The sequence below is a fragment of the Streptomyces uncialis genome (assembly GCF_001905345.1).
Lineage (GTDB): Bacteria > Actinomycetota > Actinomycetes > Streptomycetales > Streptomycetaceae > Streptomyces > Streptomyces uncialis.
This window is the reverse complement of sequence record NZ_LFBV01000003.1, coordinates 228,143-285,813: the sequence shown is the minus strand read 5'-3', so window position 1 is coordinate 285,813 and position 57,671 is coordinate 228,143. Positions and strand designations below refer to the sequence as shown.

General features: G+C 71.8%; 30 protein-coding genes and 1 pseudogene (2 of these 31 running past the window's edge). 10 read left to right on the top strand and 21 right to left on the bottom strand.

The genetic code is table 11. The annotated features are described in order from the left end of the window. Both AB852_RS15255 and AB852_RS15250 read right to left on the bottom strand, forming a co-directional pair. Positions 1-4,425: pseudogene (locus AB852_RS15255) on the bottom strand (thioester reductase domain-containing protein); its annotated part reaches 2,370 nt to the left of the window's first position; the annotation flags it as partial. Between the two features lie 65 nt (positions 4,426-4,490). Further along, the gene (locus AB852_RS15250; protein ID WP_073788350.1) at positions 4,491-22,820 is read right to left on the bottom strand and encodes a type I polyketide synthase; all 18,330 of its coding nucleotides are present in this window, start codon (positions 22,818-22,820) and stop codon (positions 4,491-4,493) included. 236 nt (positions 22,821-23,056) lie between these two features. On the opposite strand from AB852_RS15250, the gene AB852_RS15245 reads away from it, so the two are divergent. Both AB852_RS15245 and AB852_RS15240 read left to right on the top strand, forming a co-directional pair. Continuing rightward, the gene (locus AB852_RS15245) at positions 23,057-23,458 is read left to right on the top strand and encodes a YybH family protein (protein ID WP_073788348.1); all 402 of its coding nucleotides are present in this window, start codon (positions 23,057-23,059) and stop codon (positions 23,456-23,458) included. A gap of 144 nt (positions 23,459-23,602) precedes the next feature. Further along, a complete protein-coding gene (locus AB852_RS15240; RefSeq protein WP_073788346.1) occupies positions 23,603-25,219 on the top strand; it encodes an aspartate aminotransferase family protein in 1,617 nt (538 codons plus the stop codon). 93 nt (positions 25,220-25,312) lie between these two features. On the opposite strand, the gene AB852_RS38615 is transcribed toward AB852_RS15240, so the two are convergent. Continuing rightward, positions 25,313-27,661, bottom strand: a complete 2,349-nt coding sequence (locus AB852_RS38615; RefSeq protein ID WP_107499244.1) for an ATP-binding protein — start codon at positions 27,659-27,661, stop codon at positions 25,313-25,315. A gap of 900 nt (positions 27,662-28,561) precedes the next feature. On the opposite strand from AB852_RS38615, the gene AB852_RS15230 reads away from it, so the two are divergent. The 3 genes from AB852_RS15230 to AB852_RS15220 are packed head-to-tail and all read left to right on the top strand — an operon-like array spanning position 28,562 to position 32,207. Further along, positions 28,562-30,370: a fatty acyl-AMP ligase gene (locus AB852_RS15230; RefSeq protein WP_073788344.1), complete on the top strand. Its 1,809-nt coding sequence runs from the start codon at positions 28,562-28,564 to the stop codon at positions 30,368-30,370. Next, positions 30,367-31,983 carry an acyl-CoA carboxylase subunit beta gene (locus AB852_RS15225; RefSeq protein WP_073788341.1) on the top strand — a complete coding sequence of 539 codons (1,617 nt, stop codon included), beginning with the start codon at positions 30,367-30,369 and terminating at the stop codon, positions 31,981-31,983. The genes AB852_RS15230 and AB852_RS15225 overlap by 4 nt, the downstream gene beginning before the upstream one ends. Then, complete coding sequence (locus AB852_RS15220; RefSeq protein WP_073788339.1) at positions 31,980-32,207, top strand: acyl-CoA carboxylase subunit epsilon; 228 nt, start codon at positions 31,980-31,982, stop codon at positions 32,205-32,207. Before AB852_RS15225 ends, AB852_RS15220 begins: the two co-directional genes overlap by 4 nt. Before the next feature lie 195 nt (positions 32,208-32,402). On the opposite strand, the gene AB852_RS15215 is transcribed toward AB852_RS15220, so the two are convergent. From AB852_RS15215 to AB852_RS15195, 5 genes are all read right to left on the bottom strand, one after another. Next, on the bottom strand, positions 32,403-33,260 hold the full coding sequence (locus AB852_RS15215) for a class I SAM-dependent methyltransferase (protein ID WP_079184624.1): 858 nt from the start codon (positions 33,258-33,260) through the stop codon (positions 32,403-32,405). Between the two features lie 243 nt (positions 33,261-33,503). Then, a complete protein-coding gene (locus AB852_RS15210; protein WP_073788337.1) occupies positions 33,504-33,890 on the bottom strand; it encodes a PPOX class F420-dependent oxidoreductase in 387 nt (128 codons plus the stop codon). 149 nt (positions 33,891-34,039) lie between these two features. Further along, entirely contained in the window at positions 34,040-34,939 is a 900-nt protein-coding gene (locus AB852_RS15205) for an NAD(P)-dependent oxidoreductase (RefSeq protein ID WP_073788336.1), read from the bottom strand. A gap of 348 nt (positions 34,940-35,287) precedes the next feature. Next, positions 35,288-36,673: an FAD-dependent oxidoreductase gene (locus AB852_RS15200; protein WP_079184623.1), complete on the bottom strand. Its 1,386-nt coding sequence runs from the start codon at positions 36,671-36,673 to the stop codon at positions 35,288-35,290. Positions 36,674-37,103: 430 nt separating this feature from the next. Further along, positions 37,104-37,763 carry a GntR family transcriptional regulator gene (locus tag AB852_RS15195; protein WP_073788334.1) on the bottom strand — a complete coding sequence of 220 codons (660 nt, stop codon included), beginning with the start codon at positions 37,761-37,763 and terminating at the stop codon, positions 37,104-37,106. Between the two features lie 126 nt (positions 37,764-37,889). Between AB852_RS15195 and lhgO the strand changes: the two genes are divergently transcribed. Together lhgO and AB852_RS15185 are read left to right on the top strand one after the other, a co-directional pair. Beyond that, on the top strand, positions 37,890-39,137 hold the full coding sequence (gene lhgO, locus AB852_RS15190) for an L-2-hydroxyglutarate oxidase (RefSeq protein ID WP_073788332.1): 1,248 nt from the start codon (positions 37,890-37,892) through the stop codon (positions 39,135-39,137). An 84-nt stretch (positions 39,138-39,221) separates the two neighbouring features. Further along, positions 39,222-40,607: an MFS transporter gene (locus AB852_RS15185; protein WP_073788330.1), complete on the top strand. Its 1,386-nt coding sequence runs from the start codon at positions 39,222-39,224 to the stop codon at positions 40,605-40,607. Between the two features lie 246 nt (positions 40,608-40,853). On the opposite strand, the gene AB852_RS15180 is transcribed toward AB852_RS15185, so the two are convergent. The 7 genes from AB852_RS15180 to AB852_RS15150 form a co-directional block, all read right to left on the bottom strand. Then, the gene (locus AB852_RS15180) at positions 40,854-41,429 is read right to left on the bottom strand and encodes a F0F1 ATP synthase subunit B family protein (RefSeq protein WP_245876791.1); all 576 of its coding nucleotides are present in this window, start codon (positions 41,427-41,429) and stop codon (positions 40,854-40,856) included. A 163-nt stretch (positions 41,430-41,592) separates the two neighbouring features. Continuing rightward, positions 41,593-42,420, bottom strand: a complete 828-nt coding sequence (locus AB852_RS15175; protein ID WP_073788325.1) for an ABC transporter ATP-binding protein — start codon at positions 42,418-42,420, stop codon at positions 41,593-41,595. Beyond that, positions 42,417-43,400 carry an ABC transporter ATP-binding protein gene (locus AB852_RS15170; protein ID WP_073788323.1) on the bottom strand — a complete coding sequence of 328 codons (984 nt, stop codon included), beginning with the start codon at positions 43,398-43,400 and terminating at the stop codon, positions 42,417-42,419. Before AB852_RS15170 ends, AB852_RS15175 begins: the two co-directional genes overlap by 4 nt. A gap of 4 nt (positions 43,401-43,404) precedes the next feature. Then, the gene (locus tag AB852_RS15165; RefSeq protein WP_073788292.1) at positions 43,405-44,256 is read right to left on the bottom strand and encodes an ABC transporter permease; all 852 of its coding nucleotides are present in this window, start codon (positions 44,254-44,256) and stop codon (positions 43,405-43,407) included. Further along, entirely contained in the window at positions 44,253-45,200 is a 948-nt protein-coding gene (locus tag AB852_RS15160; RefSeq protein WP_073788290.1) for an ABC transporter permease, read from the bottom strand. Before AB852_RS15160 ends, AB852_RS15165 begins: the two co-directional genes overlap by 4 nt. A 6-nt stretch (positions 45,201-45,206) precedes the next feature. Further along, positions 45,207-46,862: an ABC transporter substrate-binding protein gene (locus tag AB852_RS15155; RefSeq protein ID WP_073788288.1), complete on the bottom strand. Its 1,656-nt coding sequence runs from the start codon at positions 46,860-46,862 to the stop codon at positions 45,207-45,209. 15 nt (positions 46,863-46,877) lie between these two features. Then, on the bottom strand, positions 46,878-48,062 hold the full coding sequence (locus AB852_RS15150) for a C45 family autoproteolytic acyltransferase/hydrolase (RefSeq protein ID WP_073788285.1): 1,185 nt from the start codon (positions 48,060-48,062) through the stop codon (positions 46,878-46,880). 144 nt (positions 48,063-48,206) lie between these two features. Here AB852_RS15150 and AB852_RS15145 point away from each other — a divergent pair, with 144 nt between their 5' ends. Further along, a complete protein-coding gene (locus tag AB852_RS15145; RefSeq protein ID WP_073788283.1) occupies positions 48,207-49,097 on the top strand; it encodes a MurR/RpiR family transcriptional regulator in 891 nt (296 codons plus the stop codon). Between the two features lie 121 nt (positions 49,098-49,218). On the opposite strand, the gene AB852_RS15140 is transcribed toward AB852_RS15145, so the two are convergent. Next, on the bottom strand, positions 49,219-49,809 hold the full coding sequence (locus tag AB852_RS15140; RefSeq protein ID WP_073788280.1) for a TetR/AcrR family transcriptional regulator: 591 nt from the start codon (positions 49,807-49,809) through the stop codon (positions 49,219-49,221). A 101-nt stretch (positions 49,810-49,910) separates the two neighbouring features. Here AB852_RS15140 and AB852_RS15135 point away from each other — a divergent pair, with 101 nt between their 5' ends. After that, positions 49,911-50,600 (top strand): nitroreductase, encoded by a 690-nt coding sequence (locus tag AB852_RS15135; protein ID WP_073788277.1) that lies wholly within the window; start codon positions 49,911-49,913, stop codon positions 50,598-50,600. A gap of 115 nt (positions 50,601-50,715) precedes the next feature. On the opposite strand, the gene AB852_RS15130 is transcribed toward AB852_RS15135, so the two are convergent. From AB852_RS15130 to AB852_RS15120, 3 genes are read right to left on the bottom strand one after another with little or no spacing between them, the layout of a single operon-like run. Continuing rightward, the gene (locus AB852_RS15130; RefSeq protein ID WP_073788275.1) at positions 50,716-52,239 is read right to left on the bottom strand and encodes a class I adenylate-forming enzyme family protein; all 1,524 of its coding nucleotides are present in this window, start codon (positions 52,237-52,239) and stop codon (positions 50,716-50,718) included. Positions 52,240-52,270: 31 nt separating this feature from the next. After that, the gene (locus AB852_RS15125; protein ID WP_073788272.1) at positions 52,271-53,896 is read right to left on the bottom strand and encodes an acyl-CoA dehydrogenase family protein; all 1,626 of its coding nucleotides are present in this window, start codon (positions 53,894-53,896) and stop codon (positions 52,271-52,273) included. Between the two features lie 9 nt (positions 53,897-53,905). Then, entirely contained in the window at positions 53,906-54,553 is a 648-nt protein-coding gene (locus AB852_RS15120) for a TetR/AcrR family transcriptional regulator (protein ID WP_218623261.1), read from the bottom strand. Positions 54,554-55,011: 458 nt separating this feature from the next. Here AB852_RS15120 and AB852_RS15115 point away from each other — a divergent pair, with 458 nt between their 5' ends. Continuing rightward, complete coding sequence (locus tag AB852_RS15115) at positions 55,012-56,505, top strand: glucose/sorbosone family PQQ-dependent dehydrogenase (protein WP_073788268.1); 1,494 nt, start codon at positions 55,012-55,014, stop codon at positions 56,503-56,505. 187 nt (positions 56,506-56,692) lie between these two features. Here AB852_RS15115 and AB852_RS15110 read toward each other — a convergent pair whose 3' ends face one another. Both AB852_RS15110 and AB852_RS15105 read right to left on the bottom strand, forming a co-directional pair. Beyond that, on the bottom strand, positions 56,693-57,289 hold the full coding sequence (locus AB852_RS15110; protein ID WP_073788266.1) for an HD domain-containing protein: 597 nt from the start codon (positions 57,287-57,289) through the stop codon (positions 56,693-56,695). A gap of 187 nt (positions 57,290-57,476) precedes the next feature. Next, positions 57,477-57,671 carry the 3' portion of an ABC transporter ATP-binding protein gene (locus AB852_RS15105; protein WP_073788264.1) on the bottom strand. Its footprint extends 1,842 nt past the window's final position, so only the last 195 of its 2,037 coding nucleotides appear in the window; its start codon lies off the right edge, out of view — the gene reads right to left on this strand; its stop codon occupies positions 57,477-57,479.

Here is a 57,671-nt window from a genome sequence, read left to right as displayed (position 1 = left end):
CGGCACCCGGCGCAGCCTGGGCAGCAGCACCCGGCCCGCCCGCAGGGCGACCTGGGTCTCGCCGGAGGCGGCGACCGCCGCCAGCAGCGCGGGGGCGGGCTCCTCCGTGTCGCAGTCCACGAGGACGAACCGCCCGGGGTGCTCCGACTGCGCCGAGCGCACCTGGCCCCACAGGGCGCGACCGCCCAGGTCCGGCACCGGCTCACCGGGAACGGTCGCCACCGCGCCCCGGGTCAGCACCATCAGCGGGGTACCGGTGAACCGGTCCTCCGCCAGCCAGGCACGGACCACGGCGAGCATCCGCCGGGCGGCCCCATGGGCGGCGGCCACCGGGCCGGTCTCCTCCGGGGAGGTGAGCCGGACGACGGCCGCGTCGATGCCCCCAGCCCGGAACCGACCCGCGTTCTCGGGGTCCACCTCGCGGATGCGCCAGGGCTCCTGCGGCGGCGTGAGGGCGATCGGGGTCCAGTGCTCGTGGAAGAGGGAGTCCCGGAGCCGGGCGTCCGACCGCCACACATCCGACCGCCTCATGCCCGCCCCGTCGGCCGGGCCCAGGGTGAGGGAGCCGATCTCGGCGACCGGCCGCCCCGCCCGGTCGGCGAGCCGGGCGGACAGGGTTCCGTCGCCGGAACGCGACAGCCGTACCCGCAGCTCCGTCGCCCCGGTGGCGTACAGCCGCACCCCGCCCCAGCCGACAGCGGTAGGGGAGAGCCCGCCCGGAGCGGTCCCGGTGAGCAGCGCGGCTTGGACGACCGCGTCGAGCAGCGCCGGGTGCAGGCCGAAGCGGGCGGCTTCGCCCACGGCCTTCTCGGGCAGGGCCACGACCGCGCAGAAGGACGGGACTCCGTTGACACCCGGGCGGTCTCCCTTGACGGCCGGGCGGTCCCGCCCGTCGCCCGGGTTCTCCCGCTCGTCGTCCGGGTTCTCCCGCCACAGGGCGGTGACCGACGGGAAGTGCGGGGCGCGCTGGGACGCCGACGCGCCCCGCGTGCTTCCCGGTTCCGGTTCGGGGGCCGCTGACGCCGCCACTGCCGCTGTCGTCGCTGTTGCCGTCGTACCCGGCTCACGCTCACCGCCCGCCGGACCGACCCGTTCGCAGTCGTCGGCGTCGGCCACGTCACGGCCCACGTCGGCATCGGCGTCGGCCAGGTCCATGCACGCGTCGGCGCCCGCCTCGGCCAGGTCCACCGACCGCGCGCCGTCCGGCGGCCACGGCTCCAGCGAGAACGCCTCACCCCGGCCCCGTACGGCCAGGCGGGCGCGGGCGATCTCCGTCCATGGCTCCTCGCCCTCCTCCGGGCGGGCGTGCACGGCGAGCGCACGAACCCCGTCGCTGTCCGGTCCGTCCACGGTGACCTGGAGCTGGACGCCGCCGGAGGCGGGCACCACCAAGGGAGCCAGCACCGATAGTTCGTCCACGGAGGTGCAGCCGACCTCGTCCCCGGCCCGGAGCGCCAGTTCCACGAGGACCGACGACGGCAGCACGGCGGCTCCGCCGACCATGTACCCGGCGGCCCAGGGGTGGCGGTGCGCCGACAGCCTGCCGGTGAGGAGCGTCTGTCCGGTACCGGCCACGGTCACCGCCGCGCCCAGCAGGGGATGATCGACGCCGCCCAGACCCAGACCGGCGGCGTCGGAGGACCCGGAGCCCGCCGCGTACCAGTACCGCTCCCGCTGGAAGGCGTAGGAGGGCAGTTCCACCCGGCGCGCGCCGGTGCCCTGGAACGGCCGCGACCGGTCGACCTGGCCGCCGCGCACCAGAAGATCGCTCCAGGAACGGAGGAAGCGGCGGATGCCGCCCTCGTCCCGTCGGAGGGTGCCCGTGACGAGGGCGCCGTCGCCCAGGTTCTCCTGGAGCGAGGAGGTCAGCACCGGATGCGGGCCGATCTCCACGAAGATCCCATGACCCTGGTCCGCCAGCGCACGGGCGGTCCGGGCGAACTCCACCCGGCCGCGGAGATTGCCGTACCAGTACGCGGCGTCCAGCCGGGCGGTGTCCACCCGGTCGCCCGTCACGGTCGAGAAGAACGGCACGGTCCCCGTTCGCGGCCGGATCGGCGCCAGCGCCGCCAGCAACTCGTCCCTGACCGGCTCCACCAGCGGCGAGTGGGAGGCGAAGTCGGTGGGGAAGCGCTTGGTCCGCGCCCCGTCCGCGGCGCACCGGGCGATGAACTCCCCGAGCGCCGCCCGGTCACCGGCGACCAGTACGGACCCGGGCCCGTTCTCGACCGCCACCCAGAGCCGGTCCGCCCACGGCGCAAGCCGCTCCTCCACCTCCGCGCGCGGCAGACCGACCGCTCCCATGCCACCGCTCCCCTGGAGCTTCGGAACGATGGCGCTGCGCAGGGCGACGACCCGCGCCGCGTCCTCCAGGGTGAGGCCCCCCGCCACACAGGCCGCGGCCACCTCGCCCTGGGAGTGCCCGACCACGGCCGCCGGTTCCACTCCGTAGGAGCGCCACAGCTCCGCGAGGGAGACCATGACCGCGAACAACGCGGGCTGGACCACATCGAGCCGCTCCAGCGAAGCCGCGCCCGCCGCGTCGCCGCGCAGCACATCCCGCAGGGTCCAGTGGACATACGGCTTCAGCGCGTCACCGCACCGCTCGATCGCGCTCGCGAAGACCTCGGAGGTGTCCAGCAACTCCCGCGCCATCCCGGGCCACTGGCCGCCCTGGCCGGGGAAGACGAACACGGTGCCGCCCAGCTCCCCGGGGTCGCCCACGATCGTTCCCTGGACGACCTGTGCGCCACCGGGACCGGGACCGTCCGACGCGTCCCGGGCGGACATGTCGTCCTCGGCGAGGGCGTCGAGCCCGGCGAGCAGTTCCGCACGGCTCCCGCCGATGACCACCGCACGGTGTTCCATGGCCGTACGGGTGGTGGCCAGGGAGAACGCGATGTCACCGGTGGCGGGGGCGACGGCCCCGGCGGCGAAGTCACGCAGCCGTCGGGCCTGGGCGCGCAGGGCGCCGCGGGATCTCGAGGACAGCAGCCACGGCACGGTCGCGGCCGGTGGATCCGCCGCGCCGCCGGACGGTTCGTCCTCCGGGGGCGCCTGCTCCAGGACGACATGGGCGTTGGTGCCGCTGGCGCCGAAGGCGGACACCGCGCCGCGCCGGGGCGCGCCCGTCCCGGGCCACGGCCGGTTCCCGGCGAGCAGTTCGACCCGCCCCGCCGACCAGTCCACATAGGGGGTCGGTTCGTCCAGATGCAACAGCCCGGCCAGCTCTCCGTGCCGGAGCGCCTGGATCATCTTGATCAGCCCACCGATCCCGGACGCCGCCTGGGCATGGCCGATGTTGGATTTGAGGGAGCCGATGTAGAGGGGTTGGCGGTCGGCGCGGTCTTGTCCGTAGGTGGCGAGGAGGGCTTGGGCTTCGATGGGGTCGCCGAGTCGGGTGCCGGTGCCGTGGGCTTCGACGGCGTCGATGTCGGCGGGGGTGAGGTTGGCGTTGGCCAGGGCCTGGCGGATGACGCGTTCCTGGGCGGGGCCGTTGGGGGCGGTGAGGCCGTTGGAGGCGCCGTCCTGGTTGACGGCGCTGCCGCGTACCACCGCGAGGACCTGGTGGCCGAGCCGCCGGGCGTCGGAAAGCCGCTCCACCACCACCAGGCCCACACCCTCCGACCAGCCGATGCCGTCGGCGGCGGCCGAGAAGGGTTTGCAACGGCCGTCGGGGGAGAGGGCGCGGGCCCGCGCCGCGTCGAGATATCCGCTGGGGTGGGCGCAGATGTACGAGGCCCCCGCGAGCGCCAGCGACGACTCCCCGGACCTCAGCGACCGCACCGCGAGGTGCAGCGCCACCAGCGATGACGAACAGGCGGTGTCAAGGGAGACAGAGGGCCCTTCCAGGCCCAGGAGATACGAGATCCGGCCGGACGCCATCGAACTGAGCTTCCCCGTGACCTGGTAGCCCTCGAACTCCTCCGGGCACTCCAGGTCCAGATAGCTCTGCTCCACCAGCCCGGCGAAGACTCCGGTGCTGCTCCCCTTGAGCGACCCGGGATCGATGCCCGCGTGCTCCAGAGCCTCCCAGGCGGTCTCCAGCAGCACCCGCTGCTGAGGATCCATCACCAGCGCCTCACGCGCCGGGATACCGAAGAAGCCCGCGTCGAACCGGGTCGCGGTGTCCAGGAATCCACCGTGCCGGATGTAGATCCGGCCGGGAACGGTGGGATCGGGGTCGTACAGGGCGTCGAGATCCCAGCCCCGGTCGGTGGGGAAGCCGGAGATCGCGTCGCCCCCGTCCAGGGCGAGCCGCCACAGCTCGTCCGGACCGGCCGCGCCGGGGAAACGGCAGGCCATACCGACGATCGCGACGGGCTCCGCCCGCTCCGCCTCCAGTTCGGCGACCCTCCGGCGGGACTTCCGCAGATCGGCGGTCACCCACTTGAGGTACTCGACCAGCTTCTCTTCGTTCGGCATGGGAGTCCGTCTCTCCTTGGGGTCGCTCTCCTTGGGTCTCCGGAGGTGCCGTGGAGCCACGCCGTTCAGTCGGCGCCACGGCCCAGCTCGCCGTCGATGAGGGCGAAGACCTCCTCGGCGGACGCATCGGCGAGCCGGGAGCCCGCGTCGGCCTCCTGGTCCGCCTCCGCCGCCTCTGCCTCCGCTGCCGGGCCGAGCCGCGCGAGCAGCGCCCGCAGCCGTCCGGCGACCACGGGCCGCTCGACGGCCGCGGGCCCGGCGGCGGAGATCGCGGCTTCGAGCCCGTCCAGCCCCACCAGCACCGGGTCGGACTTCGGCCCGACCGGCCCTGCCCCGGCCAAGGCGGTGAGCAGGTACTCGGTGAGAGCCGTCGGGGAGGGATGGTCGAAGGCCAGGGTCGCGGGCAGCGCCAGTCCGGTCTCCGTCTTGAGCCGGTTCCGCAGGTCGAGCGAGGTCAGCGAGTCGAACCCCATCTCATGGAAGGCCTGCCCGGTCCGTACGGATCCGGGGTCGCCCCCGCCGAGGACTTCCGCGACCCGGTCCCGCACCAGCCGCAGGACGATCCGGCGCCGCTCGTCGTCACCGGCTCCCGCCAGTCGCAGCGCCAGCGAACCGTTCGGGACCGCCTCGCCGTTCGGGACCCCGGCCAGGTCGCGCAGCAGCGCCGGTACGGTGCCCCGCGCACGCAGCACCGGCAGATCCACAGGAGCGGCGACCAGCGTGGCGTGTCCGGTGGCCAGCGCCGCGTCGAACAACGCCGTGCCCTCGATCGCCGGAAGCGGCCGGAACCCCTCGCGCGGCCCGGACCCCCGCCCGACGGGACGCCCTTGGCCGGTGCCGGAGCGTTCCGGGAGATCCCAGCCGCCCCAGGCGATGGCGAGCGCGGGCAGCCCGCACCCGGACCGATGGGCCGCCAGCGCGTCGAGATACGCGTTCGCCGCCGCCTGGCCCGCGCGGCCGGGCGCGCCCAGCGCACCGGCCGCGTCGGAGAACATGACGAACGCTGCCAGGTCCGCGTCCCGGGTCAGCTCGTGCAACTGCCAGGCGCCGTCGGCCTTGGGCCGCAGCACGGCGTCCAGACGGTCGGCATGGAGATGCCCGGTGTCGGGACGGTCGCCGCCGGATGCGTCGACCACGTCGTCGTCGCGGAGGCCCGCCGCGTGGACGACTGCCGTCAGCGGATGCTCCGTCGGGATCGCGCCGAGCGCCCCGGCGAGCGCGGCGCGATCTGCGACATCACAGGCCGCGAACATCGTCTCGGCGCCCAACTCCGCCAGCTCCGCAGCCAGTTCCCGCGCACCAGGGGCTGCCTCACCCCGACGGCCGAGGAGCAGCAGACGGCGGACCCCATGACGCACGGTCAGGTGACGCGCGAACAAGCTCCCCAGCGCGCCGGTGCCCCCGGTGATCAGTACGGTGCCGTTCGGGTCGAGCGCCCGTGCCGGTACGCGTACGCCCGTCGCGTCCACGGCGTCCGCCGGACGCAGCCGGGGCGCCAGCAGCCGTCCGCCACGCACCGCGATCGCGGGTTCGCCCGAGGCGAGGGCCTTGGCGAACAGCTCGATCGGCAGTTCATCAGGGCCGGTGCCGTCGGTGCTCCTGGCGCTCTCGGTGCCCTCTGAGCTCTCCAGGTCCACGAGGACGATACGGTCCGGGTGCTCCGTCTGGGCCGACCGCAGCAGCCCGAGGGCGGTCGCGGTCGGCATGTCCACCGGCTCGCCGGGACCCGTCCGGGCGCCGCCGCTGGTCACCACCACGAGCCGGGCCGCAGCGAGCCGGTCGTCGGCCAGCCACTCCCGTACCAGGGCGAGCGCGCGATGAGCCGCTTCGTGGACGGCGCCGGGTACGGTCACGGTCCCTGATGGCCCGGTCACGGCCTCGGACAGCCCGGTCACCGCCTCAGACGGTTCGGTCACGGCTTCCGAGGGTGCGGACGCAGCCTCCGACGGTTCGGTGACGGGCCCCGGCGGTGCCCAGCGCGTCAGTACGGCGTCGGGCGGCGTGCCGGACCGGGCGGCGGCGGCGAGATCCGCGAAGGAGTCGTGGTGCTCCAGACCATGGGCGCCGAACCCGGACCCGAGGACCGCCCACCGGACCGCCGCTCCGGGCGTCGCGTCGGTGACCGGTCGCCATCCGATCTGGAGGAGCCCATCGGCGTACGGCTGCGGGGCATCGGCGGAACCGGGCCCGCCGGGCGCTTCGGAAGCGGGGTCGGCGGTGATCCAGTAGCGCTCACGCTGGAAGGCGTACGTGGGCAGCCCGGTCCGGCGGGCGCCGCTCTCCCGGAAGAACGCGGGCCAGTCGACCGGCACACCGCGTGTGTGCAGTTCCGCCAGACCCGTCAGCAGAGCTTCGCTCTCCGGCCGGCCCGGTCGCAACAGCGGCAGCGCGACGCCAACGACGCCGACTCCGTCCCGCCCGTCGTCGTGTCGCTGTCCGTCCTCCGGCTCGTCCAGCGTCTGTGCGGCGAGCGCGGTGAGTACGCCTCCCGGGCCGACCTCGACGTAGTTGGCCACGCCCGCCCGGCCGAGCGCGCGCACCCCGTCGCCGAACCGGACCGGCTCACGGACGTGCCGGACCCAGTGGGCGGCGCTCATGAGGTCGCGCGCGTCGGCGGGTCCACCGGTGAGATGGGAGATCACCGGGGTGTGCGGGGCGTGATAGGTGAGGCCTTCGCAGACCTCCCCGAACTCCGCCAGCATCCCGTCCACGCGCGCCGAGTGGAACGCGTGGGAGACCGTCAGCCGACGGGTCCGGCGGCCCAGCGCGGCCAGCCCGCCGGCCACCGCCAGCACGGCGTCCTCGTCGCCGGACACCACGACCGAGCGCGGCCCGTTCACCGCCGCGACCGAGACCCGGCCCGGCCACCGCGCCACGGACTGCGTCACCTCGTCCTCGGTGGCCTCCACCGCCACCATCGCCCCGCCCGGAGGCAGCGCCTCCATCAGCCGGGCACGGGCCGCCACCAGGACCGCCGCGTCCTGGAGGGAGAACACCCCGGCGACATGCGCCGCCGTCACCTCACCCACCGAGTGACCAGCCACGAAGTCGGGCCGTACACCCCACGATTCCATCAGCCGGGACAGCGCGACCTCGAAGGCGAACAGCGCCGGTTGGGTCAGGGCCGTCCGGTCCAGGAGGGGGCCTGTGGGGGAGTCGGCGGGCGCGAACATCACGTCTCGCAGGGGGTGTTCGAGTTCGCCGTCGAAGGCGGCGCAGACGGTGTCGAGGTGCTTGGCGAACAGTGGTACCCGCTGGTACAGCTCATGGCCCATCTCGTTCCGCTGGCTGCCCTGCCCGGGGAAGAGGAAGGCCGTTCCGCCTTTCGTACGCACGCCCCGGACCACACCGGGCGCGGAGTCCCCGGCCGCGAGTCGCCCCAGCCCGGCCACCAGTTCCGCCCGGTCCGCGCCGACGACGACCGCCCGGTGCTCCAGCGCCGCCCGGCCGGTGGCCAGGGTGTACGCCACGTCCAACGGAGCCGGGCCGTCCGCCCCCGACACCGCCGCGTGCAGCCGACGCGCCTGTGCGGTCAGCCCCTCGGCCGAACCCGCCGAGACCACCCAGGGCAGTACGGGCAGGGCGGCTGAGGGCTTGGCCTCCGCCTCGGGTGGGGGTTCTTCGATGATGAGGTGGGCGTTGGTGCCGCTGATGCCGAAGGAGGAGACGGCGGCGCGTCGGGGTCGGCCGGTGTCGGGCCATGCTCGCTGCTCGGCGAGTAGTTGGGCGGTGCCGGTGGTCCAGTCGACGTGGGGGGTGGGGGTGGTGATGTGGAGGGTGCGGGGGAGTTGTCCGGCGTGGAGTGCTTGGACCATTTTGATGACGCCGCCGACGCCTGCGGCGGCTTGGGTGTGGCCGATGTTGGATTTGAGTGAGCCGATGTAGAGGGGTTGGCGGTCGGCGCGGTCTTGTCCGTAGGTGGCGAGGAGTGCTTGGGCTTCGATGGGGTCGCCGAGTCGGGTGCCGGTGCCGTGGGCTTCGACGGCGTCGATGTCGGCGGGTGTCAGACCGGCGTTGTGGAGTGCCTGGCGGATGACGCGTTCCTGGGCTGGGCCGTTGGGGGCGGTGAGGCCGTTGGAGGCGCCGTCCTGGTTGACGGCGCTGCCGCGTACCACCGCGAGGACCTGGTGGCCGAGTCGCCGGGCGTCGGAGAGCCGTTCCACCACCACCAGGCCCACGCCCTCCGACCAGCCGGTGCCGTCGGCGTCGGCGGCGAAGGAGCGGCATCGGCCGTCCACCGACAGCCCCCGCTGACGCGAGAATTCGATGAACGAGCGCGGTGTGGACATCACGGTGACGCCGCCCGCGAGGGCGAGGTCGCATTCGCCCTGGCGCAGGGCGTTGGCCGCGAGATGCATCGCCACCAGCGACGAGGAGCACGCGGTGTCCACCGTCACCGCCGGACCCTCCAGCCCATAGGCGTACGCGACGCGCCCGGACGCGACACTGCCCGCGTTCCCGCTCGCGAAATAGCCCTCCAGATCCGCTGGGATGGTCCGGAGCTGCGAGCCGTAGTCGTGGTACATGAGGCCGGTGTAGACGCCGGTGCGGGTGTGTTGGAGGTGGGTGGGGTTGATTCCGGCGTTTTCGAGGGTTTCCCAGGTGGTTTGGAGGAGGAGTCGTTGTTGGGGGTCGGTGGCGGTGGCTTCGCGGGGTGACATGGCGAAGTGGTGGGGGTCGAAGAGGTCGGCGTCGTGGAGGAATCCGCCGTGTCGGGTGTAGGTGGTGGTGGGGTGGTCGGGGTCGGGGTGGTGGAGGGTGTCGAGGTTCCAGCCTCGGTTGGTGGGGAAGGTGGTGATGCCTTCGTGTCCTTGGGTGACGAGGTTCCAGAGGTCGTCGGGTGAGGTGATGCCGCCGGGGTAGTGGCAGCCCATTCCGATGATGACGATCGGGTCGTCGTCGGCCACGGTGACAGGGCCTGTGACGTCACGCTTCGCCACCTCACCCGACACCCGCTCCACCAGATGGGCGGTGAGCGCGTCCAGCGAGGGATGGTCGAAGACGAGCGTGACCGGCAGCGGGAGCCCGGTCGCCGTCGCGAGCCGGTTGCGGAGCTCCAGTGAGGTCAGTGAGTCGAAGCCCATTTCCTGGATGGCGCGTTCCCCCGGCAGGGCGGACGGGTCAGCGTGTCCGAGCACGCCCGCGGCATGGGTGCGGACCACTTCGGCGACCGCTCTCCGCGCCTCCGCCGGGGACAGCCCCGCCTTCAGCGGGGACCCGCTCGCCGGGGAACCGCTCCGGACCCCGGCTCCCCGAGCGGGCCCGGTGGGCGCCAGCCCCCGCAGAAGCGGCGGCCACCCCTCCATGTCCCCCAGAGCCGCGGTGCTCAGCCTGGTCAGAGCGGTGACCGGGGCACCGCTCGCGACAGTCGCGTCGAACAGCTCCATGGCCTCGGCGGAGGCGACGGGCACCAGCCCCAGCCGGGCCAGCCGCCGGCGATCCGCCGCCGACAACTGCCCCGCCAGTGAGCCCGTCTCCTCCCACAGTCCCCAGGCCAGCGACGATCCCGCCAGTCCCCGCGCGTGACGGTCCGTCGCCAGCGCGTCCAGGAAGGCGTTCCCGGCGGCGTAGTTGGCCTGACCCGCCGTGCCCAGCAGACCGGCCACGGACGAATACAGCACGAAGGCGGCGAGGTCCAGGCCGGCCGTCAGCTCATGCAGATACCACGCCGCGTCCACCTTCGTCCGGAGCACCTTCTCCAGTTGTCCGGGGGTCATGGTGGCGATGGTGTGGTCGTCGAGGATGCCCGCGGTGTGGATGACGGCGGTGAGGGGGTGTTGGGCGGGGATGGCCGCGAGTGCCGTGGTGAGTGCGTCGCGGTCGGTGATGTCGCAGGCGGTGTAGGTGACTTCGGCTCCGGCTGCTTCGAGTGCGGTACGCAGTTCCGTGGCGCCTGGGGCGTTGGCGCCGCGTCGGCTCAGCAGGAGGAGTCGGCGTACGCCGTGGGTCGTGACGAGGTGGTGGGTGAGGACACGGGCGAGTGCTCCGGTGCCGCCGGTGATGAGTACGGTGCCCGCCGGGTCGAACGCGGGGGGCGTGGGTTCGCCGGGGGGCGCGGCCCGCGTCAGCCGTGGAACGAACAGCTCGCCGTTCCGTACGCCGAGTTGGGGCTCCGGCGAGCTCGGGACCGGGGCGTCCGGCTGGTCCAGGTCCACGAGGGCGAACCGGCCCGGGTGTTCCGTCTGCGCGGTACGGACCAGTCCCCAGACAGCCGACTCCGCGAGCCCCGGTACGTCCTCGCCGGGCCGGACGGCGACGGCCCGGGTGGTCACGAACACCAGCCGGGACCCCTCGAACCGCTCATCCGCCAAGAACCCCTGCACCAGCCGGAGCGCCCGGGCCGTCGTCACCGACACGGCCCGCCGGGTGTCGTCAGGCACATCCGCGACGGTCATCCGCACCACCACATCACCGCCGTCGGGCGGCGGCAGTTCGTCACCGACGGCCTCGGCCCGCGCACGGCCGTCCGGTGCCTGGCCGTTCTCCGACGGCCCGGCGGCGAGCGGCTTCCACACGACGGTGAACAGCCCGTCCCGTACGGAATCGGCGGCGGCGCGAACCGTGTCCCGGCTCACCGGACGCAGCTCCAGCGAATCCACCGACGCGACGAGCGCACCCGTCATGTCCGCCAGCGACACGGCGACACGCTGCGGACCGGTGGCCGTCAGACGCACCCGCAGTGCCGCCGGGCCCGCCGCGTCCACCTCGACACCGCTCCAGACGAACGGCAGCCTCGGCGGGGCCTGCGGGTCGACGACCCCCGGCAGCAAGGGGTGCAGCGCCGCGTCCAGCAGCGCGGGATGAACGACGAACCGGTCGGCGTCGGCCCGGAACCGCTCCTCCAGGGCCACCTCGGCGTAGACCGTGTCCCCGGCCCGCCAGACCCGGCGCAGCCCGGTGAACTCGCCCCCGTACCCGAATCCCGCCTCCGCCAGTCGCCCGTACACGCCGTCGAGATCCGCCTCGACCGCGCCTTCGGGCGGCCAGGGCTCCTGGCTGTCGGCGGTGGACGCCGTCCGTCCGGCGGTTGTCAGCCGTCCGCTCGCGTGAGCCGTCCACGCGCGTCCGGGGACCTCGTCGTCGGGCCGGGCATGGACGTCGATCGCCCGGCCACCGTCCTCGCCGGGTTCACCGACCACCAGCTGGACGCGTACGCCGCCGCTCTCCGGGAGCACCAGCGGGGCGGTGAGCGTCAGTTCCGAGACCCGGCGCAGCCCGACCTCGGCACCAGCCCGCAGAGCCAGCTCCAGCAGACCCGATCCGGGGAACAACACGGCTCCATGGACCGAGTGACCGGCCAGCCAGGGGTGCGTCTCCAGCGAGATCCGACCGGTGAAGATCCGGACGTCCCGGCCGGCGACGGTCAGCGCGGCCCCGAGGAGAGGGTGCTCCGCCGGCTCAAGGCCGAGCTCCCTGGCGTCAGCCGGTTCGGCGGCCGGGGCGGTGAGCCAGTAGCGGTCGCGGCGGAACGCGTAGGTGGGCAGCGCGACCCGGCTCCCGCCGGGGAACACCGTGTCCGGGTCGAGGGCCGCGCCGCGCAGCCGGAGCAGCGCCAGCGCCGCCGTCACACCGACGGGCTCGGGCCGTCCGGGCCGCAGCAGGGGCACCATCGCACCGGCCTCACGGGTCAGACACCCTGCGGCCATCGCGGTGAGGACACCGGACCCCAGCTCCAGATGGTCGGTGACGCCCGCCGACTCCGCGTACCGCATCCCGTCGTGGAAGCGCACGGGGCGGCGGATGTGCTCGGTCCAGTAGGCGGGTGAGGTGTGTTCCCCGGCGGCGGGTTCGCCGGTGATGTTGGAGACGACAGGGATACGCGGTTCATGGAAGGTGAGGCGCTCGGCCACGGACCGGAACTCCGCCAGGGTCCCGTCCATGTGCGCGGAGTGGAAGGCATGGCTGACCGCCAGCCGCTTGGCCCGGCGACCCCGGGAACGCCATATCCGTACGACCTCCCCGACGGTCTCCGCGTCGCCGGAGACGACCGTGGCCCGTGGCCCGTTGACGGCGGCGATCGAGACCGGGGCCGGTTCGCCGTAGCCCGCCAGCGTCTGTCGCAGCTCGTCCTCCGAGACCTGGAGGGCGGCCATCGCCCCGTCGTCACGGGCGGCCCGCATGAGGCTGCCCCGCGCGGCGACGAGAGCGCACGCGTCCTGGAGGGAGAACACCCCGGCGGCATGGGCGGCGGCGATCTCCCCGAGGGAGTGGCCGAGCAGCAGATCGGGGGCCGGACCGTGGTGCTCGACCAGTCGGAACAACGCCACTTCGAGGGCGAACAGCGCGGCTTGGGTGAAGTCGGTCCGGTCCAGGAGGAGCGCGGCGGCGGAGTCGGCGGGCGCGAACATCACGTCTCGCAGGGGGTGTTCGAGTTCGTCGTCGAAGGCGGCGCAGATGGTGTCGAGGTGCTTGGCGAACAGCGGTACACGCTGGTACAGCTCATGGCCCATCCCGGGCCGCTGACTGCCCTGCCCGGGGAAGAGGAACACCGTTCTGCCCCGGGCCGTCGCGCTGCCGTCGCGTACCACCCGCTCGTCGTCCTCACCCCGGGCGAGCGCGTCCAGCCCGGCCAGCAGCCCGTCCCGGTCCGCGCCGACGACAGCGGCCCGTTCCTTGAGCGTGGCGCGGGTGGTCGCCAGCGACCATCCGATGTCCACCAGCGAGGGTTCCGGCTCCTTGACGAGATGGGCGTGCAGCCGGGCGGCCTGGGCACGCACTCCGGTCTCGTCGTCGGCGGAGAGGAAGAAGGGGAGGGCGGCGACGGGCGCCGGTGCGGTGATCACGGGTCCGGGTGGGGGTTCTTCGATGATGAGGTGGGCGTTGGTGCCGCTGATGCCGAAGGAGGAGATGGCGGCTCGTCGGGGTCGGCCGGTGTGGGGCCAGGGGCGTTGTTCGTGGAGTAGTTGGGCGGTGCCGGTGGTCCAGTCGACGTGGGGGGTGGGGGTGGTGATGTGGAGGGTGCGGGGGAGTTGTCCGGCGTGGAGTGCTTGGACCATTTTGATGACGCCGCCGACGCCTGCGGCGGCTTGGGTGTGGCCGATGTTGGATTTGAGGGAGCCGATGTAGAGGGGTTCGTGTCCCGTGCGGTCTTGTCCGTAGGTGGCGAGGAGTGCTTGGGCTTCGATGGGGTCGCCGAGTCGGGTGCCGGTGCCGTGGGCTTCGACGGCGTCGATGTCGGCGGGGGTGAGGTTGGCGTTGGCCAGGGCCTGGCGGATGACGCGTTCCTGGGCGGGGCCGTTGGGGGCGGTGAGGCCGTTGGACGCGCCGTCCTGGTTGACCGCGCTGCCCCGGATCACGGCGAGTACCCGGTGTCCGTCACGGCGTGCGTCGGAGAGGCGTGCGAGGAGGACGAGCCCGATGCCCTCCGACCAGCCGGTGCCGTCGGCGTCGGCTGCGAAGGAGCGGCATCGGCCGTCCACCGACAACCCGCGCTGACGCGAGAACTCCACAAAGGTGTCGGGACTGCTCATCACGGTGACGCCGCCCGCGAGGGCGAGATCGCATTCGCCCTGGCGCAGGGCGTTGGCGGCGAGGTGCATCGCCACCAGCGAGGAGGAGCACGCGGTGTCGAGCGTCACCGCCGGACCCTCCAGCCCGTACGCGTAGGCCAGCCGCCCGGACGCCACGCTGGAGAGGTTCCCCGCCAGCAGAAAGCCCTCGAACTCGGCCGGACGCCTCGGCAGACGAGTCGCGTAGTCGTGGTACATGAGGCCGGTGTAGACGCCGGTGCGGGTGTGTTGGAGGTGGGTGGGGTTGATTCCGGCGTTTTCGAGGGTTTCCCAGGTGGTTTGGAGGAGGAGTCGTTGTTGGGGGTCGGTGGCGGTGGCTTCGCGGGGTGACATGGCGAAGTGGTGGGGGTCGAAGAGGTCGGCGTCGTGGAGGAATCCGCCGTGTCGGGTGTAGGTGGTGGTGGGGTGGTCGGGGTCGGGGTGGTGGAGGGTGTCGAGGTTCCAGCCTCGGTTGGTGGGGAAGGTGGTGATGCCTTCGTGTCCTTGGGTGACGAGGTTCCAGAGGTCGTCGGGTGAGGTGATGCCGCCGGGGTAGTGGCAGCCCATTCCGATGATCACGATCGGGTCGTCGTCGGCCACGGTGACAGGGCCTGTGACGTCACGCTTCGCCACCTCACCCGACACCCGCTCCAGCACATGCCGTGCCAGCGCGACCGGCGAGGGATGGTCGAAGACGGTGGTGGGGGAGAGCCTCAGCCCGGTGAGGGCGCTCACCCGGTTGCGGAGTTCGACGCCCGCGAGGGAGTCCACCCCGATCTCGTGGAAGGCCCGGGAGGCATCGATGCCGCCGACGTCGGGATGCCCGAGCACCGAGGCCGCCAGGGCCCGGATCTCGTCCGCCGCCGCGGCGAGCCGTTCGTGCTCCGGCAGTTGCGCCACCCGCCGCGCCCAGCCGGAGTCCGTCCCGTCCGCCTCCCCGGCCGACCGGGACGCGGTCCGGCGCTCGACCCGGCTCCGGGCCGGTCCGCGGAGCATCGGACCGGCCGTGCCGTCGATGGCCGCCGGATCGAGCAGCGCGGGCACGGTGAGTGCGTGGTCTCCCGCGAGCGAGGCGTCGAACAGCTCCAGGGCGAGTTCGCCGGGCAACGGCTGGAAGCCCGCACGCGCCCACCGGGCGAGGCCCGCGGCGTCGAGCGAACCGCCCATCCCCCGCTCGTCGTCCCAAAGACCCCAGGCGAGCGAGAGCGCGGGCAGCCCGCGCGCCCGGCGGTGTGCGGCGAGGGCGTCGAGAAAGGTGTTGGCGGCGGCGTAGTTGGCCTGCCCGGCTGTGCCGACGAGGCCGGAGACGGAGGAGAAGAGGACGAAGGCGGCGAGGTCCAGGCCTGCCGTCAGTTCGTGCAGATGCCAGGCCGCGTCCGCCTTGGGGCTCATGACCCGGGCCAGTCGTCCGGGGTTCATGGTGGCGATGGTGTGGTCGTCGAGGATGCCCGCGGTGTGGATGACGGCGGTGAGGGGGTGTTGGGCGGGCACGTGTGCGAGTGCGGTGGTGAGTGCGTCGCGGTCGGTGATGTCGCAGGCGGTGAAGGTGACTTCGGCTCCGGCTGCTTCGAGTGCGGTGCGCAGTTCGGTGGCGCCGGGGGCGGTGGCGCCCCGTCGGCTCAGCAAAAGGAGTCGGCGTACGCCGTGAGCGGTGACGAGGTGCTGTGCCAGGGCGCTGGCGAGTGCTCCGGTGCCGCCGGTGATGAGTACGGTGCCCGCCGGGTCGAACGTGGGGGGCGTGGGTTCGCCCAAGGTGGCCCGCGCCAGTTGTGGGGCAAGCAACTCGCCCTCCCGCACTGCCAGTTGCGGCGCGCCCGACGCGATGGCCGTGCCCAGCGGACCGCCGTTCCCCGGTCCGGGCAACTCAGTGATGCCCACGTCCAGGTCCACGAGGGCGAACCGGTCCGGGTGTTCCGTCTGTGCGGCGCGGACCAGTCCCCAGACCGCCGATTCCGCGAGCCCCGGTACGTCCTCGCCGGGCCGGACGGCGACGGCCCCTGTGGTCACGAACACCAGCCGGGACCCCTCGAACCGCTCATCCGCCAAGAACCCCTGGAGCAAGGCCAGCGCCCGGGAGGGCGCGGCCGAGGCCTCGGCGGCCGTCCCCCCGCCGAACCGGACCACCACATCGCCGTGCCCCGGATCGGGCAGCTCGCCGGTGTCCGCGATCCCGGTCCAGCGCGCCGTGTCCGTGCCGGGGCCGTCGATCCGCCGCCACTCCACGCCGAACAGCGCGTCGGCCGCCGTACCGGCCGGGCCGCGCAGGGCGTCCCTGGCCAGCGGCCGCAGGACCAGCGATTCGACCGTGGCCACCGGCAGGCCGCCGCCGTCCAGGAGCGTGAGCCGGTACGCGCCGGGTGCGGCCGGTGAGAGCCGGGCGCGCAGTTCGGTGGCACCCGTGGCGTGGACGGTGACGCCGCTCCAGGCGAAGGGCAGCGCGACGGTACCGGTCGCGCCCGGACCTGCGGCGGCCAGTACGAGGGGGTGGAGCACGGCGTCCAACAACGCGGGGTGGACGGCGTACCCGCCGGAGGCCGCGTCCGGCTCCCCGGGCAGCCGCACTTCCGCGCAGAGATCGTCGCCGCACCGCCACAGGGCGCGCAGGCCCTGGAACGCGGGTCCGTAGGAATGGCCCAGGGCGTCGAGGCGCGGATAGACGTCGTCGAGTGAGACGGCGACCGCGCCCGGTGGCGGCCATTCCGCGGTCCCGGGCGGCTCGGGGACGACCGCCGGTGCGCCGCCGAGCAGACCGGAGGCGTGCCGGGTCCAGGTCCGCCGGTCCTCCTCGCCCGTGTCGGGGGCGGCGTGCACGGTGAAGGGCCGGTCGCCCCGGCCGTCCCGCGCGGCCACCACGATCTGGACCCGTACCGCCTGGGAACCGGTCAGCGGGAGCGGGGTCTCCAGGGTGAGTTCCGTGACCCGTCCGGCACCGCTGCGGTCACCCGCGGCCACGGCCAGTTCGAGGAAGGCCGTGGCGGGTACGAGGACCGAACCGGCGATCGTGTGATCGGCCAGCCAGGGGTGACTGTCGAGGGAGAGACGGCTGGTCAGCACGGTCTCGTCGCGGTCCGCGAGTTCCATGGCCGTGGAGATCAGCGGATGCCGCGACGTATCGAGACCGAGACTCCGGGCGTCGCCGCGCGGTTCGGGGAGCAGCCAGTACCGCTGGCGCTGGAAGGCATAGGTCGGCAGGTCGACCCGGCGAGCGCCGGGGAAGAAGGGGGCCATGTCCGTGACGGCGCCCGCCACATGGCAGCGCCCGAGTGCGGTGACGAAGGCCTCGGCCTCCGGGCGGCCCGCCCGCTGGAGCGGGATGACCGTCACTCCGCCGGCCTCGCCCAGCGACCGCTCCGCCAGGGCGGCGAGCGCGGTGTCGGGCCCGACCTCCAGCAGGATGCCGGCACCCCGGGCCTCCAGGGTCCGTACGGCGTCCAGGAAGCGGACGGGCTCGCGGACCTGGCGTACCCAGTAGTCGGGGGACGCCAGGGAGTCGGCGTCGGCCTGCTCGCCGGTGAGGGTGGAGACGAACGCGGTCCGGGGCGGCCGGGGGCTGAGGCTCCCGACCACCGAACGGAACTCGTCCAGCGCCCCGTCCATGTGCGGTGAGTGGAAGGCGTGACTCACGCGCAGCACCCGGGTACGGCGTCCGCGTGCCGCGAGGACCGCGGCGACGGCCGTGGTGTCCTCGGCGTCGCCGGAGATCACCACGGCGTCGGGGGCGTTGACGGCGGCGACCGTGACCGTCCGTTCGAGGCCCGCCAGCGCCGCACGTGTCTCCGGCTCCGTCGCCTCGACGGCGATCATGACGCCACCGGGAGGTGACGCCTGCATCAGCCTGCCCCGGGCGGCGACCAGACGCGCCGCGTCGGCCAGCGACCACACGTCCGCGATATGCGCCGCGGCCAGTTCGCCGACGGAGTGACCGGCGACGAAGTCCGGTGCGAGCCCGTGGTGTTCCAGGAGCCGCGCGAGCGCGACCTCGAAGGCGAAGAGCGCGGGCTGCGCGTACTCGGTCGTATGGATCGCGGCGTCGGCCCCGGCCGTGTCCAGCACCGTGCGCAGCGGACGGTCGAGATGGGGGCCGAGCGCGGCGCACACGGCGTCGAAGGCGGCCGCGTAGACGGGGTACGTCTCGTACAGCTCCTTGCCCATGCCCGGTCGCTGGGAGCCCTGCCCGGTGAAGAGGAACGCGGTGGCGGTGCGGTCGGCGGCGGTGCCGTGGACGAGTCGGGGGGAGTCCTCGCCGCCGATCAGGGCGTCCAGCCCGGAGAGCAGGTCCACGGCCTCGACCCCGGTGACGACGGCGCGTTTCTCGAAGGCGGTACGGGTGGTGGCCAGGGAGTGCCCGATGTCGGCCGGGCTCGGTCCCGGGTCACGCAGCAGCCGCTCGCGCAGCCGGACGGCCTGGGCGCGCAGCGCCGCGTCCGTGCGGCCGGAGACCACCCAGGGCACGAGGGCGGGCGCGGCGCTCGCCGCGACGGGGACCGGGGTCTCGGGCGGGGCCTGTTCGATGATGAGGTGGGCGTTGGTGCCGCTGATGCCGAAGGAGGAGACGGCGGCGCGTCGGGGCCGGCCGGTGTGGGGCCATGCTCGCTGCTCGGCGAGTAGTTCCGCTGTGCCGGTGGTCCAGTCGACGTGGGGTGTGGGGGTGGTGATGTGGAGGGTGCGGGGGAGTACTCCGGTGCGCAGGGCTTGGACCATTTTGATGACGCCGCCGACGCCTGCGGCTGCCTGCGCGTGGCCGATGTTCGACTTGAGGGAGCCGATGTAGACGGGTTCGCGGTCGGCCCTGTCGCTCCCGTAGGTGGCGAGCAGAGCATCCGCTTCGATGGGGTCGCCGAGTCGGGTGCCGGTGCCGTGGGCCTCGACGGCGTCGATGTCGGCGGGTGCGAGACGGGCGTCGGCCAGCGCCTGGCGGATGACCCGTTCCTGGGCGGGGCCGTTGGGGGCGGTGAGTCCGTTGGACGCGCCGTCCTGGTTCACCGCGCTGCCCCGGATCACGGCGAGCACCCGGTGGCCGTCGCGTCGCGCGTCGGAGAGCCGTTGGACGAGGAGGAGACCCGCCCCTTCCGCCCACGAGGTGCCGTCGGCGTCCGCGGAGAACGACTTGCTGCGGCCATCGGCGGCGAGCCCGCCCTGCCGGGAGAACTCCAGGAACATACCGGGCGTCGACATGACGGCCGCGCCGCCCGCGAGCGCCATCGTGGACTCCCCGGAACGCAGTGAGCGCACCGCCAGATGCAGCGCCACCAGCGACGACGAACAGGCCGTGTCAACGGTGACGGCGGGGCCGAGCAGACCGAGCTGGTAGGCGAGACGGCCGGACGCGACGCTCGACGTGGTGCCGGTGAGCACATGCCCCTCGGCCCCGCCGTCCGTCTCGTGCATCCGGGGGCCGTAGTCGAGCGCGGTGGCCCCGACGAAGACCGAGGTGCGGGTGCCGCTCAGGGCGCGGGGGTCGATGCCCGCCCGTTCCACCGCCTCCCAGGCGGTTTCGAGGAGCAGCCGCTGCTGCGGGTCCATGGCGAGGGCCTCGCGGGGCGAGATACCGAAGAACGCCGCGTCGAACGCCCCCGCGTCGTGCAGGAATCCGCCGCTGCCCACGACGCTGCGTCCGGGCCGGCCGTCACCGGGGACGTGCAGGTCCTCCGCCCAGCCCCGGTCGGCGGGGAAGTCCGAGACGGCGTCCACACCGTCGGCGACCAGCCGCCACAGCTCTTCGGGGGAGACGGCCCCGCCCGGGTAGCGGCAGGCCATGCCGATGACGGCGACCGCGTCGTCGTCATCGGCCGATGTGGCGGTCCGCCGCGCCGAGCCGTCCCCCGCCGGGTACGCCGAGCCGTCCTCCGCCGGGTACGGCGCTCCGACCGGCGGCGGGTCGGTGCGCTCCCCGGCGGTCTGTCCGGCGAGCCGCTCGGCGAGATGGGCGATCAACTCGGCGGGCGTGGGACGGTCGTAGAGCAGTCCGGTCGGCAGCCGCAGTCCCGTGGCGTCCGACAGCGCCGAACGCAGCTCCACCGCGGTCAGCGAGTCGAACCCCAGCTCCCCGAAGGTGCGGTGGTGCTCGACGCGCCGCTGGTCGGCGTGGCCGAGGACCGCCGCGATATGGGCGCTCACCAGATCGGTGACCGCCCGAGCGCCCCGGCCGGGAACCGGGTCCGCCTCAAGCGGCTCAAGCCCCTGAGATACCTCAGGTACGGCGGCTACCTCCGGCACGGCGGGTACCGCAAGGGCGCCAGATACCTCAAGGGTGCCAGATACCTCAAGCGCCTGAGACACCTCAGGCGTCGCACCCGGCGCGGGAGTCACCCGGCGCGCGGAGTCGAACCAGTGCCGTTCGCGCTGGAAGGCGTAGGTGGGAAGAGGCGTGCGGCGGGCGTCCGTACCGGCGTACGCGGCGGCCCAGTCCACCGCCGCGCCGCGTGTGAACACCGTGGCGAGGGCGGTCGTCAGGGTGAGGGCCTCGGGGCGGTCCGCGCGCAGGGCGGCGACCGGGAGGAGCGCCCCGGGGTCGCGTACCGAGGCGGCGGCCATCGGCGAGCACACTCCGTCGGGGCCCAGTTCGAGACAGGTGGTGACACCCGCCTCCTCCAGCGCCCGTACGGCGTCCAGGAAACGCACGGGTCGCCGCACCTGTTCGACCCAGTAGCAGGGGGAGGACATCTCGCCGTCGCGTACCGGCAGGCCGGTGACCGTGGAGACGAGGTCCATGGCCGCCGGGTGGAAGCGCAGGGTTTCCACGGCGGCCCGGAAACCGTCGAGCATCGGCTCCATCAGCGGGGAGTGGAAGGCATGGGAGACCCGCAGCCGGCGCGTCCGTACGCCCGCCGAGGCGAGCCCGGCGGCGACGGTCTCCGTGGCCGCCCGCTCACCGGACAGGACGACGGCCTCGGGGCCGTTGACGGCGGCGACCGCGACCCGGTCCGCGTACTCGACCAGCAGGGGCAGCACCTGATCCTCGGCCGCCGCCACCGCGATCATGACGCCGCCCGTGGGCAGCGCGCCCATCAACCGGGCCCGCGCCGCGACGAGCGCCGCGGCGTCCGGGAGGGTGAGCACCCCCGCGACATGGGCGGCGGTGATCTCGCCGACGGAGTGTCCGGTGAGCAGTGCGGGCCGGACGCCCCAGGACTCCACCAGGCGGTACAGCGCGACCTCCACCGCGAACAGCGCGGGCTGGGCGAAACGCGTGTCGTCGAGCCCGGCGCCGGAGTCGACGACCTCACCGAGGGAGCGCCCCAGCAGCGGATCGAGGTGCGCGACGACCTGGTCGAAGGTCTCCGCGTACACCGGATACGCCGCGTACAGCTCCCGCCCCATGGCCGTGCGCTGGCTGCCCTGGCCACTGAACACGACAGCGAGCCGACCGGGCCGGGCGACCCCGCGGACCACCTCGGGCGACGGCGTACCGGAGGCCAGCGCGCCGACTCCGCGCAGCAGCCGGTCCCGGACGGCGGCGCTGTCCTCCCCCGTCTCGGTGAGGACGACCGCGCGATGCTCGAAGGTCTCCCGGCCGGTGGCCAGCGACCAGCCGATGTCCACCGGGTCCGGGCCGCCCGGACCCGTACGCACGGCGTGGCCCAGCCGCTCCGCCTGGGCCCGCAGAGCACCGTCGCCGTGCCCGGACAGCACCCAGGGCAGTACGGGCGGCGGTACGGCGTCCCCGGCACGGGCCGCGGGCGGTGTACCCGCGCCCAGCGCCACATGGCAGTTGGTGCCCCCCATACCGAAGGAGCTGACCCCGGCCGTGAGGAGCCGGTCCGGACGCGGCCACGGCGTCCTGGCGCGCTGTACGGCCAGGCCGAGTTCACCGAACGGGATGGCGGGGTGGGGCGTCTCGAAGTTGCGGCTGGGCGGCAGCTCCCGGTGGTGGAGGCTGAGCAGTGCCTTCAGCAGCCCGACGAGACCCGAAGCGCCCCCCAGATGACCGACGTTGGTCTTGGCCGAGCCGATCCGCAGCGGCTCGCCGTCCGGCCGTCCGGCGCCGAGTACCGCGCCGAGCGCCGCCGCCTCGACGGGGTCACCGACCGGGGTACCCGTACCGTGCGCCTCGACGTACTGCACATCGCGCGGATCGAGCCCGGCGCGCCGGTACGCCTCGCTGATCACGCTCTCCTGGGCGGTCCGGCTGGGCACGGTCAGCCCCGGGGTGGTGCCATCGCTGTTGACCGCGCTGCCGTGGACGACACCGTAGACGCGGTCCCCGTCGGCCAGTGCCCGCTCCAGCGGCTTGAGGAGCACGGCGACGCCGCCCTCGCCGGGCACGAAGCCGTTGGCGCGGGCGTCGAACGCGTAGCACTCGCCGTCCGGTGAGAGCCCGCCGAATCGTTCCTCGGTGACGGAGTGCTCGGCCAGGACGCTCACGCTCACCCCGGCGGCGATCGCGGTGTCCGTCTCACCGGACCGCAGGCTCTCGCAGGCGAGATGGAACGCGACGAGGGAGGAGGACTGCGCGGTGTCGACGGTGAGGCTCGGGCCGCGCAGATCGAAGTGGTACGAGACCCGGTTGGCGATGACACCGCGGTTGAGGCCGGTCATGGTGTGGTGGGTGATGGCGTCGGTGCCGTGCTGGTAGAGCAGGCTCGCGTAGTCGTCGCGCGAGGCGCCGACGAACACCGCGGTACCGCTGCCGCGCAGCGCGGCGGGGGCGGTACCGGCGTCCTCGCAGGCCTCCCAGGCGAGTTCGAGGACGAGCCGCTGCTGCGGGTCCATGGCCGCCGCCTCGCGCGGCGATATGCCGAAGAAGCCGGGATCGAACTCGTCGGTGGCGGCGAGCGATCCGCGCCGTCGGCCGTCCGGCCCGTCCGAGACGCCGCTTCCACCGGTGCTCAGCATGTCCCAGAAGGCCCCGGGGTCGCCGGCCCCGGGAAGTCGGCAGGACAGCCCAATGACGGCGATCTTCTTCATGGCCGAGCGATTCCCCTCATGACCACCGGCGGCGGCCGCTAGATATCCGGGAGTGCGGAACCATTTGTACTCCGGCCGACTCGAATACCGGTAAGGGGGCGGTAATCGGAACAGTTCGGAAGTCCATTGATCTTTTCGTTGACGGGAGATGAGCCGTTACGGACGGCGGTCGGATACCTTCGAGCGTGCCCGGCCGTCCGGAGCCCCGAGCCGATGAGAGTGGGAGAATTCTCGCCATGTCCGACCAGCGGCCCTTCCTTCACGCCGAAAGTCCACAGGAGCACGCGAGGCTTTTCCTCGACGCCTTCAACGCGGGCGACCTCGACGCACTCGACCGTATCTACACCAGCGACGCGATCGCCGTGTGGGAGCCCGGCAACCCGCTTTCCGGGCAGGCCCGTGCCGACGCGCTACGGGAATTCCTCGCGTGGAAACCCCGGATGACCGCCGAACTGCGCGAGTCGTTCGTCGCCGGTGACACGGCGCTGCTGATCGTCGACTGGTCCATCGACATCCCCGCCCCCGACGGTGTGGAGCGTATGAACGGCACCGGCGTCGACGTGCTCCGCCGGGGAGCGGACGGCGCATGGCGCTTCGCCGTCGACAACCCCTTCGGCGGGGCGCCGCCGGCCGCCTGAGGAGATCCGCGATCGGCCGCCGCCGGGAGCTGTCGGCCGTTCACGGGGAATCCACCCGGTGCCCACGGCGGGGGAGCGGCGGAGGTTACCGGGCCATGACCGCGGGCTGGACCGTGGCGGGGATTCCGCGGCTATGGTCGGGCCATGGCCTCAGACCGGACCTCAGCATTCCCCGAATCCGAACCGGAGACCGAACTCGCCGACCCGATGATGCTCCAATGGCTGGGTTCCCTCGGTTTCGGTGTCGAATATGTGCGCGGCGGGGGAAATACCCTCCACTTCCTCGACGGGGCGGGCGAAGAGATTCCCGTCATCGACTTCGCGGGCGGCTATGGATCACTCATCCTCGGCCACAATCATCCCGATATCGTGCGGGCCGCCCGGGACTTCCTGGACTCCGGCAGCCCCGTCCTGGCACAGGGCTCGCTCCAGCCTGCCGCGAGCGAGGTCGCGAAGACGCTGAGCGCCATCGCGCAGCGTGAGTTCGGGGCGAGCGAGCCCTACTTCTCCGTGTTCTCCAACAGCGGCGCCGAATCGATCGAGGTGGCGCTCAAGCACGCCGAGTTCGACCGGGTCCTCGCCCTGCGGGCGGTGACCGAGGAGATCGCGCGGCATCTGGACGAGGCCCGTACCGCGGTCCGGGACGGCCTCGCCGAGGTGACGGCCCCGGCGTTCGACGCCCTGGGCGTCGTCGCGCAGGACCGTGCGGCGGGTGCCGCGGGATTCGAGCGGCTGGCCGCCGCCGTCCGCGCGGAGAACGCCCGGCGTACCGCGAGGCCGCCGCTCTTCCTGGCCCTGAAGGGGTCCTTCCACGGCAAACTGGTCGGCAGCGTCCAGCTGACGTACAACGCGGCGTACCGGGAGCCGTTCGCGGCGCTTGCCCCACCGGCCCGGTTCATCGACGTCGACCGGCCCGAGGCCCTGCGCGAGCTCTTCGAACGGGAGCGGGGCACCGTCCTCGACGTCGTGGTCGACGGGGGCGGGATCGCGGTGGTCGAGCGGTCCTTCCCGGTCTTCGGCGCGTTCTTCTGCGAGGTGATCCAGGGCGAGGGCGGTATCCGGGAGATGACGCCCGAGGCCGCCCGGGAGATCGAGCGCGCGTGCTCCGCCGCGGGGTGTCCCGTCGTCGTCGACGAGATCCAGAGCGGTATGGGCCGTACCGGCGCCTTCTTCGCCAGCTCCCGTATCGGTCTGCGGGCGGACTACTACACCCTGGCGAAGAGCCTCGGCGGAGGGATCGCCAAGACGGCGGTGACCCTGGTCCGCGGCAGGCGCTACCGCCCGGAGTTCGAGCTGGTGCACACCTCGACCTTCGCGAAGGACACCTTCTCCTCCACCATCGCGCTGCGGGTCCTCGAACTGCTGGAGGCCGACGAAGGGCGGGCCTACCGGCTGGCGCGGGAGTGGGGCGAGCGGCTGACCGCGATGTTCACCGCGCTGCGGGGGGAGTTCCCGGGGGTGGTGAAGGACGTCCGGGGCGCCGGCTTGATGCTCGGACTGGAGTTCCACGACCAGTCCGGGGCGCAAGCGCCGCAGATCCGTGCGGCGGCCCGCGCGGGCGTCTTCGGGTACGCCGTCTCCGGGTATCTGCTCACCGCGCACCGCATCCGGACCTTCCCCACCGCGAGCGCCGTGCACACCCTGCGCTTCGAACCGTCGGTGCTTCTGACCGAGGCCGAGGTCAGCAGGCTCGGTGAAGCGCTGCGGACGCTCTGCCAGATCCTCCGGGACCAGGACGGGCGGGCGTTCACCGGCGGTTGAGGTCCCGCCGGGCGCCCAGGGGGAGACATCGCGCCCCCACAGCTGCCTCCCGCCGGGGGAGGGCGACGGCCAGGCCGCGCCGAAGGGCCGCCACTACCTGCCGCTGGACGGCGACAGCAGGGGCTCGGGCGCGGCCCGGTCGGCGCTCCGGACGATACGCCGCGGCGCTCCCATGCTCAGCAGGGCGCGGACATAGCGGCGCCGCTCGTCCGGCTTCTCCACCGGGCCACCGCTCACCCGGGCGGGGAACCACCGGGCGGGCCCCTTGCGTTCGCTCAGCGCGGGCAGCAGCAGAAAGTCGGCCAGTTCGTCCACCGCGGCGTCCGAGAGCGCCTCCAGTGTGATCGTCGTGGCATGCCGCTTGCCGCCGCCCCAGCCGGGCCGCCGGTGCAGCAGCTGCGGACGTGCCGACGCGACGACGATGAGCGGCACCCACCACAGATCGGTCAGCCCGTCGATGAACTCCAGCAACTCGTCGTCGGCCCGGTGGAGGTCGTCGATGACGAGGACGAGAGGGTTCCCCAGCTCCGGTTGCTCCAGGAACCTGCGCCATTCGTCGATCTCCACCGCAGTGTCCTTCGGCGGGACCGGGCCCGCGCCGGGATCGACGAACGGGATCAGACACTCCTTGAGCCAGCCCACCTGCCCCTCGGTGTCATGGTCGACCAGCCGGCGGAAGGAACTGAGGAGTTTGTCCGTCGCGAGCTGCCGGGAGTCGCCCGGCAGAATGCCGCAGAGGGCGTTGACCATCGCGCACTCCAGGGCATGGACCTCGCTCGGGACCGGCTCCGAGGCGGTCGCCGCGGCCGGGTCCGAGGCGGCTTCCGGCACCTGGAAGCGGGCCAGGCACGACCGGTCGGCCACCTCCCGGCCGACCTCCGTGAGGAAGCGCGACTTGCCGGTTCCCGCGTCGCCGAGCACGGTCACGAGATGCGAGGTGGAGCGGTGCCGGGCGAGCTCCACGAGCTGCCGGACGAGCCCCAGCTCGAACTCCCGCTCCACGGTGGGCAGGGACTCCTCCCCGAGCGCGCCGTCGACGATCCACTCACCGGTGGTGTCGTCGAGCCGGTGGCCGACGAGCGCCGTGGTGGCCCGGCGGGTCTCGTCACAGACCCGGATCTCGTCGTCGCCCGCGTGGAAGAGCAGGGCGTGCGCCCGGCCGAGCAGGACCCCGGAGAACGTCAGCGGAGCGCCGTCGGAGAGTCTGCTGCGTACCAGTACCTCGCCGGTGCCCACCGAGGCGCGGACCGACACCCCCGGGGGCAGCGCCCCCGCGCCGGACCGCAGTTCGTCGGCGATGGCCAGCCCGGCCAGCACCGCTCGCTCGGCGGAGCCCTGACGCTCCGTCTTGTTGCCGAACAGCAGCACCGTGACGGAGCCCAGGGTGGCGCTGACCGCGCCCCCGAAGCGCTCGGCGGTGTCCCTGACCCGTGCGGCGATGTCGTCCAGCAGATCGTCCGCCTCGGCCCCGCGGCCGCCGACGGCACCCTCGGCGAACCGGGACTGCACCAGCAAGGTGCTCACCCACTCGCGTGCGCCGGACTCGGCCCCGGGTGCGGGAACGCCGTAGACGGTCCACCGGTCGCTGTCGGCCGGCTGCCGCTGGGACGGCACCGTTTCCTCGCGTGACGCGGCGGATACCCGGGGAGCGGCGGCGAGTTCGGCTCCCGTCCGGCCCGGCCGGCAGGCGTCCGCGCCGGGCAGCGTCAGTGCGGGGTCGTGGGCCAGGATCGCCTGCTGGAGCGACTGGAGGTCGCGGCCCGGCTCCAGTCCCAGCCTCTCCACCAGTGCCGTGCGCACCCTGCTGTAGACATGGAGCGCGTCCGACTGGCGGCCACCCCGGTAGAGGGCCAGCATCAGCTGCCCGCAGGAGCGCTCCCGAAGTGCCATGCCCTCCACCATGGCCTCCAGTTCGCCGAGCACCGCCAGATGACGCCCGCACGCCAGCTCGGCCTCGAAGTAGTCCTCCATCGCGTCCCATCGCGCGTTCTGCGCGGTGGTCAGCTCGGGCCAGGAGATGCCCGCTTCGACGACATCCGCCAGCAAGGGGCCGCGCCACAGCGACAGCGCGCCGCGCAGTGTCAGCGCGGCCCGCTCGGGCTCACCGGCCGCGAGCCGCGTCCGGCCCGCCTCCACCCGGCTCCGGAAACGGAAGAAGTCGATGTCGTCGGGGTCGACCCGCAGCTTGTAGCCGGGGGGCTGGGTGACCAGCGCGGGTGTCCCGTCCGGCGGCCCCGACGTGGTGAGTGCCCGCCGCAGACCCCATACGGCGTTCTGGAGCACCTTCCGGGCGGAGACCGGGGCTTCCCCTACCGGCCACAAGGCATGCAGCAGTTGACTGGTCGCGACGGCCCGATCGGCCTGCAACAGCAGATAGCCGAGGGTCGCCTTCTGTTTGGTCCCTCCGAGTGCCAGCGGGCGACCGTCGTCGAAGGCTTCCATGGGCCCCAAGATCTGAAACTCCACCGTCGCTCCCTAGCGCGTCACGAAATGTGGTGTATTCACTTGATACGAACTGGCCGGATCCAGGAAGTGTGGGTGCGGCGAAAGTGAGAGAAATGTGGAAGGCCGTACGCGTGGGGCGGCGCGGGTCCGAAAGAAGGACGTCCGCGGGCCAGCTTTCCGGCCGTGTATCCATCGAACGAATATTCGGTAATCCTGGAATGGTATGCACCTCAGAGTATGTGCGATCCATACGGAAATCAATTGCCTTTGGATGGCGGATGCCACCGCACGCGCATCGCGTCCGCGCGGCGGGCGAGTGGATTCACAGGAGTCACTTCCGTTTCGGTGGATGCCAGGCTCATCACCGCTCGCCATGCGGTCCGTCGCCGTGCCGAACGATTCGGGTTACCACTCGATGAATCCAGCGTGAGCGGGTGCCCAAAGGTGTCTTCCCAGCCCTCGGGAAAATTATCCGCGACGCCCCGGACCTGACCGTATGAATCCCTATTCGATCCCTTCGGATATCCGGCGACCGCACCGGGACAGGCGAATCAAGTATTTCCGGCCAGGGCTGCCGGATCCGATCCCATTGGCTCGATGAATGGTTACCGCCTCATGACTGCGCTCTGACGCGGACGGCGCCGGTACTCGGGTAGGGTCCCCGGTAAATCGCCGATGCCAGGCGCTTCTTCCGATCACCGCCACGCCAATACTCTGCAAAAGAGGCATGCCCGTGGAAAAAATAGCCGAGGCTGTGGCAGCGAACACGGCCCCCGCAGGCCATTCCCCACTCTCCGCGATGCCCAGCACCAGAGAAATCATCCTGGCCGTCCTCTCCCTGAGCCGCACGGCCACCGCCACGCCCCCGGAGCGTCCCCGGTCCGTCGGGGCGGCCTCATGACACCGCCGCCCCCCGACCACGCGCGGACCATTCCCGGCGCCTTGCGGACACGCAGCGAGAAACAGCCCGACGGGACCGCCTACGTCTTCCTCCGCGACGGCGAGGAACCCGGCGAACGGCTCACCTGGCGGCAGCTCGACGACGCGGCGCGCTCCCGGGCCACCGTCTTCGAGGAAGCCGGACTGGCCGGCCGCACCGCGATCCTGCTCCATCCGTCCGGACCGGAGTTCATCCGCGCCCTGCTGGGCTGCATGTACGCGGATGTCGCCGGTGCCCCCGTCCAGGTCCCCCGGCGCCGCCAGGACGTCGAGACGCTGCGCCGTATCGCCCATGACGCGGGCACGACCACGGTGCTGACCACCGCCGAGGTCGCCCGGGACCTGCGGGAGCGGTTCGGCGGTCTGCCGGAGCTCGCCGGACTCACCCTGCTCGCCACCGACACCATCGCCTCGGCACCGCGCGACGTGACGGCCCCGAGGGACGACCGCGACCTTCGTCCCGAAGGCATCGCCCTGCTCCAGTACACCTCCGGCTCCACCGGCGACCCCAAAGGCGTGATGGTCACCCACGCCAACTTCCGCTGCAACGCCATGGAGACGGAAGCCCTCTGGCCCCTCGGACAGGACGGCGTCTTCGTCTCCTGGCTGCCGCTCTTCCACGACATGGGCATGCTGTTCGGCGTACTGCTCCCGCTGTGGACCGGAGCACCGTCCTATCTGATGGCGCCCGGCGCCTTCATCCGCCGCCCGGCCCGCTGGCTGGAGGCCGTCTCACGCTTCCGGGCGACCCACTCGGCGGCACCGAGCTTCGCGTACGAGATGTGTGTGCGCGCCGCCCGCGAGGGCCGGACCGCACGGGTGGGCGACCTCTCCAGCTGGCGGGTGGCCGGCAACGGCGCGGAACCCATCCGCTGGAGGACACTCCGCTCCTTCTCCGAGACCTTCGCCCCGTACGGCTTCGCCGCCCGCGCCATGGCCCCCGGGTACGGACTCGCCGAGAACACCCTCAAAGCCACCGGCACACCCCAGGACCGCGAACCCACCGTGCTGTTCCTGTCCGCCGACGCCCTCGGCCAGAACCGGGTCCGGCCGGTGAGCGGGACCGACGACGACGCGACACCGGTGGTGAGCAGCGGAGTTCCGGTCCTGGACACACAAGTGCGCGCCGTCGACCCGGTCACCCTGGAACCGTGCCCGCCGGACGTGATCGGTGAGATCTGGATCAGCGGACCGTGCGTCGCCGCCGGATACCTCGGCAGGCCGGAAATGAGCGAGGCGACGTTCCGCGCCCGGCTGAGCGGTACCGCCGCCGACGCCCCGTCGTCCGCCGGGGCGCCCGGGACCCATCTGCGTACCGGCGACCTCGGATTCGTACGGGACGGCGAACTGTATGTCACCGGCAGACTCAAGGACATCATCATCCGCCAGGGCCGCAACCACTACCCGCAGGACCTCGAACTCACCGCGGAGTCCGCGGTGTCCGGCCTGCACCCCAACTGCGCCGCCGCCTTCTCCACCGACGACGGCACGGCCGAGCGGCTGGTGGTCGTCGTCGAAGCGGACGGCAAGGTACTCAGGGAGCCGGGGGAGCGGCTGCTGCGCGCGCACGTCCACGACGCGATCCGCGAACACCACCGCCTGGCGGCGGACGACATCCTGATCGTCCGCCGCGGCACGCTGCCCCGCACATCGAGCGGCAAGGTACGGCGACGCGAGTGCGCACAGCGGTACACGGACGGCACCCTGCGCTCCGCCGCCGTCCCCCCGCCCGCCGCACCCGTACGCTCCGCGGAGGTCTCCCGATGACCGGCCCCGGCCCCGCGAAGCCCCCGCCCCCCGAATCCGGCGACAGCGACGGCGGGACCACCCGGGAGCGGCTCGCCGAACTGGCCCGACGCCGGGCCCTGCTGAGCCGACCGGAGGATTCCCGGGCCGTCGAGCGTCAGCACGCCAAGGGCAAACTGACGGCGCGCGAACGTATCGAGGCCCTGCTCGACCGGGGCTCCTTCGTCGAGCTCGACGCCCTCGCCCGGCACCGCAGCCACAACTTCGGCCTCGAACGGGACCGGCCCCTCGGCGACGGGGTGATCACCGGATACGGCACCGTCGACGGCCGCCGGGTCTGTCTCTTCGCCCAGGACTTCACCGTCTTCGGCGGCTCCCTGGGCGAGGTCTTCGGCGAGAAGGTCGTGAAGGTGATGGACTTCGCCCTGCGCACCGGCGCCCCCATCATCGGCATCAACGACTCCGGTGGCGCGCGCATCCAGGAAGGCGTCGTCGCACTCGCCCTCTACTCCGAACTGGGCAAGCGGCATGTGGACGCCTCGGGCGTGGTGCCGCAGATCTCCCTCATGACCGGCCCCTGCGCGGGCGGAGCCGTCTACGCCCCCGCGATGACCGACTTCGTCGTCATGGTCGACGGCATCTCCCATATGTTCGTCACCGGACCGGAGGTGCTGCGCACCGTCACCGGCCAGAGCGTCGACCGCGAGACCCTGGGCGGCGCCCGCGTCCACAACACCGTCTCCGGCGACGCCCACTACCTGGCCGCCGACGAGAAGGATGCCTTCGCCTACGTACGCCAGCTCCTGGGCTATCTGCCGTCGAACAACATGGAGGACCCGCCCGTCCACCACGACCCCGGCTGGACGGACGCGACCAGTGCGGCGGATCTCGCCCTGGACCGGCTGATCCCCGACGACCGCAACCAGCCCTACGACATGCTCAGCCTGGTGCAGACCGTGCTCGACGACGGTGAACTCCTTGAGGTGCAGCCGCTGTTCGCCCGCAACATGATCTGCGGATTCGGTCGGGTCGAGGGCCGCAGCGTGGGAGTCGTGGCCAATCAGCCGGCCGTCATGGCGGGTGCGCTCGACATCGACGCCAGCGAGAAGGCGGCACGGTTCATCAGGACCTGCGACGCGTTCCACGTCCCGCTGCTGACCTTCGTCGATGTACCGGGCTTCATCCCCGCCCTCGAACAGGAGCGGAGCGGGATCATCCGCAGAGGCGCGAAGCTCTTCTACGCCTATGCCGAGGCGACCGTGCCCATGGTCACCGTGGTCACCCGCAAGGCATACGGCGGCGGATACGGGGTGATGGGCTCCAAGCACCAGGGCGTCGATGTGAATCTCGCCTGGCCGACGGCCGAGATCGCGGTCATGGGAGGCGAGAGCGCCGTGGGAGTGCTCCACCGGCGGGCACTGGAGGCCTCCGACGACCCGGACGCCGAGCGCGAGCGGCTGCGCGCCGCGTACGACAAGGCGCTCTGCAATCCGTACATGGCCGCCGAACGCGGCTATGTCGACATGGTCATCATGCCTCATGAGACCCGTCGGCAGACCGCCGCGGCCCTGCGGGCACTGAGGGACAAGCGCGTCACCCGGTCCCCGCGCAAGCACGGGAACATCCCGCTGTGAACCCGGCCCGCCCGCGGCCCGTCCGGATCCTGCGCGGCACGCCCACCGACGAGGAGATCGCCGCCGTACTGGTGGTGCTACGGGTCCTCACCGCCGTGCGGACCCGGCGCGCCGCGGATCCGGGGGGGAGCGAGCCGCACCACGGGTACCGGCGTACGCCCTGGGTACGTCGGCAGCCAGGCTGGCGCGGTCCGGGTGTCTGGCGGCGGAGCGGCTGGCACTGAGCGGCTCCGGGAAGGGCCCCGGCGGGGGAGAGGGGACCGGCGGGCTCGGCCCCGTCACGACCCCTCCGGCACGATCGCGGAGGCCGTGCCGCCCGTCCCGCCCGTGCCCGTCTGTCCTGCCCGTACCACCTGTCCGGCCCGTGTCGCGTGCCCTTCCGCCCGGACCTTCCCGGGCGGTCGGCCCCGGAGGGGCTGTCAGTCGGCCGGGCGCTCCGCCACGATCAGGACATAGCCCACCTCGGACAGGGTGGCGGCCTGGGAGAAGGAGTCGGCCGAGGCCAGGAACTCGATGTCGGCGCCTTCCTCGACCGCGGCTCCGGCCCGTCCCAGGAACTCAGGGATCTCGATGAAGGAACGGCGGACGTTCTCGCCGATGTCGGTGAACTCGACCACCTCGAAACCGGCCCCCCGCACCGCGGACCAGTGCTCGTCCGGCCCGGCGACCGACGGAGCCTGGAACACCTCGCACATATGGTCGACGATCTCCTTGGCCGCCCCGGTGGGCGGACGGCGCAGCAGGAAGTCGGAGATGACGACCCGTCCGCCCGGACGCAGCGTCCGGCGGATCTCACGGAGCGCTTCCGTCCGGTCCGACATATGAGTGAGCGATTCGATGGCCCAGGCGGCGTCGAAGGACGCGTCGTCGAACGGCAGCGTCATGGCGTCCGCGAACGCGAAGCGGACCCGGTCGCCCAGTCCGGACCTCGCCGCCCGTGCCTGGGCCAGCTCGATCTCCTGATGGCTGATCGACACCCCGACGACATGCGCCCCGGAGGCCGCGGCCAGCCGCAGCGCGGGTCTGCCGGTGCCGCAGCCCACATCGAGCAGCCGCCGCCCCGACCCGGCCCGTACCCGCTCCGCCACCAGATCCGTGAGCCGGTCCGTGGCCTCCAGGAACGAGCTGCTGTCGGAGTCGCCCTCCCAGTAGCCGAAGTGGATGTTCCCGTCGGCCGCCCCGTCCACGAGCTCGGTGTTCCGGTCGTACAGCCCGCCGACGCCCGCCGCCGGGTGCGCGGCCTCCTCGTCTGCGTGTTCGTCGGTGTTCACGTTCATGGGGGCTCCCTGCTGGAGTTGACGAACGGTCGGGGAAGACCTATCAGGCGATACGTAACCGCCCCGCCTTGTTCCCCGCACGACCGGTAACCGCGCGGGAACCCACCGGCACCCCGGGGGTGTCGCGGAGCCCCCGGCGGCGCTCCGGCCCGGCGGCGGTGTGCTTCCGCCGCTTCGGGGGAACCGGGTCCCCGGCGGACGCGGAAGGGCCCGGGGGGCCTCGGGCGTCCCGGTCGGCGGAGGTCAGGCGTCGGTGACGGCGAGAGTGAGGACGACGCCGCTGGCGGGCTGCGTTCTCCGCAGCGCCTTGCGCTGGAGGTCGACCAGGTGGAACTGCCATGTGTACTTGCGGGCGAGCAACTCGCGGACCCCGGACGGGTCGTCGAGGAGTTCGGCGGTCCCCTCGGCGCTGTGGGCGCCCTCGCGGACCCTGCCGCGTGCGTCGCACACCGTGATCACCACCCGGGGGTCACGGCGCAGCCGTTTGACCTTCCACGAGTCGCTGGGCGTCCAGACATAGAGCTTCCCGTCCTCCTGTGCGAACCAGACGGGCGTGGCGACCCCCGTCCCGTCCGCCCGGAACGTGGTCAGGCTGATGTGCCGCGCGGTGGTGAACGGATCGGCGCTCATGCTGTCGGGCGCCGATCCGTCGGGGCTTCAGTTCCGTGCACCGGTTCAACTCCTTGGCGTCGGTGGTCGGGGGGCCGTACGCGGTTCCCGATGGGCTTGTGGTCGGTGGGACAGGTACGTGGGCGACCGGAGCAGCCCTTCGGCCGGTGTCATGCCGTTCGGCCCGGCCTTCTGAGCAGTTCGACCAGTACCGAGATGCTCTGGTCCCGATGGCCGTCGGCGATGGCCCGCCGGAGCAGGTCCTGGACGGGAGCGAGCCAGGCGACATCGATGCTCGCCCCCTCCTCCGACGCGCTGTCACGGACGAGCGACTCGATCCCGTCGTGGAAGATGCCCACCGAGGAGGCGGGATCGCCGTACTCGCCGGTGTCGACCTCTTCCGCGAGGGCGGGAAGGATGGCTCCGATCTTCTCCAGCCACGCGGCGGCGTACGGCGCCAGACTGCTCGCCGGGCGGCCCCGCGCGGTGATGAGGGCGACGCCCTGGAGGAATCCGAGGAGGGTCGGCAACAGGATGCCGCCCAGCGCCGAGTCGTACAGCGCCGCGCTGTCCGGCTCGGCGCCGAGATGAACGGTGTCGCCGCCCAGCGCGCGCAGTGCCGCCGCGTGGTCGCCGAAGGTGGCGTCGTCACCGCCGTACAACAAGAGCGTGTCGGGCGCGCCGACGGCCTCCGGCACACTCATGACCGCACCGTCGAGGAACGCCGCCCCGTGCTCCGCCGCCCAGCCGGCCATCTCGCGCGCGCCCTGGGGGGTGCCGCTGTTCAGCGTGACCAGCGTACGGCCGGCCAGCGCCTCGACCGCCGGTCCCAGACAGCGACGTGTGACGTCGTAGGTGGTCAGACAGGTGACGATCAGTGGACTCGCGCGGACGGCCGCTTCGACGGCCGCCTCGTGCACCGCGCCCTTCTCCATGAGTCGCGCGGCCTTCGCGGGGCTGCGATTCCACACCGTGGTCGGATGCCCGGTCCTGATGAACGCCTCCGCGAGCGCGGCACCCATCGCACCCAGCCCGATGACCGTCACGGGTGCGTGCTTCTCCCCAGCCATGTGCGACTCCAGTCCACCGTCATGCTCTCGGATTGTTTCGGAATCCTCGAATCACGGATATCGGTCAGGTCTGTTACCGGCCCTCGTCGCCCATGGTGCGCCTTCGCCGGGTTTCCAACAAGGGCGCGTATTCGGCTGTGTCCACCTCTCACCCCGGGGAGCGAAGGACGACCCGTCGACGGAACTCGATTGCCCAAGTACGAGAAATTACCGGCGAATGAGAGCGGGATGAACACCCCTCGCTCCGATTGCTGTCAGCATTTCTCCACGTAGCCATGTTGTAGTGCGGGTGACTTCCCGACGCGGGCAGGTAACTGTGGCGTCGGTCGTACGGTCGCGACGCCGAGGTCAACCCTTCCGCGGTCCGATCACCCGACGCATGATCGCGGGCCTGGCCAACGCCAGCGGGCTGTCCAGCGCTCCCGCGACGCGAACGAATGCGGCCGCTACCGTCGCGTCATGCTGCGCGGCCGCCACCATACGGCGCAGATACCATGAAGCGACTCCCGAACCGGGTGCCCGGAAGCCCTTCACACCAGGAAGGAAGGAGTCGGAGAGGCTTGAGAACAACCACGGTTCGAGCACCACTCGCGCAGCGTCCCGGAAGAATCCTCGATGGATACCGTCGAGCCCTTCACGCAACCGCTCTTGAAGAACCAGCGCATACGCTGCCGAAGACATGATTCCCGTACCGTAAAGGGGATTCAGGACCGCCAGAGCGTCCCCTGTCACCAACAGCCCCTCGGGGAAACGTGACAGCCGGTCGTAGCGGCGCCGAAAGGTCCTGGGCACCTGGAAGGAATGCACCTCGGGCGACACCCGCGCCGACCGGATGACCTCCCACACATCGGGAGGGGCCAGGGCCTCCGCCTGGGCCATCAACCGGTCGGGGTCCACGCTCGGACGGTGATCGCCGTAGCCGAAGACCGTCATCGTCCACTGCCCCGCCTCCTGGACGGTGAAGTAGAAACCCCGTGGGCGATCCAGCTTCGGTCCCACCACGATCGCCCGATCGTGGCCCAGTACGTCCGGCGCGCACTCCACCAACCGGCTCGCGTAACCCAGGTTCACCTGCACCCGGTCCTCCCGGGGTGCCTCATATCCCATCTCGCCCAACCAGCCCCGGGCGCGGCCTCCGCGGCCTGTCGCGTCGACCACCAGCTCCGCCGTGAGATCCTCGGCCTCGCCGTCGTCGATACGAGCGATTCTGACCCCCGTCACCCGACCGGGCGGGCCGGAGATCGGGGCCACCGCCTCCCATCCGAACCGAGTCGTCACATTCGTATGAGCGCGTACCCTTGAGCGAATCCCTTCCTCAAGAAACGGCCTGCTCGCCCACACGGTTTCCAGTTCGCTCTTCGACTGGCGGAACTGATGGCCGTAGTAATTGATCCGATGCTGGTCCAGCATCCCCACGCGGAGCCCGCCGCTCGCGATGAACTCCTCGCCGAGCCCCGGAAACAAACGCTCCAGCAGCGGTGCCGCTTTCAACGCGAGAACATGCGGATGCCATCCCTGTGGAACGCCGCGCCGTGGATCCGCGCTCCCGCCGCCATCACGCTCCACCAGCGTCACTCGCTCAAAATGACCCGCCAGCACATGCGCGGCCATCAACCCGCTCATCCCGCCGCCCAGCACCACCGCATTCATCCCCAACACCAACCCCACCCCTTTCAGTTGGTCGGCATGCAAGCCGGTGCCCGCTCGCCTCTTTCCCTCCCCGATATCGGCCATGTCACCCCACCGCTACACCGCTACCACCCGAACGGGCGACCGTGGAACCGATGAAAACCCGTCAAAATATCCGCCCGCTCAAATCCGGTCCTATGTGGGCCGACTTGTGAAGGTCGCGAATCATGAGCAGCCCGAAGGTGAAGGAATCCGGAGTTCGCACGAAATCCTGCCGGTCGGTGATCGCTAGCGGCGTGCCGGGCAGGAGCGATGCGGGGAGCGGGGGTCAGCACCGGCTGGATGCGGGGCGGAGGCCGACACGGGCCGCGGGGCGGGGAGGGTATGTCGGGCCGCCGTCCGGCCCTGCGAGGCCGGGAGGGTGTGGCGGGGTGCGGTCGAACCCTGTGAACGGGGTGCGTGCGTCGGCCGTCGTCGGAGCGAGGCCGAAGCCGTCACGCGGCCGTGGGTCCGCCCGGCGGCGACGGCCCGGGGGTCACTCGTCTCGCTGGGCGGCCATGACGTGATCGCGGGCGCCTTCGACATGCGCGGTGATCACGCGGCGCAGCGCCGCCGCGTCACGGTCGCGCAGCGCGTCGACCATCCGCTGGTGTTCGTCGTCGATGCGGTCGAGGTCGTGGCCCGAGCGCGCCCAGCGCCGGCTGTACGGCTCGACGAGGTGCAGCAGCTGGTCGACGAAGCGCAGGGTGAGCCGTCGCTCGGAGAGGGCGTAGATACGCCGGTGGAACTCGTAGTTGAGGGAGGCCCGGCCCGCGGCGTCGCCGCCCTGGCGGCGCATCTCGTCGGCGAGGTCCTGGAGTTCGTCGATGTCCCGGTCGCGGCAGCCGCGCACGATCTCGTCGGCCAGGTGCGGCTCCATCTGGAGGCGCAGTTCGAAGAGTTCGGCGATCTCGCCGTGGCTGAGCTCGGCGACGACCATGCCGCGCTGCGGCCGCACTTCGATCAGGCCCTCGGCGGCCAGCGTGTGCATGGCCTCGCGCAGGGGGATGCGGCTCACCTTCAGCTCGGTCGCGAGCTTCTCCTGCACCAGACGGGTGCCCGGGAGCAGTCCGCCGTCGCGGATGGAGGTGCGTAGCCGTTCGGCGATGACGCCGGCGCTGTTGCTCGTGCGGGGGGTCCGTGCTGCTCGGGTCACCTCGACACTCTATCCCGGTCTCTTGTGCACCCACGTAGCGGCTGTATACATTCACCTCTCCAGTCGCAGCGACTGTATACAGCCGCTGCGGATCGTCTGTTCCACGCCACCAGAAAGGGCCACCGGATGTCACGTGACGTCGACGTCGCCGTCATCGGAGGGGGGCTGCTCGGGCTCGCCACAGCCCGGGCGCTGCTGCGGGCCCGCCCGGATCTGTCCGTCACGGTCCTGGAGAAGGAGGCGCACTGGGGCGCCCACCAGTCCGGGCACAACAGCAACGTCATCCACAGCGGCCTGTACTACGCGCCCGGCTCCCTCAAGGCCCGGCTGGCCCGGGCCGGCGGGGAGGAGATGATCCGGTACTGCGAGCAGCACGAGGTGCCCGTCAAGCGCACCGGGAAGCTCGTGGTGGCCACGTCCACGTCCCAGCTCCCGGGACTGGACGCGCTCGCGGAGCGCGGCCGGGCGAACGGTGTCACGGTCCAGCGGCTGAGCCGCGCCGAGTTCGCCGAACGGGAACCGCATGTCGCGGGGGTCGCCGCGCTGTCGGTCGCCGACACCGCCATGACCGACTTCGCCCAGGTGTGCCGGGCGCTGGCGGCCGAGCTGACCGTACTCGGCGCCCAGCTGCGCACCCGGTCGCCCGCCCTCTCCTTCACCGCCACCGCGGACCGGACCGTGATCCACACCCCTGGTGAGGAACTGCGGGCCCGGACCCTCGTGAACTGCGCGGGCCTGCACAGCGACAAGATCGCGACGGCGGCCGGTGACCGCCCGACGGTACGGATCATGCCCTTCCGCGGCGAGTACGCCGAGATCAGGCCCGGCCGCCGAGGGCTGGTCAACAACCCCGTCTACCCCGTGCCCGACCCCGAGCTCCCCTTCCTCGGCGTGCACATCACCCCGATGCTCGACGGCTCCGTCCACGTGGGACCCAACGCCGTCCCCGCGCTGGCCCGTCAGGGCTACCGCTGGCGCGACGTCGACCCCCGTATGGTGGCCGAGCTGCTGCGGGACCCGGCGCTGCGCGGCCTCACCCGGCGCTTCTGGCGGCACGGGGTCACCGAGATCAGCCGCTCGCTGATCTGGCCGCTGTTCGTCCGAGACGTCCGCCGTCTGGTCCCGGAGATCGAGAGCAAGGACATGCGGCGGCACGGAAGCGGCGTCCGCGCGCAAGCCGTCACGGCGGACGGGCGACTGGTCGACGACTTCGTCATCAGCCGCACCCCGCGCGCCGTCCATGTGCTCAACGCGCCGTCACCCGCGGCCACATCGAGCCTGCGTATCGGAAGCCGGATCGCCGCCGACGTCTTCGAACAGCTCGGCCACGAGGATTCCGCCCGCACCGTACGCGAAGAGTCCGCCGCGGCCTGACCGCTCCCCGCAGTCGCAGGCCCCGCCGCCTCTTCCCCTTCCCCTCTCTTCCCCTCTTCTTTCAACGGAGATCGAGGACAGCTCATGGCGAACGCCCCGCACAACCCCGGACCGCCTCCCGCCGTCGCGCGCCGCCGCGTCGCCACCGCCACCATCGTGGGCTCGGCGCTGGAGTGGTACGACTTCTATCTCTACGCCTCCATGGCCGCGCTGGTCTTCGGCAAGATCTTCTTCCCGCAGAGCGACGACGCGGCCGGCACCATGGCCGCCTTCGCGACCTTCGCGGCCGGATTCCTGGCCCGCCCGCTGGGCGGCATCATGTTCGGTCACCTCGCCGACCGCATCGGCCGACGGAACGTACTGATCATCACCTTCGTCCTGATGGGCATCTCCACAGGGCTGATCGGACTGCTGCCCACCTACGAGTCCGTCGGCGTCGCGGCGCCGATCGCCCTGGTGATCCTGCGTATCTTCCAGGGTCTCGGAGCCGGAGCCGAGTACAGCAGCGCGGCGGTGGTCGCCTATGAGCACGCCGACGAGAACCGGCGCGGCCGGCAGGGCGCCTGGCCGGCCCTGGGACTCAACCTCGGACTGCTGCTGTCGTCGCTGACCGTCACGGTGCTCACCAGCCTGGACGAGGAGATACTCCTGACGTGGGGCTGGCGCGTCCCGTTCGTCGCGAGCTTCGCCCTCGCGGGCGTGGGCCTGTGGGTGCGCAGCCGCGTCCCCGAGTCACCCGACTTCCACCAGAACAAGAAGGAGCAGGAGGGCTCCGCCCAGCAGCTGCCGTTCGTCACCCTGCTGCGCAAGCAGCGACGCGGCCTCCTCGTGGTCCTGGCCGTCTCCTTGGGCTACAACGCCCTCAGCTACATCTTCAAGACCTTCTCCCTGGCCTATCTCTCGGACTTCCAGGACGTCTCGGCGAGCGTCGGGGCGTTCGGAGTCACCCTGGCCAGTGCCACCGCCATCGTCACCGTGCCGCTCTTCGGGTGGGCGAGCGACCGCTTCGGCAGCCGCAAGGTCCTCGCGTGCGGCGGCGTCGCCTCGGCGCTCTTCGCCTTCCCGTTCTTCGTGCTGCTCGACACCCAGAACTCGGTCGTGATCTGGGTGTGCCTGATCATCGCGACGGGCGTGCTGGCACCGGCCATGTTCGCCCCGCAAGGCGCCTTCCTCTCCCGGCAGTTCCCGGCGGACGTCCGGGTCAGCGGGGTCGGCACCGGACGGGAGCTCGGCGCGGCCCTCTCGGGCGGCCTGGCCCCGCTGGCGGCCCTGGCCATCGTCGGCGCCAGCGCGACCAACGCCACCTGGGGCGTCTCCCTCATCCTGATCGTCGGAGCCGTCGTGGTGGTCATCGGCGCCTTCTTCGACCAGGGCGCCCGCCCGGCCGCCTCACCCGCCGTGCGACAGGACCCCGACCCGGAGGACCGGGCCCCGGACCGGGACGACGTCCCCGTGCGCCAGGCCCACTGACAACCCGGGCCCAGGCCGGGGAGCCGTTGAGCGGGCCGACCGCACCAGGCGGGACGGGGCAAGTGCCCCGTCCCGCCTTCCGGTTGAGCCGCCGCTGCACGCGCGGGGTGGCATGGTCGGCCCACCGTTCGCGGTCCGCCGTGCGGGGATTCACCCCGGACAGCCCACTCCACCGCCAAAGCCGTCCGCTGCGCGAGACCCGGAGGCCCGGCAGGAACCGACTGGCGCCGGAACCGACCGGTCTGGTCAGGTCCTGAGAGATTCCTCCGGCTCGTCGAGCTCGGCGAAGAAGTCGTCCGCGATGGTACGGGCGTTCGGCAGGTCGTCGACTGATTCACCGACGATGCGGCCCGCGAGTTCAAGGGCCAGGGCGAACGTGGCTTCCCGCAGTTCGGCTTCCGCGATGATCCGATCGGCTTCCAGCTGTGTCCTCGCCGATGCCACGACCTTTTCGCGCTCCTTCTGTCCTTCGTCGCGCAGGACGGCCAGGAGGGAGGCGCCTTCTTCGGCTGCGGTCTGGCGGAGCCGGGCGGCTTCCTGGCGGGCGGCGGTGAGATCGGCGCGGTACTGGTCGCGGACGCGGCGTGCTTCCTCCTCGATGTCGGCGGCTCGGGCGGTCGTGCCGTCGATCGCCTCGTCACGTTCTTTCAGGACCTTCTCGATACGGGGGAGAAGGACCCGCGCGAAGATCGCGAAGACGGTGAGGAAGCTGATCAGGGCGATGACGAGGTCGGCTAGCTCTGGCGTCAGAGGTCCCATGGCGCCGATGGTATCAACGTAAGATCCATCCACGTCGGCCGCCTCTGTCCTGTTCTCCCTCAACTGCCGTTCCTAAGGCGTTGGTTGGTCTCCGCGAGGCAGACGACAGCTGGTAGCCGACAGACGAGCGAACAGGTGCTGCTCGCGGCCGGTCGGCCTGTACCGCACGGTTCCGGGCAGCGGCGTCCCGCCCGGGCCGTCCCCCGCTGCCCCGTCGACGCGGCGCTCAGACCATGGCGGCTCGCGCCGTGACCGCGCCCGCCGGGTCCCAGCCGGCTCGCGGCACCGACGCCAGCAGCAGCCGCGTGTAGGGGTGCCGGGGTCCGGCGAGGACATCCGCTGTCGGTCCTTGTTCCACCACCGTGCCGTGCCGCATCACCACGACCTCGTCGGTGATGTGGTGGACGACCGCGAGGTCGTGACTGACGAAGACGAGGGCTACCCCGGTGTCGTCGCGGATCTCGCCCAGAAGCTGGAGGATCTGTGCCTGGATGGAGACGTCCAGGGCGGCCACCGCTTCGTCGAGGACGAGCACCCGCGGTTCGACGGCCAGTGCCCGTGCGATGGCCAGTCGTTGACGCTGGCCGCCCGAGAGGCGGTGCGGTCCGGCGTCCGCTTCCCGGGCGGCGAGCCCCACCTGGTCGAGCAGTCCGTCGGCCGCCTTCGCGTCCCGGCCGTGAAGGCGCAGGGCAGTGGTGACGCACTGCCGTGCGGTGAGCCGGGGGTCCAGCGAGACATAGGGGTCCTGGAAGACCATCTGGATCTGCCGGGCCCGTGCCAGCCGCGCCTTCCGGCCGCGCGGGGTGCGTGGGGCGCGGAGCTGTCCGGAGACGGCGACGGTGCCCGCGTCCGGGCTCACCAGCCCTACCAGCATGCGGGCCACGGTGGTCTTCCCGGACCCGGACTCGCCGACGATCCCGAGTGTGCCGCCCGCCGGGACGCTGAAGGTGATGTCGTCCGCCGCCGTGAGACGGCCTCCGCCGGGCAGTCGGTAGGTCTTGCGCAGTCCGTTCACGCTCAGCAGCGGTGCGGCCGTCGGCGCTTGGTGCGTCATCGGTGACTCCTCTTCTCGGCGCCCTGGCCCACCGGCGCGGACAGGCGGCGGCAGGCCGCCGTGCCCGTGTCGGCCAGCGGCACGGGTTCGGGCCGCCAGGTCGAGCACTCCGGTTCGGCGTCCGGGCAGCGGTCGGCGAACTCGCAGCCGCTGAAGGCGTCCGCCAGCGACGGCGGACGGCCCGGGATCGGACGGATCTCCCTCCCGCTCGCCCCCAGCGTCGGGGAGCAGGCCAGCAGACCCTTCGTGTAGGGGTGGCGGGGCCGGTCGAAGAGGTCCCCGGCGGGCCGCTCCTCGACGATCCGTCCCGCGTACATCACATACACCCGGTCGCAGTACGCGGCGGCCAGCTGGAGATCGTGCGTGATGAACAGGAGCCCCAGGCCACGTTCGGCGCGCAGGGTACGCAGGAGGGCGAGGATCTCGGCCTGGGTGGTGACGTCGAGGGCGCTGGTCGCCTCGTCCGCGAGGAGCAGCTTCGGTCCGGCGGCCAGGGCTCCGGCGATCACGACGCGCTGGAGCATGCCCCCGGACAGTTCGTGCGGGCGTTGACGGGCGCGCCGTCGCGGATCGGGGATGCCGACCGTGCCGAGGAGTTCGACGGCCCGGGTGCGGGCCGCCTTCCCGCCGAGCCCGGTCCCCGAGAGCCGTTCGGCGAGGAAGTCCCCGACGCAGCGGACCGGGTTCAGCGCGGAGCGCGGGTCCTGGTGGACCATGGCGACCGTGCGGGCCCGGTGCAGGCGCAGGGCCTCCCCGGTCAGGGCGAGGACATCCGTGCCGTCGACGCGCACCGCGCCGGAGACCGCCGCCGCGCCGGGGTGGGTGCGCAACGCGGCTTTGGCGGTGGTCGACTTGCCGGAGCCGGATTCCCCGACGAGGCCGACTACCTCGCCGCTCGCCACCTGGAGGGAGACGCGGTTGAGTACGGGGCGGGCGGTGCCGGGGTATTCGAGGGTGAGGTTCTCGATGTCGAGGAGCATGCGGCTACCTCCTGGTGCCGAGTCGGTCGGCGGCCCAGACCCCGACGACGTTGAAGGAGACCACGACCAGGGCGATGGCGATGCCGGGTACCAGGGCGGGCAGGAGCGCGCCCTGGACGACGGCGGCCTGTCCCTCCTGCACCATCAGACCCCAGTCGGAGCTCGGTGGCTGGGCGCCGAAGCCCAGATAGGAGAGCGTGGCCAGGGACATCAGGGCCTCGCCGAACAGCACCACCAGATATCCGGTGATCGACCGGCCGAGGTTGGGGACGAGATAGCGGGCGCAGATCCGGGCGCCGCCCATGCCCTGGACGCGGTAGGCGTCGATGTAGGGCTTGTGGCGTTCGGAGAGTGCCACCGAGCGCGTGTACTTGGCGACGGTCGGCGTGTAGGCGAGGCCCAGCGCGATGACCGAGGTCGTCGTCCCGGTGCCGAAGACCGCGATGATCAGCACGGTGAACAGCAGCCCGGGGAAGGCGTACATCACGTCGGTGAGGCGGGAGACGACGGTGTCCACCCAGCCGCCGCGCCATGCGGCGAGCGTGCCGAGGGTGACGCCGAGGACGGTCGCGATGGCCAGCAGCAGCGCGGGGGCGATCAGGCTGGTGCGGGCTCCGTACAGCACCCTGGAGAGGAGGTCCTGTCCGGAGGAGTCGGTGCCGAGCGGATGTTGCGGGCCGGTTCCCACCAGTGACGCGGAGAGGTCGATGGCATCGGGTGCGTACGGTGCGAGCAGGGGTGCGAGGAGTGCCGCGAGGACGACGAGGACGAGTGTCGTGCCCGCGATCACGACGCCTGTCGGGGGCCGGTTCCCTCCGCTCCTTCGCCCGGCGGGGGCAAGGGTGAGCGCGCTCATGCGGCGGTTCCTTTCACCCGGGGGTCGAGCAGCGGATGGGTCAGGTCGACGAGGGTGGTCACGACCATGTATCCGGTCACCATGACGAGGAGCACGGCCTGCGCGACGGGGAAGTCATGGGTGTTGATCGCGCCGACGAGGAGCGAGCCGATGCCGCTGATCCCGAAGGCGGTCTCCACGACGACCGTGCCGGCCAGCATGCCCGCCATGACCAGACCGCACATGGTGACGATCGGGCCGAGCGCGTTGCGCAGGATGTGCCGGACCACGATGTCCCGTTCGCGGACACCGCAGGCGCGGGCGACCTCGACGTGGTCGGCGGTGCCCGCGTCGACCATCGACTGCCGGGTCACCCGGCTGATCAGGGCGAGCGCGCCGAGCGCCAGGGACAGCGCGGGGAGTGTCAGGTGGTGCACCGTACCGGCGAGTCCCGTGCCGCTGCCGGACACCGGGAACCAGCCGAGCTGGACCCCGAGGACCGCGACCAGGGCGATCGCGGAGACGAACGAGGGGACGGAGGCGGCCAGGGTCGTCCCGCCGACGATCGCCGAGTCGATCCAGGTGCCGCGGCGCACGGCGGCGAGGACACCCGCGCCGACCCCGAGGACGACGAAGAGCACGGTCGCGTACGCGACGAGGGCGAGTGTCGTGGGGAAGCGAGCGGCCAGCAGATCGGCGACCTGGTCGCTGTACTTGAAGGAGCGGCCGAGGTCGAGCTGGAGGCAGTCCCCGAGCCAGCGCCCGTACTGCACGACGAGAGGTTCGTCGAGGTGGTACTGGGCCCGGACCAGCTCCAGCTTCTCCGGGGAGAGTTTGTCGCGGCCCCCGGCCAGGAACACGGCGGGGTCACCGGGTGCCGCGTACACGGCGGCGAAGATGACGAACGAGGCGGCGACGAGTGTGGCCAGCAGTCCGGCCAGTCGCCGGGAGATCCGGGCGAGCATGCGCGGTCAGCCCTTCTTCGCGCCGAGCTCGGCGGCCCACGGGTAGTAGAGGTAGGCCATGGAGGCGGGCGGCCCGGTCATGTCCTCGTTGAGGACGAGTACGGACGGCACCTGGGCCACCGAGATCCAGACGGCCGCGTCCGTGAACGTCTTCTGGATGTCGACCGTGAGCTTCGCGCGCTCGGCGTCGTCGAGTGTGGCGAGTGCCTTCCTCACCTTGGCGTCGTAGGCGTCGTCCTTGAAGCCGACCCAGTTGTTGGAGGAGTCGGACAGGGCGTTGTCGTAGAAGCCCATGGGGTCGGCCTTGGAGATGTACCAGTCTCCGACGAGTACATCGATGTCGGCGCGCTCCTGGGGGGCGCTGTAGAACTGCTCGAACTGTGCGGCGGGAACCGTCTTGATCTGCCCCTTGAGGCCGATCCGCTGGAGCGCGGCGCGGACGGCGTTGGCGACGACGGAACGGCCCTGGCTGGAGTCCGTGCCGATCACGATCGGTTCGGCGGGGTCGGCTCCCGACTTCTTCACCAGCTCCCTGGCAGTGCTGAGATCCTCGGCGCTCGGGCTGGTGGGGGCGTGGGCGACGGCTTTCTGGGCGGCTTCGAAGACGGGCTTCGCGTAGCCCCAGGCGCCGGAGCCGACCGGGGTGCCCCAGGGCTGGACCATGCCGCCGTAGCCGGACGCGGCGATGCCCTCACGGTCCAGCGCGAGGGAGAGCGCCCGGCGGACTTTGGGGTCCTTGAGCCCGCCGCGCTCGGTCGGGATGAGGACGAGGGAGGCGGTGGAGGGCCCGTAGTGCTGCTCGACGCCCTTCTTGTTCTTCAGCGCGGCCGCGGTGTTGGGCGACTCGGCGTACGCGCCGTCGGCGGCCCCGGTCGTCAGGGCGTTGACGAGGGCGCTGTCGGCGGCCCAGCGGAAGGTGACCTGCTTGGTGAGCGGTTTCCTGCCCCAGTAGTCGTCGTAGCGCTCGATGGTGATCGAGTTGCCGGACTTCCAGTCGCTCAGCCGGTACGGGCCGGTGCAGGCGTCGGGCTGTCCCGGTGTCCCGAAGTCCTCGCCCGCCTTCTCGACCTGCTCCTTGTTCCAGACGATGCCCGCGTCACCGGCGAGGGCCTTGAAGAACATGGCGTCCGGCGTCTTGAAGGTGATCGTGATCCGGCGGTCGCCGGTCTTGCGCATCGCGGCGATGTTGGCGAACTCGTCGCCCTGTTCCATGTCGGGGTCGGCGTGCCGCTGAAGGCTCCACAGCACGTCGTCGGCGGTCATCGGGGTGCCGTCGTGGAAGGTGACACCGGCGCGCAGTGTCAGTACGAGCGTCTTGTCGTCGGGCGTCTCGGCCTTCTGTGCGAGGAAGGGTTTCGTCGACATGTCCGGTTGCAGCTGGTAGAGCCGCTCGCAGACATTGGTGAGGACGACGCGGCCCGCGCTGGTGCCCTGGGTGTCCAGATCGAGGGAGTCCGGCTCGTCCTCCAGGAGCCAGTCGGCGCTTGCGAGCGCGCCCTTGGCCGGGGTGGTGACCGGGGTGAGTGCGAGCGTTGCGGCGTCGGCGGTGCCGGAGCCGTCCGTGGTGTCCCGGGTGGCTCCGCTGCATCCGGCGGCGGCGAGGGTCACGGCCGTGACGAGGCCCGCGGCCAGGGCCTTGGTTCTTGAAGAGGCGTGGGTCATCACACTGATGTCCTGTCAGTTCCGGCCGTGCGGGCCGTCGTAGAGGTTCCAGGGGAGGTGCTGGTACTCGCGGTCGCAGGGGGTTCCGGCGGTCACGTGGTAGTCACCGGTGGTCAGATCGGTCAGGGAGGAGACGAGCGTCGTCCAGTGCTCGACGGCGGGCTGCCGGGGGTCGGCGTGGGTGCACAGGGACTCGGGGTGGCCGAGGTGGTCCGACATCGCCTCGCGGATGATCGCGCGTGACTCGTCGGGCCCGGCGGAGTCGCGCAGGGCCTTGAGCCCTTGTTCGGCGCGTGGGACACGGACCAGGGAGTCGGACGACAGGGGGCGGTACCCGGTGGCGGCGAGCGGAGCGGGGATGCCCGCCTGGTAGTGGTTGCCGTGGACGAGCAGGCCGTCCGTCGGGTACATCCAGCCGTGTCCGGCCGGGGTGGTCTCCAGGTCGATGGCGAAGCCCTCCCGGCAGGTGAGGAGCGCGTTGCTGGCGATATGGGCCCGGGTGCGGCAGAGCACGTCGAGTGCGTCGGTGATGTTGCCCTGGTCCAGGACACTGCGGCGTACGACGGTCTGGGGCAGCCCGACCTTGTCGTCGAACCGGCCGCCGAGACCATTGGCGTTGAAGGCGATCCCGGCGGAGTTGGCGCCCTGGCGGCCGATCTGTCCGGCCTCCACCTGCATGATCAGGGTCGGTCTGGGGGGCTGCACGATCCGGATCATGACCACGGTGTCGGCCACACCGGCCCGCCAGTCCCAGTTCTGCCCGGCGTAGACATGGCCGTCGCCGCTGGCCTCGCCGTAGGCGGCGAAGGAGGTGCAGCCCTCGGCGGGTTCCTCCTCGCCCGGCTGCCCGTCGGCCTCCATCCGTGCGAAGGACTTGTCGTAGATGACCTCGCCCCGGGCGTTCAGGGCGAGGACGTCCAGCAGGCCGACGCCCGCGCCGTCCGCGATGCCCTGCATCTCCTCGACGAGGTGGGGCGCGTAGTCGCGCACGGGCTCCAGCCAGCGGGCGGCCAGGGTGGTGACCCGGTCCCAGGTCAGCCCGGAGGACCGGCCGAACGCCTCCTCGTAGTAGCCGAGCGCGGCGTGCAGTTGGGGGCGCACGGCCTCGCCGTACTGGACACCGCGCCGGCGGGGTCCGCCGGAGATCTCGATGACCGGGAGGACCCGGGCGGGTCCGGTGCCGGTGGGACGGGGTGTCATTCTTCTCCTCGCTGCGGAACGCGCGGAACGCGGAACGACGCCAAAGGACCAGGACGATCCTGTAACGTTGATTTCAAGTTACGTTCCACTTGGAACTCACTGACCAGGACAGTAACGTCGGCCTCGTGAAAGTCAATGGTTGTAATGAAAATTCCAGAGAACGGGACCGCGGCGACCCGGCTGCGCGCAGTGATCCGGGCCCAATGGGACGATCTGTCCACATCCGAGCGGGCCGTCGCGCAGCACCTGGCCAGCGCCCCCGTCGAGCAACTGCTCTTCGCCAGCGCCCAGGAGCTGGGAGCCGCGAGCTCCACCAGCAACGCCACCGTCGTACGGGCGCTGCAACGCCTCGGGTACGCCGGCCTGCCCGCCCTGAAACGCGAGCTCGCCAACGACTTCACCGCGGCCGTCGCCCCCGAGGAACGCCTCAAGCAGCGCATCGCGCATGTCGGCCAGGACCTGGAGTCCATCTGGACCGATGTCTTCGACGAGGCTCAGGACCGCGTGGACCACGCCAGACGCCTCACCGAACCCGAGGCGTTCAAGCGCGCCGTGGCCGCCCTGACCGAAGCACGCGAAGTGTTCTGCTACGGAGTGGCCGCTTCCGAACCGGGCGCCCGCCACCTCTCGCTCGCGCTCGGCAGGATCGGCCGCCGGTCCCGCTTCGTCTCCGAGACCGGCTTCGCCCTCGCCGACCAGCTGCTGGCCCTGGGGCAGGGCGACATCGTGGTGATCTTCCAGCCGGGCCGCCGGCTCGTGGAGCTCACGGTCATGATGGAACGCGCCCGCGCGGTCGGCGCCAAGGCCGTCCTGGTGACGGATGAGCTGGGCGAGGAGTACGCGGACCACGTCGAGGCCGTCCTCACCGCCCCGCACACCCCGACCGGCATCACGGCGGAGTCCCTGACCGGCCTGATCGTCGCGGACGCGCTGCTGCTCGCGCTGGCCACACTCGACGAGAACCGCGCGGTGGAGACCTCGCACCAGCTCACGGCTCTGCGGGAGCAGTTGCTTCACCCCAAGCGCCGCCCCTGAGCGGAAGTGCCCTCAGGGCCGCCTGCTCGCAGGGGCCCTGAGGGGCGGCGACGGCGTGAGTGCCGGGGCCGAGCTCCGAATCGGCCGACGGCGCTCGGCCGCGGTGCGGAACTCCTCCGCGTCAGGCCGTGCTCGGCAGGGCGTGCGCGAGAAGGGTCTTCGCTGCCTTCCGCGCGTGCCGACCGTAGTCCGCCTCACCGAGCACCATGGCACGACTGGCGGCCCCGTCCGCGAGGGTGACCAGTTGTTCGGCGACTTCGGCGGGCTCGGAGCAGCCCAGTTCCGTCACCAGTTCGGTGACCAGCCGTACCATCAGCAGTTTCTGTTCGCGGGCGTAGGAGTGGACCGCGCTCTCCGGATCGGGGAACTCCGCCGCGGCGTCGATGAAGGGGCACCCTCGTACCGGTGTCGCGTCCGGCATGGGTTCGAACAGCCCGAGGATCCGCTCCAGCGGGGGGATGTCCTCGCGGGTCAGCACGTGTTCCAGAGTGGCTCCCGACGAGGTGAGGTCGTGGAGGTGGGCGATCACCAGGTCGCTCTTGGTCCGGAAGTGCGCGTAGAGCGTGCGCTTGGACACCGGCGCCGCCTCCGCCACCTGCTCCATACCGGTCGGGTTGATCCCGTGGGTCGCGAACAGCCGGGCGGCGGCGGCCAGGATGCGCTCCCGTCCGCCACGCCCCCGCCCTTGGGATGCCGTAGTCGTCGCACTCATGCAGCAAGTGTACGGCCGCGTTTACTTCAGGAGGTGCCGCCTGTTACGGTCATGCGTAGTAAACGGTTGCGTTTACATTGGCTGCTGTCGAGGAGTGTTCCATGAGCCTGTTGGTCCCCACCGAGCTGAGTGACTGTGCGGAGAAGCTGATACGCGGCCGTCACGCGACCCGTGGGTTCCGTCCGGAAGCCGTGCCCGAGGACACGATGCGTGCGATCTTCTCGCTGGCAGGCGCCGCGCCGTCGAACTCCAACGCGCAGCCCTGGCGGGTGGAGGTGGCGAGCGGCGCCACTCGTGAGCGCCTGGCCGACGCCTTGCGGACGGCGCACGCCGAGAAGCGGATCTCGGTCGACCTTCCGTATTCCGAGGACATGTACACACAGGTGCTCCAGGCCCGCCGGGCGGCGTTCGGCGCCCAGCTGTACGGAGCGCTGGGGATCGGTGCTCACGATCACGAGGCCAGGGCGGACTACGACGCGCAGAGCCTGGGCTTCTACGGCGCGCCGCACGTCGCGTTCCTGTTCGTCACCGGGGGCGGCGGGGCCCGGCTGGCCGCCGACGCCGGTGCCTATATGCAGACGCTGCTCCTGGCGATGACCGCCTACGGCGTGGCGAGTTGTCCGCAAGGGCTGCTGAGCTTCTACGCCGACACGGTCCGCGCCGAACTCGGGGTCGGCGGAGGGCAACTGCTCGTAGGTGTCTCCTTCGGCTACGCCGACGAAGCGGCGCCGGTCAACCACGTCACGACCGGGCGGGCCGCGCTCGAAGAAGTCACGACCTTCCACGGATAGCCGGTTGACCCGCGTGTACTCCTCGCGCGGCGGCAGCCCCGGCGGTCCGTCGCAGCCGACGTAGGACTCGGGCTACTCGTCAACCGGGAGCAAGGACGAGTTCTCAGGCGCTCACTCAGGTCACCAGGTTCCGGCGGATGACGTGTTTGGTGAGTTTGCCCGAAGGATTGCGGGGGAGCTCCGGAAGCGTGACCGCCTCGCGGGGGAGCTTGTAACGGGCGAGCTTGTCGCCGAGGTAGCCGCGGATCTCCTCCAGGGTGATCGGCTGTCCGTCGGCGGTGACGCAGACGGCGACGACGGTCTCGCCCCATTCGGGGTGGGGTCTGCCGACGACGGCGACATCGGTGAGCCGGGGGTGCCCGCGCAGCGTTTCCTCGACCTCCTGGGAATGCACGTTCTCTCCGCCGACGATGATGAGGTCCTTGAGGCGGTCGACGATGTAGAGATAGCCGTCCTCGTCGACGCGTGCCACATCGCCGGTGCGGAACCAGGGACCGGTGAACACCGCCGCTGTGGCGGGAGCGTTCTGGTGGTATCCGCTCATCCGGGTGTCCGCGCGCAGCCAGATCTCGCCGGTGCCGCCCGCCGGGACATCGTTCCCGTCGGGTGCGACGACGCGCAGGTCGACCCCCGGCATACCGCCCCGGCCTATCGAGCCCGCTTTGGCCACCTGCTCATGGGGGTAGAGGGCGGTGCCGACCGGTCCCATCTCGCTCATGCCGTACACCTGGAAGAACCGGTCGCTGCGGTACGCGGTGGCGAGGGCGCGGGCCGTCTCCGCACCGAGCGGCGCTCCGCCGTAGAGCCACTTGTCGACGCTGGACAGATCGGCGTCGGCCAGCGACAGCTTGCCCTGGCGGGCCAGCTGGACCGGTGCCAGATACGCGATCGGCGCCCCGAAGAACGCCGTCGCACGGTGCCGTTCCACAGCGGCCACGAACCCGGCGGGGTCGTACTCGCGCTGGAGCACGGTGGTCGCGCCGAGGAAGATCATGGTCAGAAGCCAGTCGTTGAGCGGGGCCGCGTGCCAGATCGGCATCGACAGGAGGAATCGTTCCTCCGAGGTGAAGCCGACCGTGCTCGTGATGAGCGGGGCGACGAGGGACAGCCCGCGGTGGGTATGCACGCACCCCTTCGGCGAGGCGGTCGTGCCGGAGGTGAAGAGGATCTCGGCCGGGGCCTCGTCGTCCTCCGTCACGGCCTTCGCCAGCGGCGCGGCGGCCGCGGTGAGGGCGTCGAAGTCGGGAAGCCCGTCGACCCCCGACTCGGTGGTCATCCAGACGGTGTCCGGCCGGGCCGCGCGGGCCGTGGCCGCCAGGCCGGCGCAGACGACGCCGAGCCCGGCACCGGAGTGCTCGACGGCGTAACGGGTCTCAGGGACGGTGAACTTGTGGTTGACCGGGACGAGCACACCACCGGCGAACCAGGTACCGAAAGCCGCCACGACGAAACCCGGCGTGTTGAACGTCATCACCGCGACCCGGTCACCGGGCCGAAGACCCGCGTCGACCAGCACGGTGGCGGCCCGCCGGGCCCGGTCGAGCAGGTCGGCGTAGGTGACCGACTCGTCGTCGGTGACGAGGGCGTGCTTGTCCGGTGCGCGCCGGGCCGCGCGTTCCAGCAGGGCGGTCAGATGCATGGCTTCGGTCCTTGCTGTGTGCGGGGCCGGGTCAGGCCCGGGAGACGAGTGAGGCGAGGTCGAGTCCTGGGGCGAGTGCTCCGTACTCCAGGCTCCGGTCGGCGCCGAGCCGGGCGGCGACGAAGGCGTCGGCCACCGCGGCCGGGGCCTCGCGGATCAGCACGGCGCCTTGCAGCGCCAGGGCGAGCGCTTCGACGAGACGGCGGGCCTGTGCCGGGGCGCGGTCCGGCTGCGCCATGGTCCGGCCGAGCAGTGTCCTGGTGGTGGCGATGTGCGCGTCGTAGGCGGGATGGACGCCCAGGGCCGAGGCCAGCTCGCGGTCGACAGCCTCCACCGACTCCGGTTCGCGCGCCATGGCCCGCAGGACGTCGAGGGCTATGACGTTGCCCGAGCCCTCCCAGATCGCCATGACGGGCTGCTCGCGGTAGCGGCGCGCGAGGGGGAACGCCTCGGTGTAACCGTTGCCGCCCAGGCATTCCAGTGCCTCGTAGGCGTGGTGCGGCCCGCGCTTGCACACCCAGTACTTGGCGACGGCCGTCGCCAGCCTGCGGAACGCGACCGACTCCGCGTCCTCCGTGTCGTAGGCCGCGGCGAGCCGGATCGCGGTCCAGGTGGCGGCCTCGGCCTCCAGTTGCAGATCGGCGATCACCGCGGTCATCGCCGGCTGGTCGACGAGGAGCGCGCCGAAGGCGCCGCGGTGCCGGGTGTGCCAGGCGGCCTCGGCCACGGCCTGCCGCATTCCGGCGGTGCTGCCGAGGACGCAGTCCAGCCGGGTCTGGGCAACCATCTCGATGATGGTGCGGACTCCCCGGCCCTCTTCCCCGACCAGCCGGCCGACGGTGCGGTCCAACTCGATCTCGGCCGAGGCGTTCGAACGGTTGCCCAGTTTGTCCTTGAGCCGCTGGATGCGGAACACATTGGCCTGGCCGCCCGGCAGCACCCGGGGCACGAGGAAGCAGCTGAGGCCACCGGAGGTCTGCGCCAGTACGAGGAACGCGTCCGACTGGGGGGCCGAGCAGAACCACTTGTGACCGGTGAGCAGATAGGTGCCGTCGCCGGCGTCGGCCGCCCGGGTCGTGTTGGCCCGGACATCGGACCCGCCCTGCTTCTCCGTCATCGCCATCCCGAACAGCGCGGAGGCCTTGGCCTCGGGCGCGCGCGGCGCCGGATCGTAGCCGCGTGCGTAGACGCGGGGCAGCCACTGTTCGGCGAGTTCCGGAGCGAGCCGCAGCGAGGGCACCACGGCGTGGGTCATGCTCATCGGGCAGGCATGGCCGGGTTCGACCTGGGCGAAGAGCATGAACGTCGCCGCGCGGGCCACATGGGCGCCCGGGCGAGGATCGGCCCAGCAACTGGTGTGCGCGCCGTGTTCGACCGCCGCGCCGAGGATCCGGTGGTACGCGGGGTGGTACTCGACGGTGTCGACGCGGTTGCCCCACCGGTCGTGGGTGGAGAGGCGCGGCGGCTGCGTGTGCGCCAGTTCGGCGTCGTGCTGGAAGTCCGGCCGTCCCACCAGCGCGCCGACCTCGGTCAGCCCGTCGGCCGCCCACTGGGCGTCGAACCGCTTCACCGCCTCGGTGAGCGCGGGATTGGTCAGGTACTCGTTCAGGCCCTCCCGCGGCGGAGCCTGGTTGACAACCTCATGTGTGGTGCTCACGCCGTCTCCTCAGTGCCGAGTCGTGCCGAGTGCCCGGAAGCAGAACGTACGGATGCCGTCGACGACGGCGTCGTCGGGAAGCGCGGTCCGGGAGGTCTCCGATGGGCGCAGGCTGCCGATCAGCGACTCGGAGATCGCCCCCATGACGGCCGAGGCGGCGAGAGCCGGTGCCTGGTCGGCGAATCGGCCCTGGTCGATACCGGTGCGGATGACCTGTTCGCCGAGCTCGGTGTACGAGCGCCGGTAGACCAGCCGCTCGGCCTCCACCGCGGGGGTCACCGGCTCGAAGAGCAGGGACCACGCCATCCGACGGCCCCGCAACGCACGGCCCGCGAACGTCCGGATCAGGACGCTCAGCTGGTCCGTCGCGTCGGGCGGGGCATCGGCGACGGCCGTGCGCACGATTCTCAGCTCGTGGGCCGCCGCGCTGCGGAACACCTCCGCCAGCAGTTGCTCACGGTTGTCGAAGTAGGAGTAGACCGAACCGACACTGGCGCCGCACCGCTCGGCGATGACCGCGACGGTCGCGCCACCGAAACCCTGTGTCGCCACCAGCGAACGCGCGGCGCCCAGGAACGCGGCCCGCTTGAGTTCCGCGTTACGTCGCGTGGTGGCCGTCGAGCGGTACGGCATCTTCCACCCCGTTGTTTTGAACATGGATTCATTTCTTCCCGCTGAAACATTGAAACCCCGTTCATGTCTTGCTGGCAAGAGTCGCGGCTGACTGAATCGGCTGGTGACTGGGCCGCGGGTGACAGAGCGGCGTTCCGGGTGGCTGGGCCGCGGTGCGGTGACCACGGGTGACGGGGTCGAGGTTCGGCGCATGTGGGGCCCGGCCCCGTACGGCAAGAACTCCCTCGGCGGGGCCTCCCGCAGCGGCGGACGCGCACGCGACGAACGACTCGGGTACTCCCGCCAAGAGGCTGCGCCCCCCCGACGCGGAAGCGCCCGGCACCCGGCCGATTTTCGCGACCGGGGCGGAGGCCGCCGATCGCGGAGGCGCCTTTCGCCACCCGAACAGCCCGCCACCCGAACACTTAAAGTGCTGAATCGTATCCATAAAGTGATGATCTGGAGGGGAGGGGCGAAGGGGGGTGACCGGAAGGAAGAATCCGATGAAGCACACCCACATACGCGGCCCTCTGGCGGCAGCGGTCGTCCTGGCCCTCGGCGCCGCGCTCGCCGGGGCCGCCGTCACCGGGGGAGATCCCTCGGGCGGAACGGGCACGGACGTCTCCGCTCCGGACGGCACCGCACCGCCTGCCTCGGGGACGTTCACCAAGCGGGTGGTGACCACCGGCCTCAACAACCCCTACGAGGTGGTCAGGGTTCCCGACGGAGCCCTCTGGGTCACCGAGAAGAGCGGCAAGAAGGTCACCCGCGTCGATCCGAAGTCCGGTGCCAAGGCCACCTTGCTCAGCCTGCCGGAGGCCGTCCACAGCCAGGGCGGACAGGACGGTGTGCTCGGCCTCGCCGTCGAGGAACGGCCGAGGAGCGGGGAACTGTACGCGTACCTCGCCTACAGCTACGACATCGATCCCACCCCGGCCGTACAGGCCCGCACGAAGATCGAGCGCTACACCTACGACGCCGGGCGGCAGCGGCTGCACAGTCCGAAGACCGTCATCGCCGGTATGCCGTCCGGCAGCGACCACCAGTCGGCGCGGGTGCGCCTGGGCCCGGACGGCAAGCTCTACTACACGATCGGCGACCAGGGCACCAACCAGTTCGCGAACTTCTGCCGGCCCAGCTACCCCCAGCGGCTGCCCACCGCCCACGAGGTCCAGGGCAGGGACTGGATCGCCTACCAGGGGAAGACCCTGCGGCTGAACACCGACGGCTCGGTCCCCGCGGACAACCCCTCCCTCGACGGCGTGCGCAGTCACGTCTACACCTACGGGCACCGCAACGCGCAGGGCCTTGCCTTCGGCCCCGACGGCACGCTCTACCAGAACGACCAGGGCCCGAAGACCGACGACGAGATCAACGTCCTGCGGAAGGGCGCCAACTACGGCTGGCCGAACGTCTCGGGCTACCGCGACGACAAGGCCTACGTCTACGGCAACTGGTCCGCCTCGTGGCCGACACCGTGCGACAAGCTGACCTTCAGCGACTTCAAGATCCCCAAGACGGTGCCCGTCCAGCGGGAGACGGACTTCGACCAGCCCTTCGTACAGCCTGTCCACACCTTCGGCACCGTGGACTCGGGCTTCGACTTCCAGGACCCCAAGTGCGCCAAGGGCGAGATGTGGGCGGTCTGCTGGCCCACCATCGCGCCCTCCAGCTTCGAGCACTACGGAACGTCCAGGGAATCCGCCGCATCGTCCGGCGGAGGCATTCCCGGCTGGCGGAACTCGCTGCTGATGACCACCCTCAAGGACGGCTCCGTCTACCGCGTCGATCTCGCGGCGGGCGGCCAGGACGTCAGCAAGGTCACCAAGCTCTTCCAGGAGCGGAACCGCTTCCGTGACTCGGAGTTCAGCGCCGACGGCAGGTCCCTCTACGTCGCGACCGACACCGCGGGCCCCGTCCGCGACGCGCGGGGCGCTCCGGCGACCGGCCCGCTGGAGAACCCCGGCGCGATCATCGAGTACCGCTGGCGCTCCTGAAGCACGTCATCGACGGCGCGGCCGTCGGGCGGCGCGGGCGGACCGCCATCCACAGGTCGTGGCGACCGCCCGCCCCGGCCTCGGCGTGGCACGAGCCGGGCGAGTGGCTTCGTGGGTAGGCAGAGCCGGTGTGGATCGGCTGCGCCTCGCCGGTGGCGGGCCGGACCGTCCCACGACATTCCCTGCCTCAAGCCTGCGCGTGCCCGTACCGAGCCCTTGCCGAGGTCAGGTCGGGTACGCCGAACCTGGCACGCAGCAGGCCGAACGCGTGGACCTTGTCCACGCCGAACCTCTCCACCCGTGCGGCGTAGGTGTCGGCGGTGAGGAACGTGGGTGGTGTCGTCTTGCTGTGGAACTTGTCCGCGTACATGACCAGTTGCTCTTCGACGGTCTCGGCCAGATAGTCGGCCTCGGGTATCGGAAGCTTCTGTTCGCGGATGTCGTGCCGGGTCAGTCCGACTCCCGTGTGACAGGAGCAGAAGCGGCGCAAAGCCTCCGGATAGCCTTCCTCGCGCAGGATCTCATGACCGAGGACGCCATGGCGGATGTAGTCGCGGTGATCGAGCCGACCCGCGCGGTCGTAGAGCCGGTAGACGCCGATGTCGTGCAGCAGGGCGCCGATACGGACAAGGTCGGTGTCGAGAGGGAGGGCGGTCCGTGCCCCGAGCTGTGCGGCGATGTCGCCGACGATCTCGCAGTGGGTGAGAACGAGGTCCAGCGCCTCACGCGACGGCGCGTACCGCTCGTGCAGCGCGCGCACCTCGTCGACCGTCGGCAGAATCACGCGGGTAGCCTACCGTCCAGCCTTGGCGGGACCGGCGATGCGCCCGGGCCCCGGAGTCGGAGAAGACAGTTATGCGCTGCTCATCGGCGCGCGCGGTCGAGGTGGCCCGGTCCGGACCGGGTCACCTCGTGCGCAGGGTGCGGGAAGCGGGTGCCGGGCAGGGCGGTCCCGCCCGGCACCGGGTGGGTCATCCAGGCAGCCGCGCCCGGTCCGAGGGTGCGTCCGGGCCGGAGTCAGCGGTGCGGTATCCGGACGCTTGTAGGCGGAACATGGCGGCGTACGACGCGTCGAGGTCCATGAGCTCCTGGTGCGTACCGGATTCCGTGATCCTCCCGCTGTCGAAGACATAGATCGTGTCGCAGCCTCGCACCGAGGCGAGGCG

Bases quoted from the DNA above. Each gene is read 5' to 3' on its own strand.
- AB852_RS15250 (WP_073788350.1), bottom strand. From the start codon at position 22,820: ATGAAGAAGATCGCCGTCATTGGGCTGTCCTGCCGACTTCCCGGGGCC.
- AB852_RS15245 (WP_073788348.1), top strand. From the start codon at position 23,057: ATGTCCGACCAGCGGCCCTTCCTTCACGCCGAAAGTCCACAGGAGCAC.
- AB852_RS15240 (WP_073788346.1), top strand. From the start codon at position 23,603: ATGGCCTCAGACCGGACCTCAGCATTCCCCGAATCCGAACCGGAGACC.
- AB852_RS38615 (WP_107499244.1), bottom strand. From the start codon at position 27,661: ATGGAAGCCTTCGACGACGGTCGCCCGCTGGCACTCGGAGGGACCAAA.
- AB852_RS15230 (WP_073788344.1), top strand. From the start codon at position 28,562: ATGACACCGCCGCCCCCCGACCACGCGCGGACCATTCCCGGCGCCTTG.
- AB852_RS15225 (WP_073788341.1), top strand. From the start codon at position 30,367: ATGACCGGCCCCGGCCCCGCGAAGCCCCCGCCCCCCGAATCCGGCGAC.
- AB852_RS15215 (WP_079184624.1), bottom strand. From the start codon at position 33,260: ATGAACGTGAACACCGACGAACACGCAGACGAGGAGGCCGCGCACCCG.
- AB852_RS15210 (WP_073788337.1), bottom strand. From the start codon at position 33,890: ATGAGCGCCGATCCGTTCACCACCGCGCGGCACATCAGCCTGACCACG.
- AB852_RS15205 (WP_073788336.1), bottom strand. From the start codon at position 34,939: ATGGCTGGGGAGAAGCACGCACCCGTGACGGTCATCGGGCTGGGTGCG.
- AB852_RS15200 (WP_079184623.1), bottom strand. From the start codon at position 36,673: ATGGCCGATATCGGGGAGGGAAAGAGGCGAGCGGGCACCGGCTTGCAT.
- lhgO (WP_073788332.1), top strand. From the start codon at position 37,890: ATGTCACGTGACGTCGACGTCGCCGTCATCGGAGGGGGGCTGCTCGGG.
- AB852_RS15185 (WP_073788330.1), top strand. From the start codon at position 39,222: ATGGCGAACGCCCCGCACAACCCCGGACCGCCTCCCGCCGTCGCGCGC.
- AB852_RS15175 (WP_073788325.1), bottom strand. From the start codon at position 42,420: ATGACGCACCAAGCGCCGACGGCCGCACCGCTGCTGAGCGTGAACGGA.
- AB852_RS15170 (WP_073788323.1), bottom strand. From the start codon at position 43,400: ATGCTCCTCGACATCGAGAACCTCACCCTCGAATACCCCGGCACCGCC.
- AB852_RS15165 (WP_073788292.1), bottom strand. From the start codon at position 44,256: ATGAGCGCGCTCACCCTTGCCCCCGCCGGGCGAAGGAGCGGAGGGAAC.
- AB852_RS15160 (WP_073788290.1), bottom strand. From the start codon at position 45,200: ATGCTCGCCCGGATCTCCCGGCGACTGGCCGGACTGCTGGCCACACTC.
- AB852_RS15155 (WP_073788288.1), bottom strand. From the start codon at position 46,862: ATGACCCACGCCTCTTCAAGAACCAAGGCCCTGGCCGCGGGCCTCGTC.
- AB852_RS15150 (WP_073788285.1), bottom strand. From the start codon at position 48,062: ATGACACCCCGTCCCACCGGCACCGGACCCGCCCGGGTCCTCCCGGTC.
- AB852_RS15145 (WP_073788283.1), top strand. From the start codon at position 48,207: ATGAAAATTCCAGAGAACGGGACCGCGGCGACCCGGCTGCGCGCAGTG.
- AB852_RS15140 (WP_073788280.1), bottom strand. From the start codon at position 49,809: ATGAGTGCGACGACTACGGCATCCCAAGGGCGGGGGCGTGGCGGACGG.
- AB852_RS15135 (WP_073788277.1), top strand. From the start codon at position 49,911: ATGAGCCTGTTGGTCCCCACCGAGCTGAGTGACTGTGCGGAGAAGCTG.
- AB852_RS15130 (WP_073788275.1), bottom strand. From the start codon at position 52,239: ATGCATCTGACCGCCCTGCTGGAACGCGCGGCCCGGCGCGCACCGGAC.
- AB852_RS15120 (WP_218623261.1), bottom strand. From the start codon at position 54,553: ATGTTCAAAACAACGGGGTGGAAGATGCCGTACCGCTCGACGGCCACC.
- AB852_RS15115 (WP_073788268.1), top strand. From the start codon at position 55,012: ATGAAGCACACCCACATACGCGGCCCTCTGGCGGCAGCGGTCGTCCTG.